We start from the raw sequence: 57,671 nt of genomic DNA, 5'->3' as shown, positions 1-57,671 counted from the left end.
CTACACCGGTTTTATAGCGGAAAAGGAAACCTTTCAGATCTACTTGGACAAACTTAGCAACAACGCCCCCGACCGCAATACCTGGTCGCGGGAGGAACAACTTGCCTATTGGATCAATGCCTACAATGCCTTTACGATCAAGTTGATAATTGACAACTACCCCGTATCAAGTATTCAGGACCTAAAGCCAACCCTCAATATTCCGCTGGTAAATACGGTTTGGCACCTGAAATTTTTTAAAATTGGCGGAGAGGATGCCTCCCTGGATGAAATCGAACACAAAATCCTCCGAAAGGAATTTGATGAGCCCCGCATCCACTTTGCCATCAATTGTGCTTCCTTTTCCTGTCCACCGCTGTTAAACGAGGCATTTACCGCCGAAAATCTTGAAGCCCAATTGGATAAGGTAGCTAAAGGATTTATCAATGATCCCAAGCGAAATAAAATTGCACGGGATAAGGTAGAAATTTCCAAGATTTTTTCTTGGTTTAAAGGTGACTTTACCAAAAATGAATCGTTAATTGAGTACTTGAACCGATATGCCCAAATAAAAATAAACGCCAATGCAAAAGTTTCCCACCTCCCTTACGACTGGTCGCTGAATGAGTAATTCTGCCAGAAAGATCGTCATTATCGGCAACGGCATATCCGGTGTCACCTGTGCCCGTCATATCCGGAAAAAGGACGGGCAGGCTGAGATATTAATTATTTCCGGAGAAACCGACCACTTTTTCTCCCGAACCGCCCTGATGTATATCTATATGGGCCATATGAAATACGAGCATACCAAGCCCTATGAAGATTGGTTCTGGGATAAGAACCGTATCGCTTTAAAAAAAGCATGGGTAACGCAGGTTGATTTTGATAAGAAGGAATTGTTGCTTGCTGAAGGAGAATGCATCCCATACAATACCCTGATTTTGGCAACAGGGTCCAAACCCAATACATTTGGCTGGCCGGGTCAGGACTTGGAGGGAGTGCAGGGATTGTATTCCATGCAGGATTTGGAAAAGATGGAAAAGAACACTCCCGCCGTCCGCCGTGCGGTGGTGGTAGGAGGAGGCCTGATCGGCATAGAAATGGCCGAGATGTTTCGCAGCCGGGATATTCCTGTTACGTTTTTGGTTAGGGAATCAAATTTCTGGGATAATGTGCTTCCCAAAGAAGAAGCACAGCTTATCAATAGGCATATCCGTACCCATCATATTGACCTGCGCTTGGAAACTGAATTGGAAGAAATTCTTTCAGATGATACCGGCAGAGTGAGGGCGTTAAAGACCAAATCCGGAGAGGAAATCGCCTGCGAGTTTGTCGGATTGACAGTTGGGGTACGGCCAAATATTACTTTTCTGGAGAAAAATAATAAGCGATTAACGGATAATGATAAAACAGGCTTGGACCTGAGTCTCGGCATTTTGGTTGATGCTTATTTCAAAACCAATATTCCTGATGTATTCGCTATTGGCGATTGTGCCGAATTCAGGGAGCGGCCCGCTGCTGATCGGAAAACCATCGAACAGGTATGGTACACCGGCCGCATGCACGGCGAAACCCTGGCACACAACCTAACGGCAAACAGTTCTGTACCCTACCTCCCTGGTGTTTGGTTCAATTCCGCCAAGTTTATGGATATCGAATACCAAACCTACGGACAGGTGCCCCCAACTTTGGAACCCGGAACCGATACCTTTTATTGGGAGAAAGACAGGACAGCAATCCGTTTTGTTTATAATTCGTCCAATGATAATTTACTAGGGGTTAATGCCTTTGGATGGAGGTTAAGGCACGACTTTTTTGATACGGCCATTTCAGAGGGTTGGACAATGGCCACGGTTCTGGGCCAGTTGGACAAGGCCAATTTCAATCCTGAATTTTTCAAAAACCACATTCAGGAAGTATTGGCCAAGTACAGACAAAAAACAGGCAGATCCATTACCATAAAAAAACCCTCCTTTTTCCACAGACTAATCGGTTCACGGGCATGAAAAATATACAGTATGTAGGTATTGCCATTTTCTTAATGGGACTTCTAGCCTTTTCGGTGATACCGTTTATAGGTGATTACCGCCTAGAGGAAGAGATCGTTCGTGAAAATGTCAAAGAAATCCACCAAGAGCAACTGCTGGAGGTGCTTTCCCCAATGTACGGACAAACCTATACCTCCAATTTCCGCTTTATTGGTGATTTTAACGACCGCTTCAGCACCCATAATGAGGATCTCAAGGAAAGGCAGGAATGGGATAACGTAATCTGGGATGATTACGCCTTTGTCCTCACCAAGGCTTCTTCGTTAGGTCCGGTAAATGAACGTCCTTATTTTTTCCTTTTGATATCCGTAGTACTGGCGGTAATTGGCGGGCTTATGTATATTTTGCCCTTATATCGTCATGAACCGGATGGGATCAAAAATGACGGGATTTATTTCTCATCCATGAAATCCCGGGGTTTGCTTGGCATTATCACCGGTACCTACTTGATAGTATTTTACATCATCCTCTATTGGTTTCCCGCCTACCTGACCAATTTGGTGCTGATGGTAGATCCGCTGAGTATGGCGCTGTCGGGGAATCCCGCCAGTCAGTGGTTTTTATATGGCTTTATCTACACCCTTGCCATTTTGGTGATGGGCATACGCATGTTTAGGAAATACAAGGGAAATGCCTATCAAACCATAAGAACCGCTTCGGTGATGTTTTTTCAATTGGCCTTTGCGTTTATGCTTCCGGAGATCCTCGTTTTACTTAATATGCCCTGGCACGATTTCAAAAATATTTGGCCGCTGGATTATTCCTTCTTCTTTGAGTACCGCATAGATGGCATGGTAAGTTCGGGAGCTTTGGGCATGTTTATGCTGATATGGGGAATTATTCTTATTGTCGTGGGGGTTCCTCTTTTTACCTACTTCTACGGAAAGCGTTGGTATTGCTCCTGGGTATGCGGCTGCGGGGGGCTGGCGGAAACGCTGGGTGATCCCTATCGGCAATTGTCCGACAAAAGCCTGAAAGCGTGGAAAGTGGAACGCTATTTGGTACATGGTGTATTGGTCTTTGCGGTAGTCATGACTGCGATGACAATTGCCAATTACTTTATGGAATTTGGCCTGTTGGGAAATGCCACGGATCAGGTGCATTCCATTTACGGATTTATGATCGGGTCCATGTTTGCAGGGGTGATTGGGACTGGGTTTTATCCCTTTATGGGAAATCGGGTGTGGTGTCGCTTCGGCTGTCCATTGGCGGCCTACCTGGGAATTGTGCAGCGCTTTAAATCCCGCTTCCGAATTACAACCAACGGTGGCCAATGCATTTCCTGTGGCAACTGCTCCACCTATTGCGAAATGGGTATAGACGTTCGCTGGTATGCACAGCGGGGTCAGAATATCGTTCGAGCCTCTTGTGTAGGATGCGGGGTATGTTCGGCAGTTTGCCCTCGGGGCGTCTTGAAGTTGGAAAATGGGGAAGAAAGTGGACGGGTAAGTGACATGCCCATCATTATTGGAAATAAATCGATTACAGTTAAGAATTAATGGCAATCACGTACTTCTTTTTGGGTGTTTATGTTTTGGCCATGGTGTTTGTATTGCTATACAGCATGGCTCAGGCCCACCTGTTGGTTTATTTTTTCAAGTTTAAAGCATGGACCAAAAAGCCCGAAGCTTTGGATGCCAAGGATCTGCCTCCAGTGACCGTTCAGTTGCCGGTCTATAATGAAAAATATGTTGTAGTGCGGCTGATTGAGGCGGCAGCCAAGATTCGCTATCCGGCGGATAAACTTGAAATACAGCTATTGGACGACAGTACGGACGAGACGGCGGAGCTGATAAAGCAAAGCATAGCCAAGTTTCCAGCCGTCAATTTCCAGTATATTCACAGAGAAGACAGAAAAGGGTTTAAAGCGGGTGCGCTAAAGGCCGGATTGGCTCGGGCAAGCGGTGAACTAATTGCTATTTTTGATGCGGATTTTGTTCCGGATCCTGATTTCTTGTTGCGTACAGTAGGCCATTTTCGGGATGAAATGACAGGTATGGTGCAGACCCGCTGGACACATTTAAATGAGGATTATTCGGTCCTTACCAGATTGCAAGCTTTTGCGTTGGATGCCCACTTTATGGTGGAGCAGATGGGAAGAAATCAACAAAATGCGTTTATCAATTTCAACGGGACCGGAGGTATCTGGCGGAAATCCTGTATCATCGATGCGGGCAACTGGCAGGCCGATACCTTAACGGAAGACTTGGACCTTAGCTATAGGGCACAGCAGCGGGGGTGGAAGTTTGTCTACCGCCCCGACATCCAATCTCCAGCCGAACTCCCCCCGGTGATGTCGGCCATCAAATCCCAGCAGTTTCGCTGGACCAAAGGCGGTGCTGAATGTGCCGTCAAACACCTGCGGGATGTATGGAGCAAGCCCCTATCTTTCCGGGTAAAATTCCACGCCACTGCCCATTTGTTAAATGCGGTTATTTTTATTGCCGTGCTACTAGTAAGTCTTAGCAGTATTCCAGTTTGGTGGGCTTTTTACCAGGGGTGGATTCCAGATAGTTATTTCCAGGCTGCCGCTGTTTTTCTGATTGGATTTGTGGTGATTGCCTTGGTTTACTTTGTGGCTAATCTGAGTTTGCTACATTATTCCTGGCAGGGAGTCGGTCGGTTTATTTGGGAGCTTCCTTTGTTTCTTTCCGTTTCCATGGGCTTGGCGCTTCACAATGCCCAAGCAGTTTGGGAGGGGCTGACCGGGAAAAAATCGCCTTTTGTCCGAACCCCTAAATATAACTTGTCCTTGGAAAAGCCGGGTTGGAAAACGAATGTGTACCATTCAGTCCAGGTGCCTGCCACTACGTATATAGAAGCCGTGTTTGCGGTGGTGTTCACAGCGATAGTTGGGCTTTCCATCTATACCCAAACCTATGAAATGCTTGTTTTTCACGCTATGTTAGCGTTGGGATACAGTTTGGTCAGCATTACTTCCTTTCGAAGTTACCGCTTAAAATCAATTTCTTGAAGTAGGGAAATTGATAAATTTCGGTATCTTCACAAACTTATTTCTAATTCAGATGCGCCACAACATTTACCTATTTGTCCTTTTACTCTTAGCTACTTCCTGCCAAACCAGAACAGAAGCGGAAAAAATCATTGACGATGCCATTGCAGCCCATGGGGGCAAGGCGTATGAAAAGGCCAAAATCTACTTTGATTTCCGGGACATTTCCTACGAGATTTTTAAGTCACCCGACAGGTTTGAATATGTCAGGGCGTTTTCAGACTCCACAGGGCAGGTACGGGATGTGTTGAATAATGAAGGTTTCCAGCGAACCATAAACGGTCAGCCAGTGACGTTGACTGAAGAAAGGAAAACGGCATTTACCAACTCGGTCAATTCGGTTGCTTACTTTGCATTTTTGCCTTATGGGTTAAATGATTCTGCAGTATATAAGAGCCTTGAAGGAGAATCCAACTTGGAAGGGAAAGAATATGATGTAATTAAAGTAACCTTTGCGGAAGAAGATGGGGGAGAGGACTTCGATGACGAATTCCTATACTGGATCAACAAGGATACAAAGCGAATAGATTACCTTGCTTACACCTATCATACCGAAGGTGGGGGTGTGCGGTTTAGAAAGGTCATCCATACGCATGAAGTGGACGGGCTGTTGTTTTTGGATTATGAAAATTACAAGCCCGCAATTAAACACACACCCTTGGAAGACATGGAGGGGCTGTTTAAAGCTGGCAATTTGGAATTGCTTTCTGAGATTGTCCTGGAGAATATCCGGGTGGAATTTGTAGAGTAAAGGAAACGTCGGATGAGAATATAGCGCTTGCTAATCCCAAAACCCATGAAAAAACCCAAACTCCTGCTTTTACTGTTGCCGATATCTTTAGGGGTTTTGACCTTTCAGTATAACGCTGCCGAGGAAAACCGGACGGTTATTCCATTGGCGGAAAAGCACCGGGGTGTGTGTTGGGTTGGGAGTCCCCGGCCTTTGGAAGGATGGGAATTAGATTCGCTGACATCAGTAGGAGTTACCCATATGTCGCAAACGCCCTTCGGCTGGCAGGAAAACCCAAATTCTCCGGAGATCCGTTGGGAAAAGCATTCAGATAGGATGTGGTGGGGGGAGTCCCGTCATGGTGTGGGTGAAACGACCCTCAGTGGAAAAGAAAAAGGTCTGGAAAGTTTGCTAAAACCCCACCTATGGGTAAAGGGAGCTTGGCCCGGGGTAATAGAAATGCAGTCCGAAGAGGATTGGCAAAAATGGTTTACAGCCTATCGGGAATTTATTTTTTACTATGCCACCATGGCCCAAGAGCAGGATATACCGATTTTATGCATTGGCACGGAGTTGGAATTGACAACGCACCGGGAGGCGGAGTGGAGGAATTTGATTCAAGGAATCCGTGAGATCTATTCCGGCCAACTCACCTATGCGGCGAACTTTACCGAATATGAAAAAATAGCTTTCTGGGATGAACTCGATTTTATAGGCATTCAAGCCTATTTCCCACTAGCGACTAAAATCAATCCGGATGTCAAAACCCTTGTTCAGGGTTGGAATAAGCAGGTAAAGGCGATAGAAAAAATTCAGATACGATTTGAAAAACCGGTAATTTTTACGGAGATCGGATATTGTAACACAGTGGACGCTGCCATTGAACCCTGGGTATGGCCCAATGAGCGGAAAGAGGTAGCCCTTTCGGAAGAGGCGCAGGCCAAGTGCTATGAAGCTTTTTTTGAGGCGGTATGGAAAAAGGAGTGGTTGGCTGGCGTCTATTTCTGGAAATGGTACCCCAACCCCAGAAACCGTCAGCCTGATTTTACCCCTCAGGGTAAAACTGCCCAACAGGTAATGGCCCTAAACTTCCTTCAGGCTAATTGATTTGGCTTTGGTCTTCTCCAAGCGGTTTTGAAAGGCAACCAGTTCCTCTTCAAGGATTTCCCGCTCTTTTTGATTTTTGTCCAGTTTTTTCTTGAGGCTTTTAATTTGAAACTGTTGCAAGGTCAAAATTCTATAAAGAAACCCGGCAAACAAAACGCCCTGCCGGGCTTTCATAAACAAACCCCTCAATTTATATCCCCGGGACACCTGGGTAAGTCTGGTGATTTTTATCAAGCGGATAGTTCGCACAAAGGCAACAAAGGGCAGCAGAATAATAAGCAAATCAATCCAGTTTTCTATGGCATAGGTGACTTTTTCCCTACTTATCGAGATCATCAGGATAAATTCAAACGTAAAGGCAAGCCATATAAAACCCTGTGCCATATCCAGCCAAAAGGCCAAATCCGCCTGAAGGTATTGCTCCACAGGGTCGTAAAACTGCCATTCAATAATCAGGATGGGAATAATTAGCAGGGCAATCACAATCATGGGGATGGAGAAACTTTCTTTGAGATTTTTCAAAAGTCCTTCGTTTCGATATGACCATCCTTTGAATGGAATCCATTGTATGGAGGGATCCAACAGGTGGGGTGTGCCTATACGTAGAGGGGGAAATAGCAAAACGGCAAAACGCTGGATCCAGTCCGCCTTTGTTAGTTTTACGGAAAACTTTCTTGATAGTAAGTAGACCACGAATAAATCTGCCACAAAAATCGACCATCCGAAAAGATACATCCCGGCCACCTTACTTTGGAATATTGCCACAGAAATATTTTCGCCTTCGTGTGATAGTAAATTAATTAGAGCCGCTGCTAGGACAAGCATGGCCAATCCAATAAAATATAAAATGGGAGCCGCAAGGGTGTCATATTTCACCAACCCTTTTTGCATCGGGGCAATGAGCCCTGTGATTACGCGCAAGTCTCTGGGGGGTGACTCCTGCACCAGAATGGGGAAATCTGAAACCAGCTGTTTCAGAGGTTTTAGATCATCAGTTCGTTGCAGCAGCTGCCTGACTTGGTATAATAGGTAGGGATTATCACAGTTTTCGATTTTATTGATCAGTGTTTCTTTTTTCACGTAGGGTTGTTTTACCATTCGTTACCGACTAGTAGTTGCTCTTCAATTGATATGAAGAAAACCTAATTGTAAGCTTGATTAAGGCAAATAAATATAACCTCTGCAAAGGTGCAGCTGTCATCTTTACTTATGAACAACATAATTACCACAATAGGACCAAAAGCGTTCAATTTGGTGCAAGTTTCTCGGTAAAATCCGTTACTTTTCCCTATCGATTAATTTGATTGAAACCTAATCAAACCATTACCAACTAAGAACAGGCGTTGAATTCTAACCTAAATCCACAACGGACATCTTTTTTGTTTACCCTTCTATTTGTGGTGACATTCCTAGGCAGTTCCCTTTTCTTGCCGGAGGGTTTTCGCTTGGCATTGAGCCAAGGCACCGCATTTACGTTGGAATATTTTGGTGGGTTTTATTTGGTTTTGGGATTGGGAGCGGTTTTGGTGATGGTAATTACGGCACTGTCGCCAATTGGAAAAATTCGGCTTGGTGTCGGTCCACCGGAATATTCCCTGCTGTCCTGGATTGCAATGCTTTACAGTACGGGAATGGGCGCGGGATTATTGTTGCGGGCTGTGCAAGAGCCTGTATATTATTTCGCCAACCCACCTAGATCCACCTATTTAGAACCTGCGGACTTTGCACTGCAATATACCTTTTTCCATTGGGGTCTTACGCCGTGGGCTTTTTATGGCCTTTTTGGTTTAATCATGGCCACCCGGCTTTATAATCATAAAGGCAATTTACTTGTTTCAAACTTGCTGCCTAGTGGGTTAAAGAAGCCCGCTTTGGCTGCTATAGTGGATTTTCTGGTTACGGTAGGTACGCTATTGGGCGTAGTTGCCGCTGTGGGATTGGGAAGTAGGCAATTATTAATCTCTGTTTCCACTTGGGCTGGAATGGAACATTTGGCGGATAACGGCGGGTATTTGTTGGTTGTTATGGTCGGAATACTGGCTACCATCTCTGCCATCCTTGGTGTGAAAACCGGCATCCGGTTACTGTCCAATGCAAATATCGGCATGGCAACGATTTTGCTTTTGATGACTTGGTTGATGGGGTCGGAGATTGGCGTGATTGGTACCTTTTTCTGGGTGCTGGGAGGCTACCTTTGGGAGTTTATTCCCATGAGTTTGAATTGGGGAGAAGCGAAGGTTTCAGAGGGCTTTTTGACCGATTGGACCTATTTTTACTGGGCGTTCTGGTTGGCTTGGGCACCTTTTACCGGGATTTTTATTGCTAGAATTTCAAAGGGCCGGACTATACGGCAATTCGTGGCAGGCACCTTGGTTATCCCGGCTATGGGGACATTTCTCTGGTTCACTGTTTTTGGGTCCAATGCTTTTGCCTTGATTGACAACGAAACACTGTATGCGTCTGAATTAAGTTCAATCTATAACGCTTTGTTCCGTTTGTTCCATGTATTTCCGCTTGGTTGGTTGGGGAACGGAATAAGCCTAATCCTGATTTTCACTTTTTTAATTACCTCCGTGGACTCCGCAATCTTTGTGCTGAGCATGTTTAGTGACCATGGTAAACTGGAGCCCCAAAAGAGATATAGGTTGTTTTGGGGAATAAGTATCGTTTTGGTTACCCTTGCGGTGATGTTGATAGGTAAGGATCAGTTGCTGGAATCAGTCAGCCAACTACTTATTCTGATTGCCTTTCCTGTCAGTTTGTTGTTTCTGGGATTTGTAAGCTGTTGGTTGTACGGGTTACTTTATAATAGAAACATGTAATTGAACAAACCTTGAAATAGCCACAAGATTTTTTTGCTAAGGTGACAAAAGTCATGGTAAGGGTGGTTGGAAAAGACTAGCTTTAGGTTCCATGAAGACGTTGATGAAATTGCTCTGGGTATGTATCATTTGCCTGTCAATCATCTGGGTAATTGTGGAATTGATCCACCTTTAACACATTGTCTTATGAAATCGAGCATGACTAAAACGTCACACACTGGGATGATTATCATTGCGAGATTCCATGTGACCATTAAAAAATAATTATAAACATATGAAATCGAGCATGACGCAGGCGACGCACGGAGGGATGATTATAATTGCGAGATTCCATGTGGCAACTGAAAAACAATTATAAACACATGAAATCGAGCATGACGAAAACGTCACACAGTGGGATGATTATCATAGCGAGATTCCATCTGACCATTAAAAAACAAAAAATAAACAGATGAAAAAGAACATGGGAAATCCGGATAGAATTGTCCGCACCCTTTTAGCCATCGTTGCCATTTACCTTTATTTTGGAGGAATTGTCACAGGGACCCTTGGGGTCATATTGATTGTGCTTGCTGCCGTCTTTTTGTTGACTAGCTTGGTAAGCTTCTGTCCCCTATATTCACTTGTGGGATTATCTACCTGCCCGGCAAAAAAAGTAAGAAGTTAGTGTCAATTTTAAAAAGAAAACGCCAACCAATTCCTTTTTTTTCATAGTAAAAGGAATTGGTTGGGGTTGTTATTCCGAAAGAAGACTGTGTTCTGGCACCTATTTCATCCGGAAGGATATACCGGCCCGGAACCATCTGCCCGGCATTTGTACTGTTCCCGCTTCGATATATTCCGAATTGGTGATGTTAGAGCATTCGGCGAAATACCCAAGTGTCTTTAGCCGATTAAAATCCAATCGGGCGTCCAATAGGAAGTAGGGATCCAGCATCATACGTTCTATATAGCGGCTTTTCAGCGTTAGTTCCCAATCTTCCCTGTAGGAAGCCTGCATGCCGCCGATGACCTGATTGCGGAGCGCGTTGAGTGCGTAGCGTGTTTCCTTGCCCTCCTGTTCGATAAGGTTGGCATCGATAAAATTATATGAAAGACTAACCTCGTCCAATCTTAGGTTCCGTGAGCTCGTGTTTAAGTGGTAGCTGATACCTGTCTCCACACCTTGGAAGGTCACCTCATTAAAATTTTGGGGCTGCCAGGGTACGGATTCGTCTGATCTCGCCCATTCGATAAGGTTATTGGTATGACGGTTAAAGTAGACGGCCTCCGCACGCCAGTTATTTTTTCGAATTTTAATTCCCCCTTCGTAATTGATGGCCTTTTCAGGTTCCAGATCTGCGTTGCCGATATTGGTTGGGCCGACATAGTAAAGATCGGTATAGGTGGGAATTCGGAAACTTACCCCAACATTTCCGTATAGCCTGACGGCATCGGTAAATTGATATCCCACTTCAGCTCCGGGGAAATGCCGCCATCCGTATTCCGAGTAGTAATTGGAATATACTCCAGCTCGAAGATCTCCGTCTTCCAAAAAGGTAATCCGGTGTTCCGCAAATAGACCCAATAAGGTGCGTTTGCGTTCGCCAAGGTTGTTGCTGTCGATCTGCTCCGTACGGCCTTCTACACCAAATCCGGATGTACCTAGAGTAGAGGTATATCTGCCATTTAGTTCAAGTGCAAGAACATCGGTAGTATGTATGTTTTGAAAAAATGCCGGTTCCTCTCTTCTTAGCCTGAATTCATCCATATTTCTTCTCCAATAGGCTCTTGTGTTTATCCATAGTTTGTCCCGGTCCAGGGTATGGCTAAGAGCGGTGAGGTAGGTTTGTATACTTTCCCACTGATCGGGAAAGGCACTCGAATAAAATCCGTTAGCACCGAAAGTCCGGTCGGTAAAGGCAATCATGGCCTTTATTTCCTGATATTCTCCGATTGATTTTCCTCCTTCGTAAAAGACATTGGTAACTTTATAGTCCGAGTTATGCCAATGACCGTCGGATGCGTCGTGTGAGACACCCAGCGTTTGCTTGAAGGTTCCTACTGGAAGGGCAATCTGAATATTTCCCCCACGCATTCCAAAATCTCCCCCATACAACCCCGCCTGAAATCCTTTTGTCTCAGGCAACGAGGTAATGATATTGATTGCGCCGGTATAGGCATTCTGCCCATAGATGCGGGAGGCAGGTCCTTTTAAGATATCCACCCTGTCTATTCCGCTCAAAGGCACAGGGATGTTCATCATGTGGTGGCCGGTCTGAGGGTCGGAGAGTTTGATGCCGTTGACTAGCATCAGGGTTTGTTCGAAAGATCCGCCCCGAATACCTACATCCGCCTGTACACCGCCTACACCCCGCTGCCGCACGTCCACACCTGGAGTAAAGGCCAGTATTTCCTGTAGACTCCTTGCCGGGGTAGTTTCCAAGGCTTTTCGGTGAATAACGGAGATGTTTCTGGAGCTCTTGTGAAAGGGAATTTCCAGCCTATTTTCCTGAATAAGCATTGCATCCAGTTCCATGACCGTACTGTCACCCTGAGCTCTTAGCAAGAGGATCTGAGGAAAAAATAAACAGAATAAACAGAATTTTTTCATAAGTATGTATCTAAAACCGGAACAAATAACTCTGGTTCTTATCAAATTTACAAGTTTGATGAAATAAATTCTGAAATCGGATTGCGGAATTAACAGGTAATTTCACGTGGAAAAGGCTGGGGTTTTATTTCAAGTAGTTTATTAGAAGGATTTTTGGTTAAATATTTTTAATTGTTTGATCGGTGATTTTTCTCTTATGTAAGGTGTTGTTAATTTAGCGGAAACTAAACCATTCAATTGTATGAGAAAACTTTTGTTGTATTGCTTTATCCTGGCCATGGGAATCAACCTTACGGCTTGGGGACAGCGTGAACCTAAAAATAATCAGGAATTATTCAACGAATTCACCTACAGGCAGGGATCTCCCTACAGGACCGCTTCGGGTAAGCCCGGTCCGGAATATTGGCAAAACGCAGCAGACTATGTACTGGAGGCGAAATTAGACGAAAGCAGTCACACACTATCGGGGAAAGTTACCATTACCTATACAAACAACAGTCCGGAGGAGTTGGATTTTGTCTGGTTACATTTAGAGCAAAACCGCTTCAAAAGTGATTCGCGAGGCACTCTTACTACCCCCATTCAGGGAAACCGCTACTCGGGAGACGTGGAGGGCGGTTATACGATTACGAACGTAAAATCCCAACTCACCAAGCGGGGTAGTGCCAGCTCGAACAGTCATCTGATCTCGGATACCCGGATGCAGGTCTTCTTGGATGAACCCATTTCTGCAAAAGGTGGGCAGGCAGTGATCTCCATGGACTTTGAATTTAAAATCCCCGAAAAGGGAATGGACCGCATGGGTCGCTTGGATGTCAATGACGGCACGATCTACGCATTGGCCCAGTGGTATCCAAAAGTGGCGGTGTTTGATGATGTGACGGGTTGGAATATCGAGCCCTACTTGGGAGCAGGGGAGTTTTACTTGGGCTACGGCGATTTTGAATACAAAGTAACCGTTCCCTACGACCATATTGTGGTTGGTTCGGGGGAATTGCTTAATGCCAACGACGTATTGACCAAAGAGCAGCAGGATAGGATGAAATTGGCAGCCCAAAGCGACACCACAGTTTATATTGTAAAACCGGATGAACTAAAAGACCCAACCAAAACCCGCCCAAAGCAGGAGGGAACCTTGACTTGGCATTTCAGGATCAAGAATTCAAGGGATGTGGCCTTTGCTTCTTCTAAAGCTTTTATATGGGATGCGGCCAAGATTGATTTGCCAAGTGGCAAAACTGCCATGGCCCAGTCCGCTTATCCATCGGAGAGTGACGGACAGGGTGCTTGGGGCAGGTCTACGGAATATTCCAAAGCCTCTATCGAGCATTATTCCAGCCGATGGCACGAATATCCTTATCCGGTAGCCGTAAACGTTGCGGCTGATATTGGAGGTATGGAGTATCCCGGCCTTAATTTCTGCAGCTACAAAAGTACGGGGGCTTCCCTTTGGAATGTCACGGATCATGAGTTTGGACATAATTGGTTTCCTATGATCGTGGGAACTAATGAACGCCGATATGCTTGGATGGATGAGGGGTTTAATACCTTTATCAACCACTACAGCAGCCTGGAATTCAACGATGGGGAATATGGGTCCACGCTGAATCAGACTCGCAGGTATATTTCCTGGTTTAACAATCCGAGCAGGGAAGGTATCGATACCTATCCGGATGTTGCCAATACCTCCAACTTGGGGATGATAGCCTATATGAAGCCCGCCATTGGTCTGATCATGCTAAGGGAGTATATTCTGGATCACGAACGGTTTGACAATGCGTTCAAATCGTATATTGAAACCTGGGCATATAAGCATCCCCAGCCAAATGACTTCTTTAACCTGATGGAAAATGTGGCTGGCGAAAACCTAAATTGGTTTTGGAGAGGGTGGTTTTATGGAACCGAAAATATCGATCTGGCGATAGAGAATGTGGTGCCGTATGGTGGCAACAAAGTAATTATCCTCGCCAACAAAGGCGGCATTCCCATGCCCGTATTGATGGAAATCACCTATGGAGACGATTCCAAAGAGCGTGTCAAGCTACCCGTGGAAATCTGGCAGCGCGGAGATCAATGGAATCACCTGCTTAAAACAAACAAGGAAGTAAAAAAGGTAGTAATAGATCCGGATAAAGTCCTTCCTGATGTAAATATTGCCAACGACAGCTGGCCGAATAGTATTTACGAATAGATTTTGATAGTCAAATAACCAAATTCCCGATCCTGGTTAGATGGTCGGGAATTTTTGGTTTAATTGCCAAAACTGCCCCACCCCTTCCCTCACCCTTTAGGGGAGGGCGATATATGACGACATGCAAAGTGATTTTTCTTTTAAAAATGGAAGGTCCCGAACTGAACCCTATCAAAAAAATCCCAGCGGGATGTCCGATTTAATAGCCTCGGGTTTCAACCCGGGGATTTGTGAATCACGTATTGAGGGTGTTTTGGCCGCCAAAACCGTCAAGTCAACCAACGCTTTACCGCCAAAACCCGTGCCCGGTTGATACAGCATTCCGCGTCGAAACCGACTATGTTCATCCTCCGGACCAAAATTCTGACAAACCCTGGATTGAACAGGAATTCATCCGAGCGACGGGAAGGCAGAGATAAACGGATTCGTGTTTTGGCCGGAAAGGAATGGCACCTCAACCATCCCCGCTGCCAAAACGCAATCGAACTATTCGATCTTTGCCAGGGGCTTCGCTACAGCTACACCCCTGGCTAATGATTTCGCCCCCGTTGTGGCTATCCCGTATCCACTAATATCAATTCCCCAATATTTCGGCTGTAGGCCATATATCAACCATATTTCTACTATATTTCCTTTCAAGATATCCAAAAAACCTCACCTACTTTAATATCAATCAATATCCAATATCCCAATATCAATCAATATCCAATATCCCAATATCAATTTTCCAATATTTCGGCCGTAGGCCATATATCAACCATTTTTCCACTATATTTCCTTTCAAGATATCCAAAAAACCTCACCTACTCTAATATCAATCAATATCTAATATCAATAAATATCATTCACAATAACCACTTTTCCCATGCAGAAACATCTTCACTATTTTCCAAGTCTAATAGCTTTATTGCTAATAATTTCCTCCTGCCAACAGAAAACCACTGTCTGGCAAGGCCAGGCTCCCATAAGCGTCGTACCTACGGAGACGCTTCCGATACAGTTGCAGCTTAAAGATCATTTTGATGTAGGTCGGGGAATTGTAGTCTCCAATACATTTGAAGGGGCGCGAATGAACGGGGTTGCCCTGACAAGGGATACGCTGCTGACGGTTTTAATTAGCCCCGAAAACGCACCCATAAATCCAAGTCCGTGGTATGCTTTTTCTTTGGTAGCTCCTGAGGAGGAAAAGATAACCTTGAAATTAACTTATTCCCCTGGAAGCTTTCACCGCTACTATCCTAAAGTAAGCCGGGATGGAAAAAACTGGGTAAACCTCGATACGGCAGCCTATAGGCTAATTCTTCCCGAGGACACGACGGCCCGACCGATCGCCGCACTACTACGACTAAACCTCAGCCCTGACACCTTATGGGTTGCTGCACAGGAATCTGTAGGTACTGGCCCAGTACGGGAATGGACAACCAAAATGGCTGAAAAACCCCATCTAAAAAGACAGGTGATTGGTCAAAGTCATGAAGGTAGGGATTTGGATTTACTACAGATCGGAGACCCAGACTCCAAAAAGCTATTGATGATCATGGGGTTACAGCATCCCCCCGAGATACCCGGCTATATGGCGATGCAGGCTTTTGTGGAAACGTTGGCCGGAGATAGTGAGTTGGCAAGGCGGTTTCGGCAAAATTTCACCACCATGGTGGTTCCGATGGTCAATCCGGACGGGGTGGCACACGGTCACTGGCGGCACAATAGGGGAGGAGTGGACATCAACCGGGACTGGCAAAACGTCCACCAACCGGAAATTCAGGCTGTCCAGACCTTTATGCAGCAAATTGAACGGGAAAACGGGGCGAAGTTTTATGTAGCAATAGACTTTCACTCCACGTGGGAGGATATCTATTATACTGTGAATCCGGAGCTAAAGGGGAATATGCCGGGCATTATCCCTGAGATGATAGCCGCATCGGGCAGGGATCTGCCTGGCTACGAACCAAACATACGACCAAGTCCCGGATCCGGCAACAGTGTGACGTCCAACAGCTACTTTTTCCATGCCCATGGGGCCGAAGCGCTGACCTACGAAGTCGGCGACAATACTCCGAGGGACTTTATCCGAGAAAAAGCCGTTGCGATGGCCAACCGACTAATGGAAGGGATGCTGGAGCGGTAAATCTACAGGTCGGATAAGTTTTGATTAGGGTTGGTTTATTTATCCGGTGGGTTTTGCCAGATGTTTTAACATAAAAAAAGCCTTTCTCCTCAACGAAGAAAGGCTAAGTGCGCACGAGAAGATTCGAACTTCCACACCCGAAGGCACCACCCCCTCAAAGTGGCGTGTCTACCAGTTTCACCACGTGCGCAGTGGAAAGGTCTGCAAAAGTAGAAAGGAAAAGCCTATCGTGCAAGGGCTATGCTAAAAACTAAAACACTATTTCCATCTTTATATCACAGCGCTGGTATTTGCCGGATTCGATCGGCACTTCCACAAACCCAAGTCGATGGTAAAGGCGTATCGCTGGAGAGAGGCAGGTATTGCTGTAAAGAACGACACGGTTTGCACCTTGCCCTTTGGCCCACTGCACGGCACTTTCGGCAAGCAGTTGACCTATAGACCTCCCCTGCGCCTGAGGAGTGACCCCCATTTTAATCAATTCATACACACCGTCCTCTACCCATCTCATGGCGGCAGTGCCTACTATCTGTCCCTTGTACTCGGCAAACCACACCTGCCCTCCCTTGTCCACAATGTTCTTCCGGGGATTCTCCAGCTGCTCGCGGTCAAACGCTTCTATAGAAAAGAATTTTTCAATCCATTCTTTATTAATGGACAGGAAATATGGGGCTAAATCATCCTGAAATTCCTTGATTATAACAGCTTTCATGGAGCAAAAATAGGGGATTGTAGGACATACCACAACTATTCCGACTACCTGTCAACTCTTTTTATTCGGAATATTCCTAATCCATCATATATTCTTCAAACCAAAGTTATTTCATTATTAAACTGTTAAAGAACTCATAGTTCAATTTATTTCCGGAATTTTATGTTTACTTTTGCACCTTAATTTAAATGAAACATGCAGAGTATCCGAAATATCGCGATCATCGCACACGTAGATCATGGCAAGACTACGCTGGTAGACAAGATCATACATGCCTCCAAAATCTTTCGGGAGAATCAACAATTTGAAGACCTTATCTTGGACAACAATGACTTGGAAAGAGAAAGGGGAATCACCATTCTCTCCAAAAACGTGTCTGTCCGCTATAAAGACCACAAAATAAATATCATCGATACCCCCGGTCACGCCGACTTCGGCGGTGAAGTGGAGCGGGTGCTCAAAATGGCCGACGGGGTAATTCTCCTGGTAGATGCCTTTGAAGGTCCGATGCCTCAGACCCGGTTTGTATTGGGTAAGGCACTAGCCTTGGGTTTAACACCTATCGTAGTAATCAATAAGGTTGACAAGGAAAATTGCAGGCCCGACGAAGTACATGAAGCCGTATTTGACCTTATGTTCAATCTGGATGCTACGGAAGAGCAATTGGAATTTTTTACACTTTACGGATCTGCCAAAAACAACTGGATGGGCCCGGATTGGAAAAACCCAAATGACTCCATTTTCCCCCTTCTCGATGCTATCATAGAATACATTCCCGAACCGAAAATCGATCAAGGAACCGTTCAAATGCAGATTACGTCTTTAGATTATTCGAACTTCGTTGGGCGGATTGCAATTGGACGTGTGAAACGTGGCACAATTAAAGACGGAAGTCAACTGTCCCTCTGTAAAGCAGATGGAGTCATCAAAAAGGTGAAGATTAAAGAATTACACGTTTTTGAGGGATTAGGAAAAAATAAAGTGTCAGAAGTGCTCGCTGGCGATATATGTGCCGTAACAGGTATTGAAGATTTTGAGATCGGCGATACGTTGGCTGATTTGGAAAATCCGGAAGTATTGCCGAGAATCTCCATTGACGAGCCTACCATGAATATGCTCTTTACCATCAACAACTCCCCGTTTTTTGGTAAAGAAGGAAAGTTTGTAACTTCAAGGCACCTAAGGGACCGCCTGTTTAAGGAAACGGAGAAAAACCTTGCATTGAAGGTGGAAACCACAGACAACGAAGATAAATTTTTGGTATATGGCCGTGGGATCCTACACTTGTCCATCCTGATCGAAACTATGAGAAGGGAAGGGTATGAGTTGCAAGTGGGTCAACCACAGGTGATTTATAAAATTATTGACGGTATGCGTCATGAACCTATTGAGACGCTATACGTTGATGTACCTGAGACTACCGCAGGGAAAGTCATCGAACTTGCCACCCAACGGAAAGGTGAATTGCTCGTGATGGAACCGAAGGGAGATTTGCAGCATTTAGAATTTAAGATACCTTCCAGGGGACTGATTGGACTTAGAAACAATGTACTTACAGCCACCCAAGGTGAGGCGATTATGAATCACCGATTCACGGCATATGAGCCTTTCAAAGGGTCCATTCCTGGAAGGATAAACGGTTCCCTGATCTCCATGGAAGGAGGTCAATGTACCGCCTATGCCATTGACAAGCTACAGGATAGGGGCTTCTTCTTCGTGGATCCGGGAGAGGAACTATACGGCGGTCAAGTTATAGGCGAGCACAGCCGCGACAACGATATCGTAGTCAACGTTCAGAAAGGCAAAAAGCTTACCAACATGAGAGCTTCTGGTTCGGACGATAACACTAAAATCGCACCTGCGAAAAAGTTTTCGTTGGAAGAAGCCATGGAATATATTCAGAAAGACGAATACCTTGAAATAACGCCCAAAAGCATCCGGATGAGGAAAATTTATCTGGAGGAAAATGAGCGAAACCGAAAATCAAAAGAGCAACAAGCACTTTAACCCTCGGAAAGGATGATTTAACAATCATCCTTTTTTTTGGGGAACCTACGGAAAAATTGTTTAGCTAACCGATTTAAAGAATAGTTTGATCATTAAATCGAGCTTAACGAGAAGGTCACACAAAAGGATGATTATCATTGCGAGATTCCACCCCCACTGTTAGTGCGTGGCAAGTTCTGACCGATAAAAATCAAATTATAAACAGATGAAATCGAGCATGACGCAGGCGACGCACGGAGGGATGATTATAATTGCGAGATTCCATGTGGCCATTAAAAAACAATTATAAACACATGAAATCGAGCATGACGTAGCCGTCACACACTGGGATGACTATCAACCATGCGAGATTCCATGTGACCGCTGAAAAAAAATTATAGACACATGAAAAAGATAGCTGTATTTACCTCAGGCGGAGATTCTCCGGGTATGAATGCCTGTATTAGAGCTGTTGTTCGTACGGGAATATACCACGGACTTGACGTATATAGTATAATGTACGGGTACGATGGTATGATTCGGGGAGAAATTAAAAAAATGCAAGCCCATTCTGTCAGCAATATTCTTCAACGGGGAGGCACCATCTTGAAGTCTGCCCGAAGCGAAAATTTCCTGACAAAAGAAGGCCGTAAAAAAGCATATGATCAGCTTGTTAACCATGGCATAGAAGGTCTAGTGGCTATCGGTGGCGATGGAACATTTACGGGTGCTAAGGTCTTTTTTGAGGAATATGGCATACCTACCGTAGGTTGTCCAGGTACGATTGACAACGATATATTTGGGACGGATTTCACCATTGGTTTTGATACTGCGGTCAATACCGCATTGGAGGCTATTGATAAAATACGGGACACTGCAGCTGCCCACGACAGGATATTTTTTATAGAGGTAATGGGCAGAGACTCCGGCTATATCGGAATTGAATGCGGCATAGGCGGCGGAGCTGAATTGGTGATGGTGCCTGAAACAAAAACCAAAATACACGACGTGGTACGATCTCTAAAGGGGCTTAGGAAATCCAAGACTTCCAGCATAATTATTGTGGCGGAAGGTGACGAAGAAGGAGGAGCCTCTGAAGTTATGGAGAAAGTAAAGGCCCAGTTCAAAAATGAGGACAAAGAGTTTAAAGTTACAACGCTAGGCCATATACAACGGGGCGGCAGTCCAACGGCCAAAGACAGGATACTAGGCAGTAGGACAGGAATGGCCGCCGTGGAGGGGCTCTTAAAAGGAGAATCTAACTGCATGGCTGGAGTAATACATGATCGTGTTGTGTATACTTCCTTTGAAGATTGTATCTCCAAAGAAAAGCCCTTGAAAGAGGACTATCTAAGACTACAGGAAATTTTAAGTATTTAAACTGACAGATTATGGGATTTATACCGATTTTCATCAGCTTGGGGGGATTTGTTTTTCTCTTTGTTATGCTTGTAAACTATAATCTCAATAGTAAAAAGAAATTGTATTTTTTCCGATTGGTGTCCTTAAAGAAAATCGTATCTGAAGCCTATCCGGCAATTCCTGTAGGAGATGATGTGGAACTGAAAGCATTAGAACATCAGTTCAGGGAGGCAAAGAAGCAGTCCATATCTTCCCATGATGCTTCGGTAGATACTAAAATTGATTCGCAGTTTGCAGCTTGTAAAATGGCTAGGTTTCAATACCAACGACTTAAGGATACTAAACCCTATTTTTTTGTGGCCAAACTTTTTGGTCATGAGGACATTTGATCTGTGATGAATTTGGTGATCCTGTCTAATTCTGATGGGTGAAACCAAGTATATTCGCTGTCTTTTTTCAACCAGGTCATCTGTCGTTTGGCATATCTACGTGAATTCCGTTTCAATAGGCGTATAGCTTCTTCCCGGTCGTAATTACCGTCCATGTAGTCGAAGATTTCTTTATACCCTACTGTTTGTAGGGCGTTGAGATTTCGGTAGGGAAATAGGAGCGAGGCTTCTTCAAACAGACCCTCTGCTATCATCTGATCCATCCGTTGGTTGATTCGGCTGTAAAGTTCCTCCCGGTTTCTTTCTAGTGCGATTTTGATCACCTCAAAGGGGCGGCTCGCTTTCCTTTTTACCCTAAAACTGCTGAATGGTTTACCAGTTCCTATACAGACTTCCAATGCACGTATTAGGCGTTGTGGATTATGAAGGTCTACTTGTCCATAATATATCGGATCTAAGTTCTTGAGTAGTGCTTGAAGCTCACCGATCCCTTGTTGGTTGTAGGTTTCTATTACTTCTTTCCGGATATCTGCATCCACCTGAGGGATATCGTCAAGACCGTTTGTGAGAGCATCGATATACAGACCTGAACCTCCAGTCATGATGATAGGATTTTGTTGCAGGAAAAGCCTGTCAATAGTCTGGAGAGCATGCTCTTCAAATTTCCGTACATCGTAATCTTCATGGATGGATAGGGAGTTGATAAAATGATGCGGGATTTCCTGCAGTTCGGTGGCTGAGGGTTTCGCAGTTCCTATATTCATTTCCCTATAAAATTGTCTACTATCAGCCGATACTATGGATGTATTAAATTTTTTGGCTAAATTTATGCATAAATCGGTTTTACCTACTGCCGTAGGACCTGAAATAACTAAAAGCTTGTTTTTTTTACTGGTCAAAAGTGAGATTAATGGAGTTTGGCGATCGTTAGCAAAAATAATGAATTTTGAACATGAAAAACAACAAAGTCCTGATTGTCGACGACAATGCATTGAATAGAAGAGTATTTGAAAATATCCTGATGAACAATTATTCATATGATTCTGCCAAGGATGGAGAGGAGGCGATAGAAAAGATTAAATCAATAAAATTTGATTTGATTCTTATGGACATTCAAATGCCAAAGCTGGATGGCATTTCAGCACTTAGAATTATAAAGGAAGATAATCTGACAGCTTCACCCGTAATAGCAGTTTCCGCATACTCTAACCAGACTGACCGGGAATATTTTTTATCCACCGGTTTTGACGATTTTATTGCAAAACCCGTAAAGCCCAGGGATCTGTTGGAAACCATCCGTTTTCACTTGGAAAAAAGCGGACACCGGGCGGAAGAAACGCAATCGAGCGTTAACGATGTTATTTTCGACGAAAGCGTTATATTGCAGCTAATGAAATACCATACCCTTGATAATATCAAGTCAGTATATCATGATTTTTTGGAGGAAGCAGAAAATTTGGTAAACGAAATAAAAATTTTGTTAAATTTAGAGAAATTTGAAGAAATAAGTGAGAAATTGCATATCATTAAGGGAAATTCCGGAACTTTAGGCATTTCTAATATTTTCATGGTGTCTTCCAAGTTTGAGACAGACCTTAAAAATGATAATTTTGCGCATTCCGATGAGTATTATTCGCAACTGGAGAAGTGCCTGGTAGATTTTCGCGCAAATATGAACAATAATAAATTATTTGAAAAGTATGAATGAATCTAAAAGAGTATTAGTAGCGGAGGATAGTTCGGTAATCATTAACTTAACTAAAAATGTGTTGTTGTTTGACAACTTTAAGATTACTTCAGTAAAAAATGGTAAGCAAGTGCTGGAAAAACTTCAGAATGAAGACTTTGACATAATCCTTATGGACATCAACATGCCTGTGATGGATGGTATTACATGCACTCAAGCGATTCGGGCCCTGCCGGATAAGAAGAAATCCAAAATACCAATCATTGCCATCACGGGGAACTATAAGAATTTTACGCTGGATGACTTTATTCAGCATGGACTGGACGATTATGTTCAGAAACCCCTGGATTATGATTTGCTTTTATCCACTGTGAAAAAACATGCATATAAATAGGAAAATAGGTAATGGCTGTCAAGTATACCAAAACCTACCTGGAGAAAATAGAGCTTCTTTTTTCAGAAACGACCTATCACCTCAGGTACGAAAAGGGAAGTTTTAAAAGTGGTTATTGCATTTTGAAGAACAACAAAGTGATCATTGTTAATAAATATTTTACTCTAGAGGGTAAAATAAATGCCTTGTTGGATATTTTGAAAGAACTGCAGCTAAACCCAATGTCATTCGAAAACAAAAAGGCACAGGAGTTTTTGACAGAACTCCAACAAACAGAATTAAAACTTTGAGAGTTACTTTTCTAGGTACAGGAACATCTCAGGGCATACCGGTGATCGGTTGTGAATGTGGTGTTTGCAAATCCTTGGATTTTAGGGATAAGCGATTTAGAACTTCAATTCACATATCGGTCGATGGACAGAGTTTTGTGATTGATTCGGGTCCAGATTTTAGGTCGCAGATGTTACGGGAACGCATTGTCAGGTTAGATGCCTTGATTTTCACCCATGAGCATAAAGACCACACAGCGGGGATGGACGATATACGCCCCTTTAATTTTCGGCAAAATAAGGATATACCCATTTATGGAACGCCTCCCGTCATCAATCAGCTTAAAGATGAATTTGCATACGTGTTTTCAGAGGACAAGTATCCGGGAGCTCCAGGAGTGGAGGTGAATGAGATCAGCAATAATCCCTTTGAGATCAATGGCATCAAGGTCATACCCATTCAGGTGTATCATCACAAATTGCCTGTGTTTGGCTATAGAATTGCAGACTTTACCTACATCACCGACGCCAACTACATCCCCGAGGAGGAAATAGAAAAAATCAGGGGAACTCGGGTACTCGTTCTCAACGCCCTTCAAATAAATTCACACGTTTCTCATTTTAATCTGAGCGAAGCTCTGGAGATGGTAGATCGGATACAGCCGGAAAGGGCCTATTTTACCCACATCAGCCATCGGTTGGGCCGGAGCCAGGAAATCGAAAATACGCTTCCTCCAAATGTCTCTCTGGCTTATGACGGACTAAAAGTACAACTTTGAACCATGCACCTCAATTACCATTATTTTAGGTTCCTATGTCCGGCACTGGAAAGGCAGATCGCCTCGGGGGTGATTACAGCGTGTTTTTCGCAAAGTAAGGACGAGCTGGTAATTGAGGTGGATCGGGAAAATGGAGAAACCTTCTTCGTCGTCGCCCATCTACTCCCGGCCGCACCATGCCTGTATTTTCCTGCTGATTTCAAAAGAAGTAAAAAGAACAACGTAACCCTATTCCCCGATATTTTGGGCGAAAAAATTGGTGAGATCCGTCTTTTTGCCTATGAGCGGGCGTTTTCCTTTCGATTTGAATCCGGCAAGCAGTTGCTATTTAAAATGCATGGCAGCCGTAGTAATGTTCTGTATTTCGATTCAGAAACCTCCGCACCCCATCAGATCTTCCGAAACGAATTGCAGGATGATTGGAGACTCACGCCGGAGGAATTGGACAATCCGCTAGATCTTAGTAAGGAACGTTTCATTGCGCTGGAGGGTAATGCTTCCCAGTTTCTCCCCACACTTGGTAAATTACCCCGAGCTTGGCTAAAGAAGGCCGGGTATCTGGAAGCCGACCTGGACACGAGGTATAGCCTCATACACGAGGTCATGGATTTGTTGGATAGCTCTTTCTTCTCCATAGTACAGGAAGATGGACAATATTTGCTTACACTCCTGCCATCGTCTACCGCAATATTCGCCACAGCCGACCCCTTGCTTGCGGCAAATGCCTATTACAAACATGCTGTCATCCGGCAGGGGTTTGACAAGGAGAAGTCCCAACTGATGAAGTCGCTGTCCCACCAGCTTAAAAAGACCCATGCCTACATAACGAAGAGCTATCAAAAACTCGAAGAATTAGAGACCGCAACCTCCCCTGGTCAACTGGCGGATATTATTATGGCCAACTTGCATCAGATTCCGCTAGGTACCGAAAAGATAACGCTTTATGATTTTTATCGGGATCAAATGCTGCCTGTCACCCTGAAGCGGGAGCTAAGCCCACAGAAGTTTGCCGAGAATCTATACCGTAAAGCGAAAAACCGAAAAAAGGAAATCGCACAACTGGAAAAAAACATTGGAGAAAAGGAAAAGCATGCAGAAATACTCCTAGCGCAAAAAGAAGAAGTTGCCGGTCTGACACATTTCCGGGAACTAAGAGGCTTTATCAAAGAGCAAGGCTTGTCATCAGCCTCTAAGGAAATTCTGGAATCGACACCGTACAAACGGTTTGAAGCCGAAGGATTTGATATTCTGGTAGGTAAATCAGCCAAAGCAAACGATGAATTACTCCGTCGATTTGCTTGGAAGGAGGACTTATGGCTTCATGCCAAAGATGTTTCCGGGTCCCATGTGTTGATCAAATACAAATCAGGCTTGACCTTTCCCAAATCCGTTTTGGAACGGGCAGCTGAACTGGCCGGATATTATTCCAAGAACAGAAATGAAAGCCTCTGTGCGGTGATTTATACCCCTGTCAAATTTGTCCGTAAAGTAAAGGGATCCGCTCCCGGCGCAGTGATGGTTGACAGGGAAAGCATCCTGATGGTGCGTCCCGTTGGTCCTGAGGGCGAAATAAAATAAAATCCACCGCTCACACATATGGATTTGATGCGTGTTGAGCGGTGAATGATATATTTAATGAAATGTGCGTAAGGTTGATTACCCAACAACATGGATTTTAAGCATGTTTGTTCTCCCCTGGCCTTTTAGCGGCATGCTTGCGGTATTGATGATAACATCGCCTTCTTTTACATGATTTTCAGACTTTAATTGCTTTTCAATATCTTGAAAAGTAGCGTCGGTAGAAATCTGCTCGTCATAATAATAAGCTCTCACTCCCCAGACGAGGCTAAGTTGGGTAATTAATTTTTTATTTTTGGTGAAAATAAAAATATTTGCAGAAGGGCGGTGGGAAGAAAGTCTGAACCCTGTAAATCCTGAGTATGTGATCCCGACAATAGCTGCTGCTTTTACATTTCTGGACAACCTGCTTGCCATAAGTAGGAGGTTGTTACTCAAGAAGCTTTCTGTATCCTCAGGAATTTTATACAAATTGTGGTAAATTTCCCCGTTCTTCTCAATATAACCAATGACACTGGACATGGCTTTTACGGCAGCTATAGGGTAGTTTCCTGAAGCCGTCTCCGCAGACAACATAACTGCGTCCGCACCATCCAAGACTGCAGTGGCGACATCATTAGTTTCCGCTCTTGTGGGTCGGGGATTGACAATCATGCTTTCCATCATCTGCGTGGCGATGATTACAGGCTTGCTGGCAATCTTACACTTTTCCACCATTTTCTTTTGCCAAAGTGGCACTACCTCCATGGGTACTTCCACACCCAGGTCTCCCCTTGCTACCATGATGGCGTCAGTTTCGGCAATGATGGCGTCAATATTCTCCAAGGCTTCTGGCTTTTCTATCTTCGCGACGATTTTACAGGATTTCCCAGCTTTATTGATGCGTTCGCGCAGATCTGTGATGTCCTCTGCGGACCGCACGAAAGATAACGCTATCCAGTCGACTTCGTTGGCCAGTCCGAATTCCAAATCGATTAAATCTTTTTCTGTCAAAGAAGGGGCGGATACACGGGTATTGGGCAGGTTAATGCCTTTTCGCGATTTCAATATTCCTCCGTGTAAAACGGTGCAGTTTACGTTCTTTCCGTCCGTATTCAGTACAACGAGTTCAAGGTTACCGTCATCGATTAAAATTCGGTCTCCAGGGACTACGTCATTGGGAAGATTTTGGTATACCGTACTGACGAGCGAAGCCGTTCCAATGACGGGTTCGTTGGTGATGGTGATAGTTTCGCCGGGAATAATTAGTACACCGTTGTTTTCGACTTCTCCTACCCGAATTTTAGGTCCTTGAAGGTCCTGTAGGATTCCGATATTTAAATTATAATCGGTGTTTATTTTTCTGATTTTTTCTACAACTTTGGTATGGCCTTCATGGTCTCCGTGGGAGAAATTAAGCCTGAATATATCGGTGCCGGCCATCACCAGCTCGATTAAGGTCTCATCACTGTTACTTGCTGGGCCAACCGTGGCCAAAATCTTTGTCTTATTAAAGATAGGTACTCTCATTTTTTAATTTTTAGTTTTTAATATGTTAATAGGTTATCCCTTGACTTTAATTTTATCACATCCAGTTTTACTACATTCTGTATTTCCTTCATTTTAGAAAGATTTTCAATATACGTATTTATATTTATTTCAAGAGTATAATCCTGAAACAGTAAAAAGTAATCCATTATTTTGAGTTCGGGCACCAAATAACCGGCCCGACCTGCTACCGGGTAGGACCTATTTCTCAATAATTGGATAAACCCGTATTCTTTTTCCAAAATATATTGAGAAATAATCAATGCCGGTTGATTGGTAAATTCCATCCTGAAATCCACTCCTTTTTTGAGGTCAAAACCCAGGCATGAATTGATCAGCCAGGCCAGTTTATAGTCCTTTAAAGGGGCTACCAGGCCTAAAAGATCAAAATCATAGGATGACTCAACAAGGAGTTTATTTTTCTTCATTTAGGAAGAATTTAAAAAAACAAAGGTAAAAATAATATCCCAACTTCTGCCTTTGAAAGGAAGTTCTTAAATTTAGTATGGCATTTTTTTTGACATTAAGGTTTTAAATAATTTTCTTTGCGGAGTGTTTAAACTAAACTGATCACAAAATGTCTGAAATTGCACAAAAAGTAAAAGCCATTATCGTAGATAAATTAGGCGTAGAAGAATCTGAAGTTACTCCTGAGGCTAGCTTCACCAATGATTTGGGAGCGGATTCTTTGGATACCGTCGAACTTATCATGGAATTCGAAAAAGAGTTCAACATTTCCATCCCGGACGACCAGGCTGAGCAAATCGGAACGGTGGGTCAGGCGGTTAGCTATTTGGAGGCTAACGTTAAATAATCCCATACTTAAAATCATTTTATGAATTTAAGAAGAGTAGTTGTAACAGGTTTAGGCGCCCTTACACCTATCGGTAAAACCGTCCCGGAATTCTGGGAGGGTCTTTCGGCAGGTGTAAGTGGTGCCGCACCTATTACCCGATTTGACGCTTCTCTTTTCAAGACCCAATTTGCCTGCGAAATCAAGGATTTCAATGTAGAGCAATACCTAGATCGGAAAGAAGCCAGAAAAATCGACCCGTATGCCCAATACGCCATGATAGCCGTAGAGGAAGCCATGAAGGATTCGGGTATCGATCTGGAAAAGATTGATTTGGTAAGGGCTGGAGTTATCTGGGGTTCGGGAATCGGTGGGTTACGTACATTTCAGGATGAAGTAACCGCTTTTGCCACTGGGGACGGTACGCCAAGGTTTAATCCGTATTTTATACCGAAGATGATAGCGGATATTGCCGCTGGTTTTATTTCAATTAAGTATGGTTTCCAGGGCCCCAATTTTGCGACTGTTTCGGCATGTGCTTCTGCTACCAATGCTTTAATCGATGCGTTTAATTATATTCGCTTGGGTAAGGCAAACCTGTTTATTACAGGTGGTTCTGAGGCAGCTGTCTCCGAGGCAGGGGTCGGAGGGTTCAACGCGCTGAAAGCGCTCTCCCAGCGAAATGATTCCCCGGAGACCGCCTCCAGACCTTTTGACAAGGACAGGGACGGATTTGTACTGGGTGAAGGCGCAGGAGCCTTGATATTGGAAGAATATGAACATGCGAAAGCTCGCGGAGCCAAAATCTACGCTGAACTAGTAGGCGGCGGTATGACCGGCGATGCCTATCACATGACAGCCCCCCATCCGGAAGGTAGGGGAGCAGCTAACGTTATGCGTTTTGCGTTGGAGGATGCGGAAATGAATCCGGAAGATATAGATTATATCAACGTGCACGGTACCTCCACTCCTTTGGGAGATTACAGTGAAATTCAGGCCATACAGAAGGTCTTTGGTTCGCATGCCTATAATATGAACATAAGCAGCACCAAGTCCATGACGGGACACCTGCTTGGTGCCGCGGGCGCTGTTGAGGCGATTGCCTGTATCCTAGCCATGAACAACAGTCTGGTGCCTCCGACCATCAACCATTTCACCGATGACGAGGAACTGGATAATTCCCTAAACCTGACTTTCAACAAGGCGCAAAAGAAAGAAATAAATGTAGCGCTGAGCAATACCTTTGGATTTGGAGGGCATAACTGTTCCATCATATTCAAAAAATTAAACGGGTAAATGTGAAAATCCTACGTTTACTTAGATTTCAAGAGCTTGCGTATTCCCGACAAGACAAAAGGCTTGCTCTCGCTGTCAAAATGATAGTCGGTAGCAAGCCTTTGAATTTATCCCTTTACAAACTTGCCTTAAAGCATTCTTCAGTAGCCCAAGAAACAAAAAACGGCATTAAAATATCCAACGAACGTTTGGAATACCTGGGAGATGCTGTCCTGGGTACTATTGTAGCCGAATACCTTTTTATGAAATTCCCATATAGGGATGAGGGGTTTTTGACCGAGACAAGATCAAGGATCGTCAATCGGGAATCACTCAATCAGGTCGGTCTCAAAATTGGTCTTTCAAATATAGTGCAGCATGAGCTGGGCGTTAAAAGCCCCTTTTCCTTTAAATCAATCTACGGGGATACTCTAGAGGCATTAATTGGAGCCATTTACTTGGATAGAGGCTATCGATTCTGCAGAAATTTCGTCAGCAAACGCCTGATTATGCCCTATTTTGACTTGGACGATATCATCAGTACGACGACCAATTTCAAGAGCAAGATTATAGAGTGGTCTCAAAAAGACAACCACAACATCGATTTTATTCTAAAATCTGTCACGGGAACCCAACGATTTAAGGAGTTTATTGTTGAATTGCATATCGATGGTCAAATCCTCACTGAAGGGAAAGGCAGTACCAAAAAAAAAGCAGAACAGGAAGCGGCAAAATTTGCCTGTGAGCAGCTTCGGCTGGCTATCTAACCAAAAATCATCTCACCATGTCCACACTCATCATTGGGGGTGCTACCGTAAACCAAACACCGCTCGATTGGGAAGGTAATCTCCAAAACCTGACCAATGCCCTGGCTGAAGCTAGGAAAGCAAACGTTGACATCCTTTGCTTTCCTGAGCTATGCATTACCGGATATGGGAGCGAGGATTTATTTTTAAGTATTTGGTATCCCCGAAAGGCATTGACCTACCTGCAAAAACTGATTCCGCTTGTAGAAGAAATGACCGCCTGCGTAGGGCTACCCATTCGCTTCGAAAACAAAACCTACAATTGTATCGCCGTTATCGAGAATCAGGAACTAATAGGGATTGTCGCCAAACAATTTTTGGCTATAGATGGGGTGCATTATGAAAGCCGATGGTTCACTCCCTGGACAGCCGGTAAAACCATGCCTTTCGATTTTTTTGGAAAAGAGGTTCCGTTGGGAGATATTGTTTTCGAGACAAAGGGTTTCCGCTATGGATTTGAAATTTGTGAGGATGCATGGAGAGGCGATCAACGTCCCGGATTTCGACTCAAGGACCGACAAGTTGATTTAATTTTCAACCCAAGTGCCAGCCACTTTGCCATGGGAAAGAGCAAGCTCAGGGAAGACTTGGTCAAATCCAGTTCCAAGCAACTGAATTCAGCCTATTTCTACGTCAATCTCCTGGGCAATGAAAGTGGCCGAATGATCTTCGATGGTGAGGTCATGCTTGGTCAGCGGGGTAAACTTTTGCTGAAAAACCGACTTTTGGCGTTTTCCCCTTATCAGGTACTTACCTATGCCCTTACTAAGAGTGTTGGAGATAAATCTTCTTTGGTTTCAAAACATGTCAAAAATGAAGAGTTTGTTGCTGCAGCATCCCTGGCTCTTTTCGACTACTTAAGAAAGAGTAAAAGCCGGGGGTTCGTACTTTCACTGAGTGGGGGAGCGGACTCTTCCTCCATAGCCATATTGGTGGCTGAAATGGTCCGCAGAGGCATTGTGGAATTAGGCACGGAAACCTTTCTGGAAAAAATAGGAAGAAGTAAAGATATCCACTCTAGCAGTAGCGTAGAAGAAATAATCGGAGCGATTTTTACCGTTGCCTACCAAGGTACGGACAATTCCTCCCTAGAGACGCTGAACAGTGCCAGAATGCTGGCGGAGAGTTTGGGAGCTACTTTTTATCATTGGAGTATCTCGGAGGAAGTTGGTTCCTATACACGTAAGATTGAGCAGGCATTGGGAAGGACCCTCACCTGGGAGGGTGATGATATCGCCTTGCAGAATATTCAGGCAAGAGCAAGGTCTCCTATTATTTGGATGCTGGCCAATATTAACAATTCGCTTCTTCTAACCACATCTAACCGAAGTGAAGGTGATGTCGGCTATACCACAATGGACGGAGATACCAGCGGCAGTATCTCTCCTATTGCAGCTGTAGATAAGCATTTCATCCTGCAATGGCTAAGGTGGGCGCAGCGAAGCCTGGGATACAGTGGACTAAAAGGGGTGAACTCGCTGCAACCTACAGCGGAACTGCGGCCCTTGGAAAACAAGCAAACCGATGAGGACGATCTCATGCCCTATGCCGTCATTGTGGCAATTGAGCGGCTTGCCATCCGGGACAGACGCTCTCCTGCCGATATTTATCTGATATTGGGGGAGGAACTGGATATATCCAAAGCCATCCTGAAAGGTTACGTTACCAAATTTTTCCGGCTTTGGTCTCGAAACCAATGGAAAAGGGAGCGCCTTGCCCCCTCATTCCACTTGGATGAATTCAATGTGGACCCCAAAACATGGTATAGGTTCCCCATCCTTTCCGGAGGATTTGAGGTAGAATTAAGTGAATTGGAAACATTAGAAGAATAATAATGCTATTTTAGCAAAAAAAAATCAGGTCATGATGCATGCAGTTTTACAATACATTGTCTGGAGTCCAAACCCAGCAGTTTTTTCCGGGTTTGACCGCCTGAGATGGTACAGCCTATTCTTTGCGCTTGGGTTTATCATCTCCCAGCAGATCATGATGTATATTTTCCGAAAAGAAGGCCATGACGAGCGGCTGGTGGACAGGTTGACCATTTACATGGTGGTTGCCACCATTTTGGGAGCAAGGCTGGGACACGTGCTATTCTATGAGCCTGAGAAATACCTCAGCAACCCAATCGACATCCTGAAGGTATGGGAAGGTGGATTAGCAAGCCATGGCGCTGCCATAGCCATTCTGATAGCCCTTTGGCTATATGCGAAAAAAACTCCAGGTCAAAGTTACCTTTGGGTAGTTGACAGGATTGTCATTGTAGTGGCCCTGACCGGAGCACTTATCCGGTTTGGAAATCTAATGAATTCCGAAATCGGCGGAAAGGCCACGGGGACGGACAGCGGTTTTGTTTTTGCGCGGGAGACGGAGGAAATCCTAGAAACCATGAAGCTTCCCCTGGAGGATGTATCAGCCTATAAGCCAGTAGAAAGAGAAAGTGAGTTGACGGGTAGCGGGATCGTTCCTTTGAATTTTGACCTGAAAATCTCCAAGGGATCTTTTGAGGAGCCGGAACTAAGGGAAGCTATAGAGCGGGACGTCAAATATGCTCTGACGCGGTTTCGAAGTTCCCAAAAATACCTGTCAGAGGATGTGTCCTCACCACTCAACTACGACCTTTTAGATAAAGGAGATCACTACCTCGTCATAGTCAAGACATTCGGGATAACTAAATATCCGACTCAAATTTACGAATCCCTGTCTTACCTACTGATTTTTATCTTGCTTTTACTTGGCTGGATGAAATACAAGGAAAGAATTCCTGAAGGATTATATTTGGGCTTGTTTTTGGTTTCAGTCTTTGGGATGCGTTTTATTTGGGAATTTTTGAAAGAAAACCAGGTAGACTTTGAAGAAGACCTCACATTTAATATGGGGCAGGCATTGAGCATACCCCTCGTGTTGGGAGGTATAGCTTTGATTATCTATGCCTTGAAAAAAGGCAGTCCTCAGCAAAGAGAACTATAGTTAATCTATCCTAGTTTAAAAAGTCAATCAAGGCACCGGGTCATGCCCGTGGCCGCCCCAGGGGTGACACTGGGCAATCCGCTTTATGCCAAGCCATCCTCCCTTCAAAACCCCGTGCCGCTTGATGGCTTCTATCATATAGTTGCTACATGTGGGGGTAAAACGGCATGATGCGGGAAGCAAAGGGGAAATAAGATATTGGTAGACCAATATGGGGAAAATGGCAATGTTCTTGAATAGTTTTCTCAACTTTTACATATTTAATATACTAAATTAAATATGCAACTGTTTAGTTCTTCGAGCACCTTAAATATCTGATAAATTTGAATTTTAATTATCGTACTGCCATTCCTTTTCTTTCAGTTTTGTGCTTTCTGATAATGAAGGTAGACGGAATTGCATTCGCTCAAATCGAATCGGTGCCTGATTCTAGCACTGTACAAAGCCATGTGCCAGATTCGGTAACCGTAAACAATATCTTTCTAGTAGGCAATGAAAAGACAAGGCAGCGAATAATCTTAAGGGAGCTGGATTTAAGTAAAGGTACCACCTATGCATGGGAAGAATTCGTTGTGTTGATAGCAGCTGATCAAAAGAAGGTTTACAATCTCCAGCTTTTCAATACAGTAGAGCTAACACCTCTTTTTACTGCGGAAGATCAGGTAGAATTGCTACTTACGGTAAAGGAGCGCTGGTATATTCTTCCCAGCGTAATATTCACCTTGGCAGACCGTAACTTTTCGGAGTGGTGGATCAATCAGAACAGGGATTTTTCAAGAGTAAACTACGGGCTTAAATTAGACCACAACAATGTGGGGGGAAGAAATGAGAAATTCCGCATGATCGGTCAATTGGGTTTCACCCAGGCCCTTGATCTGCAATATACTAAGCCGTACATTGATAATAAGCAGCGGCATGGATTGGGAGCCCGATTTACTTATTTCACAAATAAGACCATTGCCGTTAGATCTGGTGACAACAGACAGTTCTTTTACACCAACGAAGAGGAAGATATTCTCAGGAGGACTATAAATTCAACATTAACCTATACCTATAGAGGGAGTTATTATAATTTTCACTACGTTACATTGGGTTACCAGGATACCCGGATCCACGAGGATGTGCTTAGCCAAAATCCAGCGTATTTTCCTGATTCAAAAACCCAAATTCAGTATTTTGCTGCTTCCTACAACTATCGGCATGATAAAAGGGATAATGTTGCCTACGCAACAGAAGGTCAACTTTTGAACATCGGAATCTCCCAATATGGAATTCTGGCTAGCGATGACATACGACATACTGAAATATCAGTTTTGGCAAATAAGTATATGCGACTTGGAAACAAATTTCACATTGTCAGTGGAGTTTCTGCTTCTTCATTTCTTGATAAAAGACAGCCCTATACCTTGGTCAGGGGAATTGGATACAACCCTGATTTTATCCGGGGATATGAAATCAATGTTATCGAAGGGCAACGGTTGGTTGTTCATAAAAACAGTCTAAGGTACGAGCTGTTAAACCTCGCATTTGACATTTCGGATTATATGCCTATTGAAGAATTTGCAGTGTTTCCATTTAGAGCCTATCTCAGTGCCAACTTTGACCATGGCTATGTCAATGATAGAAACCGCCTTCCCGAAAACATGAGGCTTACCAACAAATACCTGTATGGGTATGGCTTGGGGCTGGATATTGTTTCTCTCTACGATCTCGTTTTCCGGTTTGAATATTCGATTAACAATCAGGGAACTGGGAATTTTTTCATCAATGTTAAATCCCCATTATAAAATTTCTTTTTTTGCTTTTCAATTACATTTTTTTGCATTAAATTAACACTGTTTTTGTTTTTTAGCCCTTTTATTTTTATGAAATGGTTGGGATATATTTCTTTGATAATACTTTTGGCCAGAGGTCACTTGGTAACAGCGCAAAGCGGTGTGGAAGTGCTGCCCCGGGGAGCTAGAAGTATGGGCCTGGCCAATGCGAACGTCACCTTGGCCGATGCATGGAGTGTGTTTAACAATATTGGAGGCATTGGCAGCGTGGAGGAGTCTGAATTTTTTGCCGGGTATGATCACCGGCTGGGATTAAACGAACTTACCACCTTGGCTGCCGGAGCGGTTTTCAATGGAGCATCGGGTGCATGGGGAATAGGGTTATCCAACTACGGGGGAGATCTGTTCAACCAACAAACTATTGGCGTAGGATATGGCAATCAATTGGGAATAGCCAGTTTGGGAATTAAAATTAATTATTTCCAAACCAATATCGAAGGATTTGGACGGGGAGCGGCACCCATTGTGGAGGTAGGTGGAGTTGCCGAACTGACTCCTTGGCTGTTTTTTGGGGCTCACATGTATAATGGGACTAGATCCAAACTAAGTCAAGTCACCGGAGAATATTTGCCAATGATCGTGAGGTCAGGACTTTCCTTCCGGCCTACAGAAGGGCTTATGATCAATCTCGAAGCCGAAAAGGAGGTTTATTTGGCTCCACAACTAAAAGTGGGCGTCGAATATAGCCTAAGGGAGAGGCTTTACGCAAGAACAGGTATCAATACCCACCCACAGCAGGTGTTTTTTGGTATTGGATTTTCGCCCAAACGGTACCGTTTTGACTATGCCATGAGCCAAAACCATCAGTTGGGTTTTACCCATCACGTATCGTTCAATTATCTGTGGAATGAGCCGTGAACCGGTACCGCTACATATCGGTCCTTTTGGCCTTTCTTCTTTTTCAGCGCGGCCTTTTTGCCCAAGAGGAAATCCGAAGTGAAATCGATATAGAAGCCTTTATCGAAGAGTTGTTTGCCATACAGGAAGAGGAAATAAACTATGAGGACCTCTATGAAAGCTTACTTCAAATCCACCTTAACAGACTTCCCCTCAACCAGGTTCAAGCAGAGGGACTACAATCACTATATATACTATCCCCACTTCAGGTAAACAGCTTCCTCGCCTATAGAGAGGAGATAGGGCCTTTGCTTTCCATCTATGAACTGCAGGCTGTACCACACTGGGACCTGGAAACCATCCGCAAAATCGTTCCCTTCGTAACGCTTCGAACCAATGGTATACGGGGCAGTGAAAATCTATGGTCCCGAATGAAAAAGGAAAGGGATGCCTATCTTATGGTTAGGCATCGGAGGGTGTTGGAAACCCGTAAGGGATTCACTCCTCCGGATACGCTAAGTGGCGGCAGACTTTCTACCCGCTATGTCGGCGATCCCAACGATATGTATGTTAGGTTTAGAGTACAGCATTCCAATGACTTTAGTATTGGAGGCACGTTGAATAAAAGCCAAGGGGAGGCATTTACCTGGGATCCTGGAACCCAGCGGTACGGGTTTAATTTCGCTTCTTTTCATGCCACGCTGCATCAAAAGGGGAGGTGGAAGAGTATTGCACTGGGTGATTACCAACTTCAATTTGGGCAGGGATTGGTGTACGGGGCGGGCTTTTCGGTAGGAAAAGGAGCTGAAGCCATCACCACCGTTCGTCGGAGTACCTTGGGGATTCGTCCCTACAGCTCGGTATTGGAATTTGGCTTCTTCAGAGGAGCCGCCGCCACCTATCAGCTTGGCAATTGGGAAGTGACTGGTCTTTTCTCCCGTGCTCCACGGGATGCTCGTATTCAGGTACAATACGACAGCCTGGACCAACCCGAGGAATATTTCTCCTCCTTACTACGCAGCGGTCTTCACCGAACTCCATCAGAAATATCTGCTAAGGCTCAGGGAGGAGAGGAAAACGTCGGTGGAAATCTCCACTATCGCAGCCCAGATAAGAATTTTCATTGGGGAGTAAATACCCTATTTACTACCTATAGCCAGGCCTTTATCCCAACTCCAAGGATATACAACACCTTTGAATTTAGGGGAAAATCGAATCAGGTACACAGCACCTACTTTTCGCATAATTATCAGAATTATTTTTTTTTCGGGGAGACGGCCATATCCAAAAGTGGCGGTCAAGGGACTGTACTTGGCGTGATGAGCAGCTTGCATCCGCACGTAAACCTGTCCCTGCTTTGGAGAAAATTTGACCGTAATTTCCATACCTTCTATGGCAACGCATTTTCGGAAGGCACCCGCCCCATCAACGAGGAAGGGGTGTACATGGGCATGTCCTTTTCTCCTAACAGAAAATTTTCCTGGAACGGATATTTCGATTATTTCAAGTTTCCCTGGATGAGATTTAGGGTTTATGCGCCGTCCCATGGAATCGAATGGCTTTCAAGATGGAGTTACAAACCTGACAAACGTACTCATTTATTCCTCCAAATCCGGCAGGAAACTAAAAGCAGAAACGTGACCGCTGCATTTCAGGAAGGACCGACCTACAGGCTTGCCCCGGGAAAGCGCAGTAACCTCGTGTTTAGCCTTGATCACCAGTTTTCCTCCCAGTGGTCAATGAAATCCCGCATACAAGCCAGTTCATTTGAATTGAGCGGAGCCAAAACTTCAGGATTTGCCCTAGTGCAAGATTTACAGGGACAATGGGACAGGGTGCGAATCAGCGGTAGAATAGCCTTATTTGATACGGAGGATTATGAAAACAGGCAATATGTGTATGAGAAAAACGTCTTGTGGGCCTTTTCACTGCCCACCTACTATGGTCAGGGTTTCCGTTATTATCTATTGGGGCAATGGAGAATAAGCCCACAACTGACACTGTGGGGAAGATGGGCCAAAACCACCTATACCGACAGAGAACGTATCGGTACAGGCCTTCAGGAAATATTAGGGAATACGCTTACAGAGACTACCGCCCAGTTGAGGTATCAATTTAACAGGTAGAAATGAGCGTTTTTTGGGTATTGATTTAAGGAAGATTTCCGGATTGTTTTTTCAATAGGTCTCTGATTTCTTCCAACAAAACCTCCTGCTTGTTTACAGTTGGGGGAGGGATAGTATCTGCTACGGCTTCTTTTCTTTTAAGCCGATTGATTAGCTGGACCATCATAAAGATGGCAAATGCAATAATGGCGAAATCTATGACAACTTGGATAAACGCGCCATATCCGAGTGTGACAGCGGCGATCTCTTCTCCGGTGGCACTAATCTCGGCCTCCTTAAGTACGACGGCCAAGTCAGAGAAATCCACTCCGCCTACCAAAAGACCAATTGGGGGCATAATAATGTCAGCCACCAGGGAAGAAACAATCCGGCCAAAGGCACCACCTATAATTACGGCGATGGCAAGATCCACAACATTGCCACGGACAGCAAAATCCCGAAACTCTTTTATCAAACTCATAGTTGTAACAGGTTAAAATGATTAATATAGGGAATTGATTTTAAGGACTAAGATACTGTTTCATTTGAATTAATTTATATCTATTTCCAAATATTGTTTGCCTGTAAAACAACCAACTTAAACATTATGAAAAAAAGAGTTTCCAAAACTCCTCCAAAGGCTAAAAAAATCAACAAAACCCTACTCGACCACGACCACACTCGGGTTGATCCCTTTTTCTGGATGAATGACAGGGAAGACCCGGAAGTGATCGCATATCTCGATGCAGAAAACCACTATACGAAAGCACAGCTAGCTCATACCGAAAAATTTCAGCAGTTGCTTTTTGACGAGATGAAAGGAAGGATTAAAAAAGATGATTCCAGCGTCCCCTACTTTAAAAGTGGTTATTTTTATTATCACCGCTTTGTCACCGGCGGGGAATACCCCATTTATTGTAGAAAAACGGGCAGTTTGGAAGCAGACGAGGAAATTCTCTTGGATGTCAATGAATTGGGCAAAAACGAGGGTTATTTTCAAGTAGGTGGATTGGGTGTGTCTGAAGACGGACAGCTTTTGTGCTATGCGGCGGATAACGTCGGCAGGCGAATTTACCAACTTCATTGGAAAGACTTACAAAGCGGTGAGAATCTTATTGATGCAATTACAGACACTACCGGAAACTTTGTGTGGGCTAATGACAACCGTACCGTTTTCTATTCAAAACAGGATCCGGAAACCTTACGAGCATACAGAATATACAAGCATCAACTTGGCACATCTCAGGAAGACGATGAACTCGTGTATGAGGAGATGGATGAAACCTTCACCTGTCACGTGAAAAAATCCAAGAGTAAGGCCTATATTTTTATTGCTTCTCAAAGTACTGTTTCCTCAGAATACCGATTTGCACCCGCTGATGACTCCAGCCAGCCCTTTTTACTGGTGCAGGAGAGGATAAGAGACTTGGAATATGATATCGAACATGTAAGGGAAGAATTTTACATCCTCACCAATGCCCAGGATGCGAAAAACTTCAAGCTAGTAAAAACGGCTGTGATCCAACCGGGCATGGATAATTGGGAAGATGTCATACCGCACAGGGAAAATGTCTTGCTGGAAGGTTTTGAATTGTTTAATAATCACCTGGTGCTGGAAGAGCGGTTTAATGGATTGACTAGGTTGCAGGTCAGATCCTGGGATGGCGCCCAAAAACACTACATCAAATTGGACGAACCCACCTACACGGTGTGGACAGGATACAATCCGGAGTTTTATACTCAAGTACTGCGCTTTGGATACAATTCCCTGTGTATTCCGAATACAACCTACGATTACGATATGGTAACCCGGGAAAAAACGATGCTAAAACAACAGGAGATTGTAGGTGGCTATTCCCCTGGAGAATACCAATCCGAGAGGTGTTGGGCTATCGCGGAGGACGGTACGGAAGTGCCCATATCGTTAGTGTATAAAAAAGCGCTCTTTCAGAAGTCTGGTAAGAACCCCTTGTTACTTTATGCCTATGGATCCTACGGACACAGCACCGACCCTACATTTAGTTCCAGCAGGCTGAGTTTGCTGGACCGGGGTTTTGTCTTTGCGATCGCCCATATCCGGGGCGGACAGGAGATGGGCAGGTATTGGTATGAGAATGGAAAAATGTTGCAGAAGAAAAACACCTTTTCCGATTTCATTGCCTGTGCGGAATTTTTGATTGGGGAAAAATATACGTCTTCTGACAGCCTTTTCGCCATGGGAGGAAGTGCCGGTGGTCTCCTCATGGGAACCGTAATCAACTGGCGACCAGATCTTTTCAAGGGGGTGGTTGCGGCAGTACCTTTTGTTGATGTGGTGACTACCATGCTGGATGAGACAATCCCACTTACTACCGGGGAATTTGATGAATGGGGCAACCCCAAGGAAAAAAGTTATTACGATTATATGCTTTCCTATTCGCCCTATGACAATGTAAAGAAACAAGATTACCCACACTTGCTAATCACTACAGGGTTGCATGACAGTCAGGTTCAATATTGGGAACCGGCGAAGTGGATTGCGAAACTGCGTGACACGGCGACCGGCGACTCCAAGATCCTTCTCCATACCAACATGGAGGCCGGTCATGGAGGTGCCTCCGGAAGATTTCGCGCCCTTAGGGAATTGGCGATGGAATATGCTTTTATCTTGGATCTTGCCGGAAAATCATTACCGGAAAATAAATAAAAAATTGGGTGGTTTTGGTTGGAAAAATCACCCAATTTCTATTTTTATGCGGGCGAGTTTCTTATTTTGGTTTAAAATTGAAGTAGATTATTTTTTTTGCTTTATTGGAATTTAAGAGCTAAATTATATGCTGTTAAAACGGAGATCTTGAGCAAAATCTTAAAAAAGATGTATGTTTACATTCATTATGAGGTAGATAGGCAGCTTTTAAGAGCTAAAAATGATTCTCCAAATTCAACCCGTTGGGAGACGAAGCTCCCATAATAACCAATAACAGACCAAAACCTATTTGCATGAAGATAGAAAAAGACCATCATCCGGCGATTTATGATGAAATGTATGACGCCTCCGGCAATGTGAGGCCTCATGCCCAGCTTTTCCATGAGTTTCTTACCAGTACCCCCCAGAAGCGTCTCAGTAGGTTACAATTTTCTGCCGATAAGGCCCAGATGGCTATGGGAATGACCTTCAATGTGTATCACGACAAGCAGGGGGTAGAGAAAATCCTTCATTTGGATATAATCCCACGGATCATTCCGGGTAGCGAATGGCAAATCCTGGAGAGAGGACTGAAACAACGGATTCATGCCTTAAACCTTTTTTTGCAGGATATATATAACGAAAGAAAAATCCTTAAGGACAAAGTGGTCCCAGAGGATTTGATTTTGGGAAGTAAAGACTACCTGGAACCCTGCATTGGGATTACCCCTCCAAAAGGAATCTGGTGTCATATTACAGGGACTGACTTGGTTAGAGACCAAACTGGGGCGTACTTTATTTTGGAAGACAATTTGAGATGTCCTTCCGGGGTGTCTTATATGTTGGAAAGTAGGGAAATCATAAAGCGGGCCTTTCCAAATCTCTTTAACAGACTAGGTGTACGGCCTGTTTCTGATTATTCGACCAAACTGCTGAATATGCTGCAGCATCTTTCAGACAAGCAGAAACCCGTCATTGGAGTTCTTACTCCAGGAATTCACAATTCGGCTTATTTTGAACATTCTTATCTCGCCCAGCAAATGGGCGTGGAACTCGTAAGCGGACTGGACCTGGTCGTTAAAGACAAACGTGTTTACATGCAAACTACCCACGGGCTGGAGCAGATAGATGTGCTCTACCGAAGAATAGACGATGTATATCTGGATCCTCTGGCGTTCAGACCGGATTCTATGCTGGGAGTACCGGGGCTTTTTGAAGCGTACAAAGCTGGCAATATAGCCATTGCAAATGCCCCCGGAACCGGAGTGGCCGATGACAAAGCAGTATATGCCTATGTGCCACGTATCATCAAATATTACCTGAATGAAGAACCTATTCTGTCTAACGTGCCGACATACCTTTGCAGGGAAGAGCAGGATAGAAAGTATGTGCTTGAAAATATCGCTGATTTAGTGGTGAAGGAAACCAACGCCGCTGGCGGATATGGAATGCTGATTGGGCCAAAAGCCACCAAAGAGGAGCATGAAAAGTTCCGACAATTGATCAAGTCCAACCCTACCAATTATATTGCTCAGCCCACCCTGTCCTTATCTACCGTACCGACCATAATAGACAACAAATCCATTGAAGGTCGACATGTCGACCTAAGGCCGTATATTCTTTATGGTAGTGACATCGAAGTGATCCCAGGCGCCCTTACCCGGGTAGCCTTAAAGAAAGGGTCTCTGGTGGTCAACAGCTCCCAAGGTGGAGGTAGTAAAGACACTTGGGTATTATTCAACGACTAAAACCAACCAACATGTTAAGTAGAGTAGCTAATTCCATATACTGGCTAGGCAGATACCTGGAGCGTGCCGAAAATTATGCCCGTTTTATCGATGTAAACTTCAACCTGATGCTAGACCTCCCGGGCGATCTTCAAGAGCAGTGGGAACCCCTTATAATGGCAACCGGGGACGATGAATTGTTCAGAGCCAAGCATAATTCATTCACTAAGAAGGAAGTGATCCGGTTTTTGGCGTTTGATACGGATAATCCAAACTCGCTGATTTCATCCATCACTTTTGCGCGTGAGAACGCCAGGATCATTCGAGAAAACCTAACTAAAGAAACTTGGGAAAAACTTAATGAAACCTATCATTTCGTAAAAAAAGGAGCTGAAAAACGAGAATGGGCGAAGGAGGATCCAAGGGCTTTCTTCGAGAGTGTAAAGTGTCAAATCTTGCTTCTTTATGGTCTGGCCGACAATACTGTGGCGCGAACCGAAGGCTGGCACTTTCGGCAGTTGGGACAGTTTCTGGAGCGGGCGGACAAAACTGCCCGAATCTTGGATGTCAAGTACCATATTTTACTTCCATCTAGCGACGAAGTGGGAACACCCTTGGACTTCCTTCACTGGATGGCGCTGCTGAAGTCTGTCACGGCTTTCAACACTTACCGAAGACTCTACGGTAACATCGACCCGCTTGGGGTAGTAGAATTTTTGGTGCTGAACAAATATTTCCCAAGGTCCGTCTTTTACTGCCTCCGGGAAGCCGAGTCCTGCTTGATGAAAATCTCAGGGTCCAACGGGTCAGGCTACTCCAACAGTGCGGAAAAAGCAATGGGAGAATTAAGATCCAAATTGGAGTTTGATGACGTGAGAAATATCATTGGAAACGGACTTCATGAATATTTGGAGCACCTGCTGAAAAAAACTAACGAGATCTCCAATAAAATAAATGATAATTTCTTTCAAATAAAGGATAACTTTGTCAGTCAAACGAACAGGCAAGGATGACATTTTGTATTGGAATCAAAACGAAGTATGGGATAGTGGGGTTGGCGGATACCCGGATTACTTCAGGAAGTGACACCACCACCTCCAAGAAGCTATATACAGTCAACCGAAGGAACCACTCCTTCTTTATCATGACTTCAGGCCTCCGTTCTGTAAGGGACAAGGCCATTACCTATTTTGGGGAGCTGATAGAAAAAGAGGACGCGTCCTTTGACAAAATGTACAAAGCCGTTAACGGATTTGCCGACCAAGTAAAACGTGTCGCCAAAGAGGATAAAACCTCATTGGCGGAATCAGGCCTTAATTTCAATCTCTATTCCATCATCGGCGGTCAATTGGAAGAGGACAAAGAACCCAAGCTATTTATGCTGTATCCGGAGGGCAATTGGATCGAGATAAGGCAGGGTACTCCCTTCGTCATTATCGGTAACACCGGATTTGGAAATCCAGTGTTGCGCCGATCACTGAAATTTGACGAACCTTTGGAATTCGCCTTGAAGAGCGCATTCTTGGCATTTGACGCAACACGAATAAGTGCCAACGACGTCGATTATCCCATCGATACAGTTATTCTTGAAAATGATACATATAACATCGTAGAAAACCGGTTTGAACAACACGAACTTCACCATATCTCCGAGTACTGGAACAACTGTCTTAAAGAAGCCATCAACAAGCTTCCGGCAAATGTGTTGAACAAAGCATTTCAGCACGAAGAAATTGAAGACGGGGAATGATTTTTGGTAGGTAGTATAAAGAAGCAAAGTAAAACATCAGTTTTGCAAAAGGCATTTTATTCCCCTGCCTATATTTGGAATACTGCAGGTCACAGCATGACCCCACTTGGACCAACTATCCTGATGAAACTGAATATCGTACACCATTCACTTTATACCTACGACCGCACCGTTCAACTCAATCCGCACACGTTATTCCTCAAGCCACTACAACGTGACAATATAAAGTTACTTTCCTACGACATAGAAGTAACCCCAACCCCTCTGGGAATCAACGAAAGGTTTAGCTTAGAAGGAAATCCCTACTTTCAAGTTTGGTTTACCGGATTTACCGAAAAGCTGGAGATCTTGGTAAACATGGAATTGGAAGTTGGTTCCTTTAATCCTTTTGGGTTTTTGATAGACGTAGATTTTATTAAGCAGATAAATGCTGCAAAATTGCCTGTATTTCACTATCAGGAGGAAGAGCGGGTGTTGTTGATGCCCTATCTAAAGTTTGAGGAAAATATTGAACTGGCCGACTTTGCTAAAAAACACTTGAAGGATACCAATCCCCTGTCTTTTTTGATGTCCATGGCTGGAGATATTCATATAAATTGGGATCATATTATCCGAATGGAAGAGGATGTATGGAGCCCTGATTATACTTTCCAAATAAAGAAGGGTTCCTGCCGGGATTTGTCTTGGATGATGATTCAACTACTGCGTTCGGTTGGGCTCGCCTCCAGGTATGTCAGCGGGTATGCATTTAATCCGGAGTTGGATGAGGGCAATGAGTTACATGCTTGGGTTGAAGCCTATATCCCCGGAGCGGGGTGGGTAGGGGTAGATCCGAACTTGGGTCTGCTAACAGACGAGCACTATATTCCACTGGCTTGTAGTAATCACCCTAGCCGTACCCTTCCTGTTCATGGAACAGTGGGAGGGGATGAGCCTTCAACTTCTACCTTGGATGCTAAGGTCACCATCTCCATTGTCTAAGGGAATAAAGAAACCTTTTTGGTATTTTTTCGATTAACTACAAGGTAAATCAAATTCGCATGAACAATCTCGGACCAGTTATTTTTATTCTTACAATCTTTCTGTTTAGTTGTTTTTTAAACTGGTACACCTTTCAAGGTTTTAAAACGCTGTTTCAATCCTGGGAAAGCAACCGGCCAAGATTGATACTGATGGCTACCTATTGGTTGGTGTTCGGAGGTATTACGCTTTGGATAATTTTTACTTTTTTTAGAATTTCAAGAGAGGGACAGATCAGTACGGATTCCCAGAAAGTATTAAATCTATTTCTAACTGTTACTGTCACCCAAATCACAATCATTTTATTTCTATTCGGGGAGGACATTTATAGGGCAGTTTCTTCAGGAATAAGTTATCTGCGGGGAAAAGCAGATGTAGATGCAAGCCATTTGCCGGATAGGAGAAAATTTATAAGCCAAGTTGCATTTGCGGTGGCTGTTATTCCCTTTTCTGGATTTGTTTATGGGATTCTGAAAGGAAAATATAATTTCAAGGTAATTCGCCAAACAATTTATTTTAAAGATTTGCCAGAAGCATTTGATGGCTTTACTATCACTCAATTATCCGATATCCATGCGGGTAGTTTTAAAGACTATAAAGCTGTTCAGCGTGGGATAGATTTGGCAGCTGGTCAAGGGTCGGATCTTTTTGTATTCACTGGGGATCTGGTCAATCATAAAGCGGAAGAAATAGAACCCATGCTGGAGGGATTCAGTAAAATCAAGGCACCTTATGGACAGTTCTCCATCTTGGGAAACCACGATTATGGGGATTATGTGTCCTGGCCAAGCAAAGAAGCCAAGGAAAGAAACTTTGAAAACCTCAAGAAACAGCATGAGCGATTAGGGTATCGATTGCTGTTGGACGAACATGTGGTCCTGGAGAAGGATGGGCAGAAAATAACGCTCCTTGGTGTGGAAAATTGGGGGGTTGGGTTTCATGCCAAAGGGGATTTGGAAAAGGCACTGAACAATACCTCTCCGCAGGATTTTAAGATTCTGCTTTCCCATGATCCTTCCCATTGGGACGAAGAGGTCAAAAACAATCCGAAAAATATACACCTCACCCTCAGCGGACATACCCATGGGATGCAGTTTGGCATAGAAACACCCATTGTCAAATGGAGTCCCGCACAGTACCGATACCCCAACTGGGCTGGACTGGCTGAGCAAGCAGGGAGATTTCTTTATGTAAATCGGGGCTTTGGCTTCCATGCCTTTTCGGGAAGGGTGGGGATCTGGCCGGAAATTACGGTATTGGAATTAAAAAAAGGATAGCGGTGACGCCATCCTTTTTAGCATTTAGAGCCGTTTTTTGTGATTCTATCTGGAAAAAAACAATCGGGTAATAAAAATCCCCTGGCCGTCATCAGCTCCGGCATTACTCTCAACTCCACTGGTGACGAAGGTAAGTTTCCATCCATCTGCGACCATTGTATTCACTTTGGAGGCGATCACCGCGTCATTGGATGCGATGTTCTGAAAGTTGATCCCTGTGGCACTGAAAAAGTTCAACAGCTTAGTTTCTTCCAGTTCATCGACTTTGATATCCGAACGGCTGATTTCTTTTTGATTGCTTTTCTTTCCATCGGTTCTGTCGGTGGTGAATTCCTCATAATTGCTTTGAGTTTGGCTATCGATGATGCGGGACCTTCCTATGCCCATTGGAACGATGGACTCTACAACCGTAATGATTTTAAATTCTTGTTGGGCGAATGCTTCCAAACCAAACATCCCCAAAAACAGTAGGACTAACAAATTTTTTTTCATGTGTTTATAAATTGTTTTTTAGAGGTCACATGGAATCTCGCATGGATTATAATCGTCCCACTGTGTGAGATTTTCCTCATGCTCGATTTCATGAAAGTGTAAAATAAATTGTTTAAATAAATGAGATACATCCAATAGACGGAAAGACAGGAAAAAATGTTGATTTTCGCTAAAGAAATTTTAAAAAAACTATTAAAGACAAACCGCTGTTATTAAAACTGTTACCATTCTGAGTTTAATCTAACCATGTCCCAAGAAATCAAGCTTATAGAAGGGATCCATTTTTATATGGAAGGGCCCTATGTGGTATTTACAGAGACCTATCATTTGCTCCGGGGGTTTTGCTGTGGAAGCGGATGCAGGCATTGTCCCTACACCAAAAAAACTGATAAAAAGTGAACAGGTGCCTATCCAATAAAGTGAAGCTTTAATCCTTGTGGACTTGATTATCGAAAGGTACCTAACTCCTGTATCTCGTACCCGTTTGGATAGGTATGGCGTTTTTTTAGAGTTCCAAGTTTTGGTTTAGTAGATTCAGGTAGAAATCTTAAGAATGCCGCCCGGGTTTTCATGCCGGCTAAGATTATCTTTTCGAGTAGTAATGGAGGATTTTCAAATCCCATGGCCTTCCGAAGTGGAGGATCCATCAATGAAATTGCCGTGGGCCGGGAGAACCGTATTAACCAGCTGGGCAGATAAAAACTAAGTAAAAGATCCAATGTCTTTAGACCCACCAAACGGTTTGCAGGATCATACTTAAAATGTTCCCTCTCGTAGTTTCGGTTGAATACTTCAAACTCATCCAAGCTAGCCGGCACATGCTGAATCCCCATCCGTTTGGCCAATTCGAAATAATTGATAAAGGTGGCTTCTTTTTCCTTTTGGGTGAAGGGTCTCCACCCAAACTTATCCATCCAACGTATAGGTTCGAAAATAAAGGTTGAAAGCACATACAGATAGGAATCATTGGCTATACGAAACCTTCCATGCATGGCATTCATTCGGGCGATCGCCTGACTCCCCCGCTCGCTATCCATGCCGTTTTCAAGGATCTCATAGAGGATCAGTTCGGTATCATCATAGCGCTTACGTGTCCTTTCGGTAAATTCGCCCGTGGCAACCAACAATTTCGAAATAGCAGGTATCCCGAATGTCCGGAAAAGAGCAAATTCAAGGGCCTTTTCCATGTCCCAGGGAAAGCAGTGAAAAGTCAGGAGAAAAGCAATTCGGTGCCAATCGATATTCGGATCCGAGTTGCTTATCTCATTGGTAAATCGTTTGTTTTTCATCCCGATAAAAATCCGTTACTTTGAAACAAAGTTAATACAATTAGCGGGGGTTGCCCAACACTAACAGGTTTTGGATTAATCCTTGAAAACATCATGTCATGCAAGAAATTAAAATTGGAATCATCACTTCGTCAGACAGGGCCGCGGCCAATGTATATGAGGATATATCCGGAAAAGAAATCATCCGCACCCTCAGTGAATACCTTACTTCTCCTTGGGAACCTGTCTATCGGGTTGTCCCAGATGAGCAGGATCAGTTGGAACAGACAATGGTTGAACTAAGCGACGGTGAGGGGTGCTGCCTGATTGTTACTACAGGCGGCACAGGTCCGGCGTTGCGCGATGTTACCCCGGAAGCCACCGAGGCAGTATGCCAAAAAATGATGCCTGGTTTTGGCGAACTGATGCGTCAAGTCAGTTTGGCCTATGTGCCGACGGCGATCCTTTCCCGGCAGACTGCGGGGATTAGAAACCGAAGCCTGATTGTCAACCTACCCGGAAAGCCTTCGGCGATACGGCAGTGTCTCGATGCCGTATTTCCTGCTATTCCTTACTGCATTGACCTTATCGAAGGACCTTTCTTGGAAGCAAATGCAGAGGTGATCCAGGTATTCCGTCCTAAGAAAAAATAATATGCGAAATTCCGAAATCTATTTTTGGAAGTAGCGCAACCTTATTCAATTCGATCATGAAAACTCTTTTTTGCTTCTTTTGTATTCTAATTTGTGAGCAACAGCTAGCTGCCCAGCAGGAATGGGAAAAGTATATGAAAATCTTTGATGTTCGAACTGGCGAAGAATGCAAAATCTCGGATTTGGTTGCGGCAATGGAGGATGTGGATGTGTTGTTTTTTGGAGAAGAACATGACGACAGTATTGCCCATCAGATTCAGGCAGTGCTTTTTGAGAATCTGTTAGAGGTTTACAAGGATGTTACGCTTAGTCTGGAGATGTTTGAGCGTGATGTACAGCTGGTCATGGATGAATATTTGGCGGACCATATCACCGAGGCCAAGCTAAGGGAGGAGGGCAGAGCTTGGAAAAACTATGACGACTATTCTCCCATGGTAAACCTCGCCAAGTCTAAGGGTCAGCTAGTGGTGGCTGCCAATGTACCTACCCGATATGCCAATTTGGTGTCAAGAAAAGGACTGGATGCCTTAAAGGATTTGCCAAAAGAGTCAAAAAGATACCTGCCATCTCTGCCGATTTTCACTTACCATCCCTTCTATGAGAAAAAATTCAATGAGGCAATGGGGGGACATGGCCACGGGATGGGGCCAACCATCTTTCACGCCCAATTGCTCCGTGACGCAACTATGGCCGAAAGTGTTTTTGAGACTTGGAGAAAAAATAAAAAGACCAAAATACTTCACCTTAACGGAAGATTTCACAGTGATGAATACTTGGGTACTGTGGCCGAATTGAAGCGACGTCGCAAAAGAATGGATATCCTTACCATAAGCTGTTTTTCCTCAGAGGATTTTGACGCACCGGAGTGGGATGAGCATGCAGGATTGGGGAATTTTGTTATCCTGACAGATCCTACTGTATCCAAGTCGTTTTAAGTTTATATGGAGAGATGTTTATATTGAAGTTTTTTTGAAAATAGGCTACTAGCTCTGTAAAAGTTAAAAGTCGGGTAAATGTCGGGCATAATCCTTCGATAATTCAGGTCTTCAATCGGTAAAAATGATGAAAATTGTGAAAGAAAAAATTTACGCCATGAAGACAACACAACCCCAATTAGGTCAAAAAATCCTGGAGCTTCGTAAAGCCAATGGGCTGACCCAGGAAGAACTCGTAGAGCGATGCAATATCAATGTCAGGACCATTCAGCGCATAGAGGCTGGAGAAGTCACTCCACGTCCACATACGATTCGGGTGATACTGGAAGCATTGAATTATGAATTTCGGCAAAATGATTCCGAAGCTTCTCCGTCTCTTGATCCCAGGATTGCCGCATGGTTTTTAAGGGGACTTATAGCCGGAGGTATTTACCTTATTCTTGCATTTGTAGAAGCCTATTTGGAATTTCAACTGATTTCTGACGGGAGTGCAACCATTTCACCGCTATTATATACCCTAATCAAAGTAGGCGTTGCGGTATCTTTCCTAGGGTATATGGGAGGGTTTTTTGCTATGGGAAATGCGTTTCGAAATAGCTGGATAAAGCTAGGCAGTATTTTGTTAGCTGCGGGTACGGTGCTGTGCCTTTCTTCGGACTTGTTGATGTTCTTTAATGATTACATTTCTCGGGAAGGTATTCTTGTTAGCCAATCAATCCTGGCAGGAGTACTTTATCCTGTGTTTGGTGTGGGATTAATTGCCTATCAGAAGCGCTTTGGGAATTTGGCACTGGTTACGGGAATTCTTACCATCCTAACCGGACTGGCCTTCCTCAGTGTGGTGCTAGCACTGCCAGGATTGGTATTATTGACTGTCGTGGAGGTATTGGGATTGGTACTGCTTTATCGGGCGTATGAGTATGGTGTAAGTAAACCAGTGGGTTCAACAGTGGCTGATTAAATTTGGAACGCATTCACTATATACGCGTCGACACTATATAATTTATATGTTTTTGAACATACGAGATCATATGAGTTAAAAACTATTCGTTGCTGTAACAATGTACCACCCAACCCTCTGGGAGGGCGATCGATGACATCAAGAAAGTTGTTTTTTTTCTTCCAAAGATTCGATGCCTCGTCCTGACCACAATCATAAAATCCCAGAGGGATGGCCGATATAATAGCCCCGGGTTTCAACCCGGGGGTTCAGAAATAACGTATTTATGGAGTTTTGGCCGCACAAACCGTTAATTCGGCAGTACCCTAACCTCCAAAACCCGAGCCCGGTTGGTACAGCGTCTTGTGTCGGAACCGACTATTCTCATCTCTCGGACAAATTCTGACAACTCCGGGATCGGTAACGGTTTTCCAACCGACGGGAAGGCAGGGATTAACATAGTTGGGTTTTGGCGCCAAAAACCTTGCTTCTTCGACCAGTCCCGTTGCCAAAATACAATCGAATGAATCATCAATCAAATCCAGGGTTAGAAAACCCCGGCATTTGAGAGGTTAGACCATTTTATCCCTATTCCATTATTGATAATGAGCCATTAACAATTAACCATTAATATAGAAGGCTTGGAATTAACACAAAAAATCCCACCAATCAGACTTTTAACAGAGATTGAATTCATCAAGAATATATAATTCAATCCTAAATCTACAATCCCTGTTCCGATTTAAAAAATATTTCCACCATATTTCAGCCGTAGGCTATATTTCCACCATATTTCATTTCCCTCCCGATACCATATTCCTCTCAGGCCTTGGCACAAACCATAGCAGCATAAATGCAACTCCCGCCGTACCGGCGCATATAAAAAAAATCAACGAAAAATTCTCGACCTTATTCGCAAAAATCCAGCCGGAAGCCAAGGCACCCAATCCAATGCCGGCCTCCAGGGCAATATACATGGTGGCCAAGGCCCTGCCCCGAAACTTTTCCAGCGAAAGATCTATCGTCCATGCCGTGAGGGTGGGATTGTTCATGCCGATAGAAAAACCATATAATACCGCTCCTGTCAGCAGCATCAATTTGCTATCCGCAAATGCTACCGTCAGCATGGCTACAACCATGGTAAGCGTAGCCGCTTTTAGTACCGGAATTCGTCCATATTTGTCCGATGCCTTGCCAGCTAACACCCGTATAGCGAGGGACGCCACTGTAAACACAGCAAAGAATAAGCCTTTGTTACTGATGCCCAAATGTTCGGAGAAATCCGGGATAATGGTCAATACCACGCCAAAGGAAAACACGGAAAATATAAGCACTATAGAAGGCGCAAAGACCCGTTTTTCCAGGATTTCATTTCTGCCAAGTCTTAGGTGGCTGAGACGCAGTTTTTCCTTTTCCGGCAAAGTCTCCTTAAGCCGGTAGAGAATTAGGATGGAAAGGAGTGAGATAAATGCGGAAAGATAAAACAAAGGTTCTACACCCCATATTGTTGCGATATATCCTCCGACAGCAGGTCCCGCAGCCATTCCCAGAGAGCCAAACAGGGACTGTATGCCCATGGCCTCGCCGCGTTTGCCAAAAGGAATGATATCGGCCAGATAGGCCGCCGAACCGGTTGGGGTAAACCCCGTGGAAAAACCGTGGAGAAAGCGTAAAAACAAAAACCCACTCACTGTAGTCATCAGGGGATAAAGCAGGCTGACAACCACACAGACGACCACACCCGTGACCATCACCGGTATGCGACCAATTTTGTCTGCCAACTTTCCGCTAAAAGGTCGGGATAGACCTGCTGAGAGGGTGAACAGTGCAATAATATACCCTTTGTAGTCCTCTCCTCCTATGCTGCTCAAGTACCCCGGCAGCTCGGGAATAATCATATTGAAGCTGCTGAAAAACAAAAAGTAACTCAGACATAACAGGTGAAAGTCAATGGTATAGATGGAGGTGGACTTCGTGTTCATCTAATCGAAAAAAGGCCGGAAATTTCCGGCCCTTAGTAGTGTGTTTTTAAGAATCCTTTACTGCTTCCTCGTTTTGGGCGAGCAGAAATGCCTTGATAAAATCGTTCAGATCCCCATCCAAAACAGCCTGCACATCTGAGGTTTCATGTCCGGTCCGCGCATCTTTGGCCAGCTTGTAGGGGTGAAGTACGTAGTTCCGGATCTGGGATCCGAAGTCGATCCTCATCTTCCCGGATTCCACCTTGGCCCGTTCGGCGTTTCGTTTCTCCATTTCCAACTGGTACAGTCGGGATTTTAGCATTTGCATTGCTTTTTCACGGTTCGCCAGTTGGGAGCGTTCGATCTGGCAGACAACCACAATTCCCGTGGGTTTGTGTGTCAACTGCACCTTGGTTTCCACCTTGTTGACATTCTGACCACCGGCACCACCCGAGCGGGAGGTGTGCAGTTCTATGTCTGAGGGATTAATCTCGATATTAATGGTATCGTCCACCACGGGATATGCATAAACGGAAGCAAAAGAAGTATGCCTTCTTCCTCCACTGTCAAAAGGAGAAATCCGCACCAGCCGGTGAACACCTATTTCTGACTTCAAGAAGCCATACGCCAAGGGTCCTTCAAACTCCAGAGTAACGGACTTGATACCTGCGACTTCTCCTTCCTGAAGGTCGACCTCACGGACTTTGTATCCGTTTTTCTCCCCCCACATGATATACATCCGCATCAGGATGGCGGCCCAGTCGTTGCTTTCCGTCCCGCCGGCACCCGGGTTGATTTCCAGCATGGCGTTAAGTTGGTCTTCCTCGCTGCTGAGCATTTTTTTAAGCTCCAGTTCTTCCAGTGCCTTGCTTATCTTTTGGAATTCCTTTTTGATTTCCGCCTCGGAGACATCTCCGGCAGCGTAAAACTCTTGCAATACTTCCAAATCCCCAATACCTGTATCGAGGGTATCGAAGGCATTGGTCCAGGCTTTTCTGGCCTGTATTTGTTTCATTACCTTTTCCGCTTCCTCGGGATCATTCCAAAAATCCGGTTGCATGGAAATGGCTTCAAATTCTTCTATTTCGGCTTTCTTACGATCGTAGTCAAAGATACCTCCTCAAGGCCAAAACGCGGGCCTTCAAGTCTTTCAACTGGTCTTGTGTCATATTGATTTTAGTTTTTTACAGTGCAAATTTGGGTAATTTTGGGGGCATTACCTATTTCTTGTTCCCGAATACTTACTGAATGTTTTCCCACTCTTCCCGGGTGATAACCTGAATCTTATTTCTTCCCCGAAGCCTGAATTTTTTATACCTCACTTGGGACATGATGAGACTGGCGCCTACCAATCCGCCGGCAATTCCCAAACTCACATTATTGTAGGAGAGCCTTCCGTCTGCATAGAGGCTGTTGATGGTTTCCGCCGTAAGCAGCAGGACTGCTCCGGCGGCAGGCAGTAGGGTAAGGTTTTTCAGGGTACGGTTCCGTTCGTCTTTGAGGCGGATATCTATGGCCTCCAGTTGGTGAAGGGAGAGTACATTTTCCGAAAGTTCGATATATTCCGGAGTGATTTCCCGAATGTTATCGGTGATGTAGTAGCCTATTTCACGCTGTAGATAGGTGATGGATTCACCCACTTCGAAGGTTATCCTGGTTTTTTGGTTGCTGCCCCGCTGTAGAATGAGCATGTTTTGAGCCAGGGTTTCAGTGCCCAAAAGCATGACAGCACATGCGGAAAAAATACAGATTTTTATGCTCATGTGTAAGGGGGGAAACAGGGTTTTTGGGATTCAAAAAAGAGTCCTGATCCCAAACGTCCGGGATCAGGGCCCCAAATCAATATTTTCTTATCCACCCTCGGGTATCTTCTTCCAAGCCGTATTTGATGGCGTCCAGTTTTTTCAAAACCCGGTTAGAAAATGCATCGGAAGACTTTTCGGGAAGCTGATAGTCCTTGTCGTTGACATTTATCCGCTGAATATGTGCCACAGTTGCGGCTGTACCGGTCCCGAAGGCTTCCTGCAGGGAACCGTTCTCTAGACATTCCTGAAGCTCGTTTACACCTAAAAAACGCTCTTCCAGCGGCATACCCATTTCCTGGGCAAGCGTGAGTATACTGTCGCGGGTGATACCTTTTAGAATAGTGCCTGTATTTGTAGGAGCAGTAACCAGGGTTCCGTTTATGACAAACATCACGTTCATGGTACCACTTTCCTCAATGTGCTGATGCGTTTTCCCATCGGTCCACAAAAGCTGATCATATCCCTGTTTTTGAGCTTGTAATGCGGGATAGAGGGAGCCTGCATAGTTGCCAGCCGCCTTTGCAAATCCGGTACCGCCTTCGATAGCACGACTGTAGTGCGTCTCTACTTTTACGGATACGGGTTTCGAGTAATAATTTCCCACCGGACTGGTCAGGATCATAAATTTATATTTAAAGGAAGGCCTTATCCCCAGGAATTCGTCGGTTGCGAAAATAAATGGACGAATATATAGCGAACATCCTGGCTTAGAGGGCACCCATTCCCTGTCCAAATCCAAGAGTTGGCTCATACCCTCCATGAAGAGTTCTTCGGGTAGTTCGGGTATGCACATGCGCTTGCCAGATTCGTTTAGCCTGCGGTGGTTGGCATCCGGACGGAATACGATGATTTCTCCATGTTCGTTTTTATAGGCTTTCAATCCCTCAAATATGGACTGTCCATAATGCAATGTCGCATTAGCTGGATTGATAGTAAGGGGTGCGTAGGGCACGATCCTGGGCATTTGCCAATCCCCGTCAGCGTAATCCACGACAAACATGTGGTCACTGAGAATGTGGCCAAAAGTCAGGTTATCAAAATCAGTTTCCTGCAATTTTGAAGTGGTTGTTTTTGTTATGTTAATTTCTACCGTCTTGTTCATGATTTTAATCTCTTGGTGCCCAAGTAGTTTCTTCAATATTCAATTCTTGGGCCATTTTACGGCCTAAAACAAAAAGAAAATCCGATAACCGATTAAGGTATTGGATGATTTTTTCTTCAATGTGTTCGACTTCATGAAGTAGGACCACACAGCGCTCTGCTCTTCTGCAGACTGTCCTTGCCAGGTGGGCCACAGATACGGATGCATGGCCACCGGGAAGAATAAAGTTTTTCAGTGCAGGCAATGATTCGTCCATAGCATCGATTTCCCGCTCCAGCATAAAGATGTCCTCATCCAAAATATCCGGTTTTTTAACCCGTACCTCTCCACTAACTGTGGCTAGAGTCGCCCCAACGGTGAACAGCCTATCTTGTATTTCTTTGAGCAATGCATGTCTCTTGCTGTTAACTTCCTGGTCTTTTAACAGACCCAAAAATGCGTTCAATTCGTCAACGGTGCCGTAGGCGTCTATTCGGATATGGGATTTGGGGACTCTTTTGCCTCCTAATAGAGAAGTATCTCCACCGTCTCCGGTTTTGGTATATATTTTCATAAATCGTTTCGTACCACTTAGTCAATCAGCTCCTAAATCAAGACTTGTTTGCCTATGGTTGGGTTGGCATTTACTTTGTCAGATTCTACCAGTCCATCTCTCAACCGGATCACTCTGTGCGCAAATTGGGCAATTTCATCCTCGTGGGTAACCATAATGATGGTATTTCCTTTCTGATGCAGTTCGTGAAAGAGGTCCATGATGTCATGGGAGGTCTTGCTGTCCAAGTTACCTGTAGGTTCATCGGCCAGAATAATGCTCGGATCATTCACCAGTGCCCTGGCAATGGCTACCCGCTGCCGCTGTCCGCCGGAGAGTTCGTTTGGCTTATGATGTACCCGGTCTTCCAAGCCCACACTTTTCAGTGCTAAGAACGCTTTTTCTGACCGATCTGTTTTGTTAAATCCGGCATAAATTAAAGGCAAGGCTACATTTTCCAAACAAGTGGCCCTTGGGAGTAGATTAAATGTCTGGAAGACAAACCCGATTTCCTTGTTACGGATTTCAGCCAGCTCATTTTCGGTCATATCACTAACGTCTTTGCTGTTAAGGATATAGGTCCCCGCAGTGGGTGTATCCAAGCAGCCGACGATATTCATCAGGGTAGACTTGCCGGAACCGGATGGTCCCATAAAGGCCACATATTCGCCGCGGTTCACCGTGATGCTCACTGATTTCAGTGCCTTGACTTCCTCTACCCCCATGACGTAGGTTTTTTGAATATTTTCGGTTTTTATGATTTCAGCCATTTACCTTCAGATTTAATCCGTGAAGATAACGTTTTATGGCTGAAAAAAGATATGATTCAGGGATTTTTGATAAATGGGAAATTGAAGCGTTTGATTAGGTGGGAGTGGCTCGAGCATTGAGCTCACGCAGCGGGCGCAACGGTTTTCACGCGGCGGGCGCAGCGATTTGTTTCACGCGGCGGGCGCAACGGTTTTCACGCGGCGGGCGCAGCGATTTGTTTCACGCGGCGGGCGCAACGGTTTTCACGCGGCGATCGCAACGGTTTTTACGCGGCGGGCGCAGCGATTTGTTTCACGCGGCGAACGCAACGGTTTGTTTCACGCAGCGGGCGCAACGGTTTTCACGCGGCGAACGTAGCGATTTGTTTCACGCGGCGGGCGCAACGGTTTTTACGCGGCGGGCGCAGCGATTTGTTTCACGCAGCAATCGCAACGGTTTTCACGCGGCGAACGCAACGGTTTGTTTCACGCAGCGGGCGCAACGGTTTTCATGCAGCGGGCGCAGCGATTTGTTTCACGCGGCGGGCGCAACGATTTGTTTCACTCAGCGGGCGCAACGGTTTTCACGCGGCTGGCGCTGCGATTTGTTTCACGCGGCGGGCGCAACGGTTTTTACGCGGCGAACGTAGCGATTTGTTTCACGCAGCGGGCGCAAAGGTTTTCACGCGGCGGGCGCAGCGATTATTTTTGTTTAGCGCTAATCATAGCATATACTACTAGGGATTTTCTCAAGTGTCTACCGCGTTTTTTAAATTTTCCGCTGCGAACGCTGCGATTTGTCGTTGCGTCCGCTGCGAGAAACCTTTTTTTCAAACGTCTACATCAGCGATTTTTCAACACCTTTTCTCTGCGTCCGCCG

At 44.5% G+C, this 57,671-nt stretch carries 55 protein-coding genes and 1 tRNA gene (1 of these 56 running past the window's edge); 39 read left to right on the top strand and 17 right to left on the bottom strand.

Annotation, left to right across the window (positions count from 1 at the left end):
* The 6 genes in view from FQ608_RS26145 to FQ608_RS26120 are tightly spaced (at most 52 nt apart) and all read left to right on the top strand, a layout consistent with a single transcriptional unit that may run on beyond the window.
* Positions 1–610, top strand: the 3' portion of a protein-coding gene (locus FQ608_RS26145) for a DUF547 domain-containing protein (protein ID WP_158861463.1). 167 nt of this gene lie to the left of the window's left edge; 610 of the gene's 777 nt are visible here — the last part of the coding sequence; the start codon falls outside the window, past its left edge; it ends in the stop codon at positions 608–610.
* On the top strand, positions 603–1,985 hold the full coding sequence (locus FQ608_RS26140; protein ID WP_158861462.1) for an NAD(P)/FAD-dependent oxidoreductase: 1,383 nt from the start codon (positions 603–605) through the stop codon (positions 1,983–1,985). The genes FQ608_RS26145 and FQ608_RS26140 overlap by 8 nt, the downstream gene beginning before the upstream one ends.
* Positions 1,982–3,526: a 4Fe-4S binding protein gene (locus FQ608_RS26135; protein ID WP_158861461.1), complete on the top strand. Its 1,545-nt coding sequence runs from the start codon at positions 1,982–1,984 to the stop codon at positions 3,524–3,526. The genes FQ608_RS26140 and FQ608_RS26135 overlap by 4 nt, the downstream gene beginning before the upstream one ends.
* On the top strand, positions 3,526–5,001 hold the full coding sequence (locus tag FQ608_RS26130; RefSeq protein ID WP_158861460.1) for a cellulose synthase family protein: 1,476 nt from the start codon (positions 3,526–3,528) through the stop codon (positions 4,999–5,001). The genes FQ608_RS26135 and FQ608_RS26130 overlap by 1 nt, the downstream gene beginning before the upstream one ends.
* Before the next feature lie 52 nt (positions 5,002–5,053).
* A complete protein-coding gene (locus FQ608_RS26125) occupies positions 5,054–5,791 on the top strand; it encodes a DUF6503 family protein (RefSeq protein ID WP_158861459.1) in 738 nt (245 codons plus the stop codon).
* 45 nt (positions 5,792–5,836) lie between these two features.
* Positions 5,837–6,877, top strand: coding sequence for a glycoside hydrolase family 113 (locus tag FQ608_RS26120; protein ID WP_158861458.1), 1,041 nt, complete (start codon positions 5,837–5,839; stop codon positions 6,875–6,877).
* On the opposite strand, the gene FQ608_RS26115 is transcribed toward FQ608_RS26120, so the two are convergent.
* Entirely contained in the window at positions 6,854–7,957 is a 1,104-nt protein-coding gene (locus tag FQ608_RS26115) for a hypothetical protein (RefSeq protein ID WP_158861457.1), read from the bottom strand. The two genes, FQ608_RS26120 and FQ608_RS26115, sit on opposite strands and share 24 nt — an antisense overlap.
* Before the next feature lie 263 nt (positions 7,958–8,220).
* Here FQ608_RS26115 and FQ608_RS26110 point away from each other — a divergent pair, with 263 nt between their 5' ends.
* Positions 8,221–9,699, top strand: a complete 1,479-nt coding sequence (locus tag FQ608_RS26110) for a BCCT family transporter (protein WP_158861456.1) — start codon at positions 8,221–8,223, stop codon at positions 9,697–9,699.
* Between the two features lie 451 nt (positions 9,700–10,150).
* On the top strand, positions 10,151–10,366 hold the full coding sequence (locus tag FQ608_RS26105; RefSeq protein WP_158861455.1) for a YgaP family membrane protein: 216 nt from the start codon (positions 10,151–10,153) through the stop codon (positions 10,364–10,366).
* A 99-nt stretch (positions 10,367–10,465) separates the two neighbouring features.
* Here the strand turns inward: FQ608_RS26105 and FQ608_RS26100 are convergent, their stop codons facing one another.
* Positions 10,466–12,292: a TonB-dependent receptor plug domain-containing protein gene (locus tag FQ608_RS26100; protein ID WP_158861454.1), complete on the bottom strand. Its 1,827-nt coding sequence runs from the start codon at positions 12,290–12,292 to the stop codon at positions 10,466–10,468.
* A gap of 241 nt (positions 12,293–12,533) precedes the next feature.
* On the opposite strand from FQ608_RS26100, the gene FQ608_RS26095 reads away from it, so the two are divergent.
* The 4 genes from FQ608_RS26095 (at position 12,534) to FQ608_RS26085 (ending at position 16,611) form a co-directional block, all read left to right on the top strand.
* On the top strand, positions 12,534–14,483 hold the full coding sequence (locus FQ608_RS26095; RefSeq protein ID WP_158861453.1) for a M1 family metallopeptidase: 1,950 nt from the start codon (positions 12,534–12,536) through the stop codon (positions 14,481–14,483).
* A 190-nt stretch (positions 14,484–14,673) separates the two neighbouring features.
* A complete protein-coding gene (locus FQ608_RS27860) occupies positions 14,674–14,796 on the top strand; it encodes a hypothetical protein (RefSeq protein WP_262885541.1) in 123 nt (40 codons plus the stop codon).
* 26 nt (positions 14,797–14,822) lie between these two features.
* The gene (locus FQ608_RS26090; RefSeq protein ID WP_158861452.1) at positions 14,823–15,017 is read left to right on the top strand and encodes a hypothetical protein; all 195 of its coding nucleotides are present in this window, start codon (positions 14,823–14,825) and stop codon (positions 15,015–15,017) included.
* Positions 15,018–15,348: 331 nt separating this feature from the next.
* Positions 15,349–16,611: a M14 family metallopeptidase gene (locus FQ608_RS26085; protein ID WP_158861451.1), complete on the top strand. Its 1,263-nt coding sequence runs from the start codon at positions 15,349–15,351 to the stop codon at positions 16,609–16,611.
* Positions 16,612–16,719: 108 nt separating this feature from the next.
* Here the strand turns inward: FQ608_RS26085 and FQ608_RS26080 are convergent.
* Positions 16,720–16,801 (bottom strand) — tRNA-Leu (locus FQ608_RS26080).
* A 60-nt stretch (positions 16,802–16,861) separates the two neighbouring features.
* Positions 16,862–17,323: a GNAT family N-acetyltransferase gene (locus FQ608_RS26075; RefSeq protein WP_158861450.1), complete on the bottom strand. Its 462-nt coding sequence runs from the start codon at positions 17,321–17,323 to the stop codon at positions 16,862–16,864.
* Between the two features lie 195 nt (positions 17,324–17,518).
* On the opposite strand from FQ608_RS26075, the gene typA reads away from it, so the two are divergent.
* From typA to FQ608_RS26060, 3 genes are all read left to right on the top strand, one after another.
* Positions 17,519–19,330 carry a translational GTPase TypA gene (gene typA / locus FQ608_RS26070; RefSeq protein ID WP_158861449.1) on the top strand — a complete coding sequence of 604 codons (1,812 nt, stop codon included), beginning with the start codon at positions 17,519–17,521 and terminating at the stop codon, positions 19,328–19,330.
* A 384-nt stretch (positions 19,331–19,714) separates the two neighbouring features.
* Positions 19,715–20,689 carry a 6-phosphofructokinase gene (gene pfkA, locus FQ608_RS26065; RefSeq protein ID WP_158861448.1) on the top strand — a complete coding sequence of 325 codons (975 nt, stop codon included), beginning with the start codon at positions 19,715–19,717 and terminating at the stop codon, positions 20,687–20,689.
* Positions 20,690–20,700: 11 nt separating this feature from the next.
* Positions 20,701–21,060: a hypothetical protein gene (locus FQ608_RS26060; RefSeq protein ID WP_158861447.1), complete on the top strand. Its 360-nt coding sequence runs from the start codon at positions 20,701–20,703 to the stop codon at positions 21,058–21,060.
* Here FQ608_RS26060 and miaA read toward each other — a convergent pair.
* On the bottom strand, positions 21,045–21,959 hold the full coding sequence (miaA, locus tag FQ608_RS26055; RefSeq protein WP_394351690.1) for a tRNA (adenosine(37)-N6)-dimethylallyltransferase MiaA: 915 nt from the start codon (positions 21,957–21,959) through the stop codon (positions 21,045–21,047). The genes FQ608_RS26060 and miaA overlap by 16 nt on opposite strands.
* A 53-nt stretch (positions 21,960–22,012) precedes the next feature.
* Between miaA and FQ608_RS26050 the strand changes: the two genes are divergently transcribed.
* Genes FQ608_RS26050 through FQ608_RS26030 form a run of 5 tightly spaced genes read left to right on the top strand, consistent with a single transcriptional unit; the run spans position 22,013 to position 25,767 of the window.
* Positions 22,013–22,768: an Hpt domain-containing response regulator gene (locus FQ608_RS26050; RefSeq protein WP_158861445.1), complete on the top strand. Its 756-nt coding sequence runs from the start codon at positions 22,013–22,015 to the stop codon at positions 22,766–22,768.
* Positions 22,761–23,141 (top strand): response regulator, encoded by a 381-nt coding sequence (locus FQ608_RS26045; RefSeq protein WP_158861444.1) that lies wholly within the window; start codon positions 22,761–22,763, stop codon positions 23,139–23,141. Before FQ608_RS26050 ends, FQ608_RS26045 begins: the two co-directional genes overlap by 8 nt.
* 11 nt (positions 23,142–23,152) lie before the next feature.
* The gene (locus FQ608_RS26040) at positions 23,153–23,431 is read left to right on the top strand and encodes a hypothetical protein (RefSeq protein ID WP_158861443.1); all 279 of its coding nucleotides are present in this window, start codon (positions 23,153–23,155) and stop codon (positions 23,429–23,431) included.
* The gene (locus FQ608_RS26035; protein WP_158861442.1) at positions 23,428–24,189 is read left to right on the top strand and encodes an MBL fold metallo-hydrolase; all 762 of its coding nucleotides are present in this window, start codon (positions 23,428–23,430) and stop codon (positions 24,187–24,189) included. The genes FQ608_RS26040 and FQ608_RS26035 overlap by 4 nt, the downstream gene beginning before the upstream one ends.
* A gap of 3 nt (positions 24,190–24,192) precedes the next feature.
* Positions 24,193–25,767 carry an NFACT RNA binding domain-containing protein gene (locus FQ608_RS26030; RefSeq protein ID WP_158861441.1) on the top strand — a complete coding sequence of 525 codons (1,575 nt, stop codon included), beginning with the start codon at positions 24,193–24,195 and terminating at the stop codon, positions 25,765–25,767.
* Positions 25,768–25,845: 78 nt separating this feature from the next.
* Here FQ608_RS26030 and pyk read toward each other — a convergent pair whose 3' ends face one another.
* Both pyk and FQ608_RS26020 read right to left on the bottom strand, forming a co-directional pair.
* Positions 25,846–27,276: a pyruvate kinase gene (pyk, locus tag FQ608_RS26025; protein ID WP_158861440.1), complete on the bottom strand. Its 1,431-nt coding sequence runs from the start codon at positions 27,274–27,276 to the stop codon at positions 25,846–25,848.
* 17 nt (positions 27,277–27,293) lie between these two features.
* A complete protein-coding gene (locus FQ608_RS26020; protein ID WP_158861439.1) occupies positions 27,294–27,722 on the bottom strand; it encodes an IPExxxVDY family protein in 429 nt (142 codons plus the stop codon).
* Positions 27,723–27,871: 149 nt separating this feature from the next.
* Between FQ608_RS26020 and FQ608_RS26015 the strand changes: the two genes are divergently transcribed.
* From FQ608_RS26015 to FQ608_RS25995, 5 genes are read left to right on the top strand one after another with little or no spacing between them, the layout of a single operon-like run.
* Positions 27,872–28,108, top strand: a complete 237-nt coding sequence (locus FQ608_RS26015) for an acyl carrier protein (protein WP_010855324.1) — start codon at positions 27,872–27,874, stop codon at positions 28,106–28,108.
* A 21-nt stretch (positions 28,109–28,129) separates the two neighbouring features.
* Entirely contained in the window at positions 28,130–29,383 is a 1,254-nt protein-coding gene (gene fabF, locus FQ608_RS26010; protein WP_158861438.1) for a beta-ketoacyl-ACP synthase II, read from the top strand.
* A 2-nt stretch (positions 29,384–29,385) separates the two neighbouring features.
* A complete protein-coding gene (rnc, locus tag FQ608_RS26005) occupies positions 29,386–30,129 on the top strand; it encodes a ribonuclease III (protein ID WP_158861437.1) in 744 nt (247 codons plus the stop codon).
* A gap of 17 nt (positions 30,130–30,146) precedes the next feature.
* Positions 30,147–32,000 carry an NAD(+) synthase gene (locus FQ608_RS26000; protein WP_158861436.1) on the top strand — a complete coding sequence of 618 codons (1,854 nt, stop codon included), beginning with the start codon at positions 30,147–30,149 and terminating at the stop codon, positions 31,998–32,000.
* 31 nt (positions 32,001–32,031) lie between these two features.
* The gene (locus tag FQ608_RS25995) at positions 32,032–33,138 is read left to right on the top strand and encodes a prolipoprotein diacylglyceryl transferase (protein ID WP_158861435.1); all 1,107 of its coding nucleotides are present in this window, start codon (positions 32,032–32,034) and stop codon (positions 33,136–33,138) included.
* A 27-nt stretch (positions 33,139–33,165) separates the two neighbouring features.
* On the opposite strand, the gene yidD is transcribed toward FQ608_RS25995, so the two are convergent.
* Positions 33,166–33,387: a membrane protein insertion efficiency factor YidD gene (gene yidD, locus FQ608_RS25990; RefSeq protein WP_199856479.1), complete on the bottom strand. Its 222-nt coding sequence runs from the start codon at positions 33,385–33,387 to the stop codon at positions 33,166–33,168.
* A 74-nt stretch (positions 33,388–33,461) separates the two neighbouring features.
* Here yidD and FQ608_RS25985 point away from each other — a divergent pair, with 74 nt between their 5' ends.
* From FQ608_RS25985 to FQ608_RS25975, 3 genes are all read left to right on the top strand, one after another.
* Positions 33,462–34,925, top strand: a complete 1,464-nt coding sequence (locus FQ608_RS25985) for a BamA/TamA family outer membrane protein (protein WP_234364413.1) — start codon at positions 33,462–33,464, stop codon at positions 34,923–34,925.
* A 78-nt stretch (positions 34,926–35,003) separates the two neighbouring features.
* A complete protein-coding gene (locus FQ608_RS25980) occupies positions 35,004–35,831 on the top strand; it encodes a PorV/PorQ family protein (protein WP_158861434.1) in 828 nt (275 codons plus the stop codon).
* Positions 35,828–37,936 carry a ComEA family DNA-binding protein gene (locus FQ608_RS25975; RefSeq protein ID WP_234364412.1) on the top strand — a complete coding sequence of 703 codons (2,109 nt, stop codon included), beginning with the start codon at positions 35,828–35,830 and terminating at the stop codon, positions 37,934–37,936. Before FQ608_RS25980 ends, FQ608_RS25975 begins: the two co-directional genes overlap by 4 nt.
* Positions 37,937–37,961: 25 nt before the next feature.
* Here FQ608_RS25975 and mscL read toward each other — a convergent pair whose 3' ends face one another.
* Positions 37,962–38,396, bottom strand: coding sequence for a large-conductance mechanosensitive channel protein MscL (mscL, locus tag FQ608_RS25970; RefSeq protein ID WP_158861433.1), 435 nt, complete (start codon positions 38,394–38,396; stop codon positions 37,962–37,964).
* Positions 38,397–38,522: 126 nt separating this feature from the next.
* On the opposite strand from mscL, the gene FQ608_RS25965 reads away from it, so the two are divergent.
* The 6 genes from FQ608_RS25965 to FQ608_RS25940 all read left to right on the top strand — a co-directional run bounded on the left by FQ608_RS25965 (position 38,523) and on the right by FQ608_RS25940 (position 46,354).
* Positions 38,523–40,601, top strand: a complete 2,079-nt coding sequence (locus FQ608_RS25965; protein WP_158861432.1) for a S9 family peptidase — start codon at positions 38,523–38,525, stop codon at positions 40,599–40,601.
* Positions 40,602–40,894: 293 nt separating this feature from the next.
* The gene (locus tag FQ608_RS25960) at positions 40,895–42,328 is read left to right on the top strand and encodes a circularly permuted type 2 ATP-grasp protein (RefSeq protein ID WP_158861431.1); all 1,434 of its coding nucleotides are present in this window, start codon (positions 40,895–40,897) and stop codon (positions 42,326–42,328) included.
* A gap of 11 nt (positions 42,329–42,339) precedes the next feature.
* Positions 42,340–43,320 (top strand): alpha-E domain-containing protein, encoded by a 981-nt coding sequence (locus FQ608_RS25955; protein ID WP_158861430.1) that lies wholly within the window; start codon positions 42,340–42,342, stop codon positions 43,318–43,320.
* A complete protein-coding gene (locus tag FQ608_RS25950) occupies positions 43,317–44,057 on the top strand; it encodes a peptidase (protein ID WP_158861429.1) in 741 nt (246 codons plus the stop codon). Before FQ608_RS25955 ends, FQ608_RS25950 begins: the two co-directional genes overlap by 4 nt.
* A 42-nt stretch (positions 44,058–44,099) precedes the next feature.
* Positions 44,100–45,038, top strand: coding sequence for a transglutaminase family protein (locus FQ608_RS25945; RefSeq protein ID WP_234364411.1), 939 nt, complete (start codon positions 44,100–44,102; stop codon positions 45,036–45,038).
* A 59-nt stretch (positions 45,039–45,097) separates the two neighbouring features.
* Positions 45,098–46,354, top strand: a complete 1,257-nt coding sequence (locus FQ608_RS25940; protein WP_158861428.1) for a metallophosphoesterase — start codon at positions 45,098–45,100, stop codon at positions 46,352–46,354.
* Between the two features lie 45 nt (positions 46,355–46,399).
* Here the strand turns inward: FQ608_RS25940 and FQ608_RS25935 are convergent, their stop codons facing one another.
* Positions 46,400–46,846, bottom strand: coding sequence for a hypothetical protein (locus FQ608_RS25935; protein ID WP_158861427.1), 447 nt, complete (start codon positions 46,844–46,846; stop codon positions 46,400–46,402).
* A gap of 246 nt (positions 46,847–47,092) precedes the next feature.
* On the opposite strand from FQ608_RS25935, the gene FQ608_RS25930 reads away from it, so the two are divergent.
* Positions 47,093–47,245, top strand: a complete 153-nt coding sequence (locus tag FQ608_RS25930) for a DUF5522 domain-containing protein (RefSeq protein WP_158861426.1) — start codon at positions 47,093–47,095, stop codon at positions 47,243–47,245.
* Between the two features lie 47 nt (positions 47,246–47,292).
* On the opposite strand, the gene FQ608_RS25925 is transcribed toward FQ608_RS25930, so the two are convergent.
* A complete protein-coding gene (locus tag FQ608_RS25925; RefSeq protein ID WP_158861425.1) occupies positions 47,293–48,135 on the bottom strand; it encodes an oxygenase MpaB family protein in 843 nt (280 codons plus the stop codon).
* A gap of 98 nt (positions 48,136–48,233) precedes the next feature.
* Here FQ608_RS25925 and mog point away from each other — a divergent pair, with 98 nt between their 5' ends.
* The 3 genes from mog to FQ608_RS25910 all read left to right on the top strand — a co-directional run bounded on the left by mog (position 48,234) and on the right by FQ608_RS25910 (position 50,663).
* Positions 48,234–48,767, top strand: a complete 534-nt coding sequence (gene mog, locus FQ608_RS25920; protein WP_158861424.1) for a molybdopterin adenylyltransferase — start codon at positions 48,234–48,236, stop codon at positions 48,765–48,767.
* A gap of 56 nt (positions 48,768–48,823) precedes the next feature.
* Positions 48,824–49,702, top strand: coding sequence for a ChaN family lipoprotein (locus FQ608_RS25915; RefSeq protein WP_158861423.1), 879 nt, complete (start codon positions 48,824–48,826; stop codon positions 49,700–49,702).
* Between the two features lie 157 nt (positions 49,703–49,859).
* On the top strand, positions 49,860–50,663 hold the full coding sequence (locus tag FQ608_RS25910) for a helix-turn-helix domain-containing protein (protein WP_158861422.1): 804 nt from the start codon (positions 49,860–49,862) through the stop codon (positions 50,661–50,663).
* 773 nt (positions 50,664–51,436) lie between these two features.
* Here FQ608_RS25910 and FQ608_RS25905 read toward each other — a convergent pair.
* The 6 genes from FQ608_RS25905 to FQ608_RS25880 all read right to left on the bottom strand — a co-directional run bounded on the left by FQ608_RS25905 (position 51,437) and on the right by FQ608_RS25880 (position 56,812).
* Positions 51,437–52,624 carry an MFS transporter gene (locus tag FQ608_RS25905; protein ID WP_158861421.1) on the bottom strand — a complete coding sequence of 396 codons (1,188 nt, stop codon included), beginning with the start codon at positions 52,622–52,624 and terminating at the stop codon, positions 51,437–51,439.
* Between the two features lie 46 nt (positions 52,625–52,670).
* Positions 52,671–53,772 (bottom strand): peptide chain release factor 2 gene (gene prfB, locus FQ608_RS25900; RefSeq protein WP_158861420.1). Its coding sequence is split into 2 segments (ribosomal slippage): positions 52,671–53,711 and positions 53,713–53,772, totalling 1,101 coding nucleotides; the frame shifts between segments, so codons are not numbered across the junction.
* 72 nt (positions 53,773–53,844) lie between these two features.
* Positions 53,845–54,366, bottom strand: coding sequence for a hypothetical protein (locus FQ608_RS25895; protein ID WP_158861419.1), 522 nt, complete (start codon positions 54,364–54,366; stop codon positions 53,845–53,847).
* Between the two features lie 76 nt (positions 54,367–54,442).
* Positions 54,443–55,510, bottom strand: a complete 1,068-nt coding sequence (locus FQ608_RS25890) for a branched-chain amino acid aminotransferase (RefSeq protein ID WP_158861418.1) — start codon at positions 55,508–55,510, stop codon at positions 54,443–54,445.
* Between the two features lie 4 nt (positions 55,511–55,514).
* Complete coding sequence (locus FQ608_RS25885) at positions 55,515–56,063, bottom strand: cob(I)yrinic acid a,c-diamide adenosyltransferase (protein ID WP_158861417.1); 549 nt, start codon at positions 56,061–56,063, stop codon at positions 55,515–55,517.
* A gap of 32 nt (positions 56,064–56,095) precedes the next feature.
* Positions 56,096–56,812, bottom strand: coding sequence for an ABC transporter ATP-binding protein (locus FQ608_RS25880; RefSeq protein WP_158861416.1), 717 nt, complete (start codon positions 56,810–56,812; stop codon positions 56,096–56,098).
* A gap of 104 nt (positions 56,813–56,916) precedes the next feature.
* Here FQ608_RS25880 and FQ608_RS25875 point away from each other — a divergent pair, with 104 nt between their 5' ends.
* Positions 56,917–57,441: a hypothetical protein gene (locus tag FQ608_RS25875; RefSeq protein WP_158861415.1), complete on the top strand. Its 525-nt coding sequence runs from the start codon at positions 56,917–56,919 to the stop codon at positions 57,439–57,441.
* The last annotated feature ends 230 nt before the right edge of the window (positions 57,442–57,671 follow it).

The sequence above is a fragment of the Lunatibacter salilacus genome, from assembly GCF_009797935.1.
GTDB lineage: Bacteria > Bacteroidota > Bacteroidia > Cytophagales > Cyclobacteriaceae > Lunatibacter > Lunatibacter salilacus.
Note: the sequence above shows the minus strand (reverse complement) of the source record. Positions and strands in the feature narration are given on the sequence as shown.

Excerpts from the sequence above, each read along its gene's own strand:
- FQ608_RS26140 (WP_158861462.1), top strand. The coding sequence starts at position 603 with ATGAGTAATTCTGCCAGAAAGATCGTCATTATCGGCAACGGCATATCC.
- FQ608_RS26135 (WP_158861461.1), top strand. The coding sequence starts at position 1,982 with ATGAAAAATATACAGTATGTAGGTATTGCCATTTTCTTAATGGGACTT.
- FQ608_RS26130 (WP_158861460.1), top strand. The coding sequence starts at position 3,526 with ATGGCAATCACGTACTTCTTTTTGGGTGTTTATGTTTTGGCCATGGTG.
- FQ608_RS26125 (WP_158861459.1), top strand. The coding sequence starts at position 5,054 with ATGCGCCACAACATTTACCTATTTGTCCTTTTACTCTTAGCTACTTCC.
- FQ608_RS26120 (WP_158861458.1), top strand. The coding sequence starts at position 5,837 with ATGAAAAAACCCAAACTCCTGCTTTTACTGTTGCCGATATCTTTAGGG.
- FQ608_RS26105 (WP_158861455.1), top strand. The coding sequence starts at position 10,151 with ATGAAAAAGAACATGGGAAATCCGGATAGAATTGTCCGCACCCTTTTA.
- FQ608_RS26100 (WP_158861454.1), bottom strand. The coding sequence starts at position 12,292 with ATGAAAAAATTCTGTTTATTCTGTTTATTTTTTCCTCAGATCCTCTTG.
- FQ608_RS26095 (WP_158861453.1), top strand. The coding sequence starts at position 12,534 with ATGAGAAAACTTTTGTTGTATTGCTTTATCCTGGCCATGGGAATCAAC.
- FQ608_RS27860 (WP_262885541.1), top strand. The coding sequence starts at position 14,674 with ATGTCCGATTTAATAGCCTCGGGTTTCAACCCGGGGATTTGTGAATCA.
- FQ608_RS26090 (WP_158861452.1), top strand. The coding sequence starts at position 14,823 with ATGTTCATCCTCCGGACCAAAATTCTGACAAACCCTGGATTGAACAGG.
- FQ608_RS26085 (WP_158861451.1), top strand. The coding sequence starts at position 15,349 with ATGCAGAAACATCTTCACTATTTTCCAAGTCTAATAGCTTTATTGCTA.
- FQ608_RS26075 (WP_158861450.1), bottom strand. The coding sequence starts at position 17,323 with ATGAAAGCTGTTATAATCAAGGAATTTCAGGATGATTTAGCCCCATAT.
- typA (WP_158861449.1), top strand. The coding sequence starts at position 17,519 with ATGCAGAGTATCCGAAATATCGCGATCATCGCACACGTAGATCATGGC.
- pfkA (WP_158861448.1), top strand. The coding sequence starts at position 19,715 with ATGAAAAAGATAGCTGTATTTACCTCAGGCGGAGATTCTCCGGGTATG.
- FQ608_RS26060 (WP_158861447.1), top strand. The coding sequence starts at position 20,701 with ATGGGATTTATACCGATTTTCATCAGCTTGGGGGGATTTGTTTTTCTC.
- FQ608_RS26050 (WP_158861445.1), top strand. The coding sequence starts at position 22,013 with ATGAAAAACAACAAAGTCCTGATTGTCGACGACAATGCATTGAATAGA.
- FQ608_RS26045 (WP_158861444.1), top strand. The coding sequence starts at position 22,761 with ATGAATGAATCTAAAAGAGTATTAGTAGCGGAGGATAGTTCGGTAATC.
- FQ608_RS26040 (WP_158861443.1), top strand. The coding sequence starts at position 23,153 with ATGGCTGTCAAGTATACCAAAACCTACCTGGAGAAAATAGAGCTTCTT.
- FQ608_RS26030 (WP_158861441.1), top strand. The coding sequence starts at position 24,193 with ATGCACCTCAATTACCATTATTTTAGGTTCCTATGTCCGGCACTGGAA.
- pyk (WP_158861440.1), bottom strand. The coding sequence starts at position 27,276 with ATGAGAGTACCTATCTTTAATAAGACAAAGATTTTGGCCACGGTTGGC.
- FQ608_RS26020 (WP_158861439.1), bottom strand. The coding sequence starts at position 27,722 with ATGAAGAAAAATAAACTCCTTGTTGAGTCATCCTATGATTTTGATCTT.
- FQ608_RS26015 (WP_010855324.1), top strand. The coding sequence starts at position 27,872 with ATGTCTGAAATTGCACAAAAAGTAAAAGCCATTATCGTAGATAAATTA.
- fabF (WP_158861438.1), top strand. The coding sequence starts at position 28,130 with ATGAATTTAAGAAGAGTAGTTGTAACAGGTTTAGGCGCCCTTACACCT.
- FQ608_RS26000 (WP_158861436.1), top strand. The coding sequence starts at position 30,147 with ATGTCCACACTCATCATTGGGGGTGCTACCGTAAACCAAACACCGCTC.
- FQ608_RS25995 (WP_158861435.1), top strand. The coding sequence starts at position 32,032 with ATGATGCATGCAGTTTTACAATACATTGTCTGGAGTCCAAACCCAGCA.
- FQ608_RS25980 (WP_158861434.1), top strand. The coding sequence starts at position 35,004 with ATGAAATGGTTGGGATATATTTCTTTGATAATACTTTTGGCCAGAGGT.
- mscL (WP_158861433.1), bottom strand. The coding sequence starts at position 38,396 with ATGAGTTTGATAAAAGAGTTTCGGGATTTTGCTGTCCGTGGCAATGTT.
- FQ608_RS25965 (WP_158861432.1), top strand. The coding sequence starts at position 38,523 with ATGAAAAAAAGAGTTTCCAAAACTCCTCCAAAGGCTAAAAAAATCAAC.
- FQ608_RS25960 (WP_158861431.1), top strand. The coding sequence starts at position 40,895 with ATGAAGATAGAAAAAGACCATCATCCGGCGATTTATGATGAAATGTAT.
- FQ608_RS25955 (WP_158861430.1), top strand. The coding sequence starts at position 42,340 with ATGTTAAGTAGAGTAGCTAATTCCATATACTGGCTAGGCAGATACCTG.
- FQ608_RS25950 (WP_158861429.1), top strand. The coding sequence starts at position 43,317 with ATGACATTTTGTATTGGAATCAAAACGAAGTATGGGATAGTGGGGTTG.
- FQ608_RS25940 (WP_158861428.1), top strand. The coding sequence starts at position 45,098 with ATGAACAATCTCGGACCAGTTATTTTTATTCTTACAATCTTTCTGTTT.
- FQ608_RS25935 (WP_158861427.1), bottom strand. The coding sequence starts at position 46,846 with ATGAAAAAAAATTTGTTAGTCCTACTGTTTTTGGGGATGTTTGGTTTG.
- FQ608_RS25930 (WP_158861426.1), top strand. The coding sequence starts at position 47,093 with ATGTCCCAAGAAATCAAGCTTATAGAAGGGATCCATTTTTATATGGAA.
- FQ608_RS25925 (WP_158861425.1), bottom strand. The coding sequence starts at position 48,135 with ATGAAAAACAAACGATTTACCAATGAGATAAGCAACTCGGATCCGAAT.
- mog (WP_158861424.1), top strand. The coding sequence starts at position 48,234 with ATGCAAGAAATTAAAATTGGAATCATCACTTCGTCAGACAGGGCCGCG.
- FQ608_RS25915 (WP_158861423.1), top strand. The coding sequence starts at position 48,824 with ATGAAAACTCTTTTTTGCTTCTTTTGTATTCTAATTTGTGAGCAACAG.
- FQ608_RS25910 (WP_158861422.1), top strand. The coding sequence starts at position 49,860 with ATGAAGACAACACAACCCCAATTAGGTCAAAAAATCCTGGAGCTTCGT.
- FQ608_RS25905 (WP_158861421.1), bottom strand. The coding sequence starts at position 52,624 with ATGAACACGAAGTCCACCTCCATCTATACCATTGACTTTCACCTGTTA.
- FQ608_RS25895 (WP_158861419.1), bottom strand. The coding sequence starts at position 54,366 with ATGAGCATAAAAATCTGTATTTTTTCCGCATGTGCTGTCATGCTTTTG.
- FQ608_RS25890 (WP_158861418.1), bottom strand. The coding sequence starts at position 55,510 with ATGAACAAGACGGTAGAAATTAACATAACAAAAACAACCACTTCAAAA.
- FQ608_RS25885 (WP_158861417.1), bottom strand. The coding sequence starts at position 56,063 with ATGAAAATATATACCAAAACCGGAGACGGTGGAGATACTTCTCTATTA.
- FQ608_RS25880 (WP_158861416.1), bottom strand. The coding sequence starts at position 56,812 with ATGGCTGAAATCATAAAAACCGAAAATATTCAAAAAACCTACGTCATG.